50 protein-coding genes and 1 tRNA gene (2 of these 51 cut by a window edge) are annotated in these 57,671 nt (G+C 36.5%); 30 read left to right on the top strand and 21 right to left on the bottom strand.

Translation table 11 applies throughout. The features are described 5' to 3' along the window. On the bottom strand, nucleotides 1-2,802 hold the 5' portion of the coding sequence (locus tag J0M15_07150) for an AAA family ATPase (protein ID MBN8536813.1). 591 nt of this gene lie to the left of the window's left edge; only the first 2,802 of its 3,393 coding nucleotides appear in the window; its start codon is at nucleotides 2,800-2,802; its stop codon lies beyond the left edge, outside the window. Between the two features lie 351 nt (nucleotides 2,803-3,153). Here J0M15_07150 and J0M15_07145 point away from each other — a divergent pair, with 351 nt between their 5' ends. From J0M15_07145 to J0M15_07090, 12 genes are all read left to right on the top strand, one after another. Next, entirely contained in the window at nucleotides 3,154-6,636 is a 3,483-nt protein-coding gene (locus J0M15_07145) for a hypothetical protein (GenBank protein ID MBN8536812.1), read from the top strand. After that, on the top strand, nucleotides 6,633-8,156 hold the full coding sequence (locus J0M15_07140; protein MBN8536811.1) for a hypothetical protein: 1,524 nt from the start codon (nucleotides 6,633-6,635) through the stop codon (nucleotides 8,154-8,156). Before J0M15_07145 ends, J0M15_07140 begins: the two co-directional genes overlap by 4 nt. Continuing rightward, entirely contained in the window at nucleotides 8,153-9,523 is a 1,371-nt protein-coding gene (locus tag J0M15_07135) for a hypothetical protein (protein ID MBN8536810.1), read from the top strand. The genes J0M15_07140 and J0M15_07135 overlap by 4 nt, the downstream gene beginning before the upstream one ends. Then, nucleotides 9,513-10,046: a hypothetical protein gene (locus J0M15_07130; protein ID MBN8536809.1), complete on the top strand. Its 534-nt coding sequence runs from the start codon at nucleotides 9,513-9,515 to the stop codon at nucleotides 10,044-10,046. The genes J0M15_07135 and J0M15_07130 overlap by 11 nt, the downstream gene beginning before the upstream one ends. Nucleotides 10,047-10,067: 21 nt before the next feature. After that, complete coding sequence (locus tag J0M15_07125) at nucleotides 10,068-10,886, top strand: hypothetical protein (protein MBN8536808.1); 819 nt, start codon at nucleotides 10,068-10,070, stop codon at nucleotides 10,884-10,886. A 208-nt stretch (nucleotides 10,887-11,094) separates the two neighbouring features. Continuing rightward, complete coding sequence (locus tag J0M15_07120) at nucleotides 11,095-11,742, top strand: hypothetical protein (protein MBN8536807.1); 648 nt, start codon at nucleotides 11,095-11,097, stop codon at nucleotides 11,740-11,742. Nucleotides 11,743-11,767: 25 nt separating this feature from the next. Continuing rightward, nucleotides 11,768-12,244 (top strand): hypothetical protein, encoded by a 477-nt coding sequence (locus tag J0M15_07115; protein ID MBN8536806.1) that lies wholly within the window; start codon nucleotides 11,768-11,770, stop codon nucleotides 12,242-12,244. Between the two features lie 383 nt (nucleotides 12,245-12,627). Further along, a complete protein-coding gene (locus tag J0M15_07110) occupies nucleotides 12,628-13,452 on the top strand; it encodes a TIGR02147 family protein (GenBank protein ID MBN8536805.1) in 825 nt (274 codons plus the stop codon). Then, entirely contained in the window at nucleotides 13,436-13,915 is a 480-nt protein-coding gene (locus tag J0M15_07105; GenBank protein ID MBN8536804.1) for a hypothetical protein, read from the top strand. The genes J0M15_07110 and J0M15_07105 overlap by 17 nt, the downstream gene beginning before the upstream one ends. Then, nucleotides 13,903-15,183: a hypothetical protein gene (locus J0M15_07100; protein ID MBN8536803.1), complete on the top strand. Its 1,281-nt coding sequence runs from the start codon at nucleotides 13,903-13,905 to the stop codon at nucleotides 15,181-15,183. Before J0M15_07105 ends, J0M15_07100 begins: the two co-directional genes overlap by 13 nt. 269 nt (nucleotides 15,184-15,452) lie before the next feature. Next, the gene (locus tag J0M15_07095; protein ID MBN8536802.1) at nucleotides 15,453-16,025 is read left to right on the top strand and encodes a hypothetical protein; all 573 of its coding nucleotides are present in this window, start codon (nucleotides 15,453-15,455) and stop codon (nucleotides 16,023-16,025) included. Between the two features lie 76 nt (nucleotides 16,026-16,101). Then, nucleotides 16,102-16,488 (top strand): hypothetical protein, encoded by a 387-nt coding sequence (locus J0M15_07090; protein MBN8536801.1) that lies wholly within the window; start codon nucleotides 16,102-16,104, stop codon nucleotides 16,486-16,488. Nucleotides 16,489-16,527: 39 nt separating this feature from the next. On the opposite strand, the gene J0M15_07085 is transcribed toward J0M15_07090, so the two are convergent. After that, entirely contained in the window at nucleotides 16,528-18,426 is a 1,899-nt protein-coding gene (locus tag J0M15_07085; GenBank protein ID MBN8536800.1) for a S8 family serine peptidase, read from the bottom strand. A 208-nt stretch (nucleotides 18,427-18,634) separates the two neighbouring features. Here J0M15_07085 and J0M15_07080 point away from each other — a divergent pair, with 208 nt between their 5' ends. Together J0M15_07080 and J0M15_07075 are read left to right on the top strand one after the other, a co-directional pair. After that, the gene (locus J0M15_07080) at nucleotides 18,635-19,237 is read left to right on the top strand and encodes a DUF502 domain-containing protein (protein ID MBN8536799.1); all 603 of its coding nucleotides are present in this window, start codon (nucleotides 18,635-18,637) and stop codon (nucleotides 19,235-19,237) included. A 22-nt stretch (nucleotides 19,238-19,259) separates the two neighbouring features. Beyond that, nucleotides 19,260-20,645, top strand: a complete 1,386-nt coding sequence (locus tag J0M15_07075) for a hypothetical protein (protein MBN8536798.1) — start codon at nucleotides 19,260-19,262, stop codon at nucleotides 20,643-20,645. Between the two features lie 129 nt (nucleotides 20,646-20,774). Here the strand turns inward: J0M15_07075 and J0M15_07070 are convergent, their stop codons facing one another. Further along, nucleotides 20,775-22,301, bottom strand: coding sequence for a leucyl aminopeptidase family protein (locus J0M15_07070; GenBank protein MBN8536797.1), 1,527 nt, complete (start codon nucleotides 22,299-22,301; stop codon nucleotides 20,775-20,777). Between the two features lie 52 nt (nucleotides 22,302-22,353). Here J0M15_07070 and J0M15_07065 point away from each other — a divergent pair, with 52 nt between their 5' ends. Further along, entirely contained in the window at nucleotides 22,354-23,358 is a 1,005-nt protein-coding gene (locus J0M15_07065) for a hypothetical protein (protein MBN8536796.1), read from the top strand. Here J0M15_07065 and J0M15_07060 read toward each other — a convergent pair. The 5 genes from J0M15_07060 to J0M15_07040 all read right to left on the bottom strand — a co-directional run bounded on the left by J0M15_07060 (nucleotide 23,332) and on the right by J0M15_07040 (nucleotide 27,960). Then, on the bottom strand, nucleotides 23,332-23,898 hold the full coding sequence (locus J0M15_07060) for a hypothetical protein (protein ID MBN8536795.1): 567 nt from the start codon (nucleotides 23,896-23,898) through the stop codon (nucleotides 23,332-23,334). The two genes, J0M15_07065 and J0M15_07060, sit on opposite strands and share 27 nt — an antisense overlap. Nucleotides 23,899-24,011: 113 nt before the next feature. After that, nucleotides 24,012-24,749 carry an FKBP-type peptidyl-prolyl cis-trans isomerase gene (locus J0M15_07055; GenBank protein MBN8536794.1) on the bottom strand — a complete coding sequence of 246 codons (738 nt, stop codon included), beginning with the start codon at nucleotides 24,747-24,749 and terminating at the stop codon, nucleotides 24,012-24,014. A gap of 58 nt (nucleotides 24,750-24,807) precedes the next feature. Next, a complete protein-coding gene (gene argB, locus J0M15_07050; protein ID MBN8536793.1) occupies nucleotides 24,808-25,611 on the bottom strand; it encodes an acetylglutamate kinase in 804 nt (267 codons plus the stop codon). Continuing rightward, nucleotides 25,608-26,807: a bifunctional glutamate N-acetyltransferase/amino-acid acetyltransferase ArgJ gene (gene argJ, locus J0M15_07045; GenBank protein ID MBN8536792.1), complete on the bottom strand. Its 1,200-nt coding sequence runs from the start codon at nucleotides 26,805-26,807 to the stop codon at nucleotides 25,608-25,610. The genes argB and argJ overlap by 4 nt, the downstream gene beginning before the upstream one ends. Before the next feature lie 16 nt (nucleotides 26,808-26,823). Beyond that, a complete protein-coding gene (locus J0M15_07040) occupies nucleotides 26,824-27,960 on the bottom strand; it encodes an N-acetyl-gamma-glutamyl-phosphate reductase (protein MBN8536791.1) in 1,137 nt (378 codons plus the stop codon). A 138-nt stretch (nucleotides 27,961-28,098) separates the two neighbouring features. Here J0M15_07040 and J0M15_07035 point away from each other — a divergent pair, with 138 nt between their 5' ends. After that, entirely contained in the window at nucleotides 28,099-28,974 is an 876-nt protein-coding gene (locus tag J0M15_07035; GenBank protein MBN8536790.1) for a DMT family transporter, read from the top strand. A 31-nt stretch (nucleotides 28,975-29,005) separates the two neighbouring features. Here J0M15_07035 and mnmH read toward each other — a convergent pair whose 3' ends face one another. The 3 genes from mnmH to J0M15_07020 form a co-directional block, all read right to left on the bottom strand. Further along, a complete protein-coding gene (mnmH, locus tag J0M15_07030) occupies nucleotides 29,006-30,097 on the bottom strand; it encodes a tRNA 2-selenouridine(34) synthase MnmH (protein ID MBN8536789.1) in 1,092 nt (363 codons plus the stop codon). Continuing rightward, complete coding sequence (gene selD, locus J0M15_07025; GenBank protein MBN8536788.1) at nucleotides 30,090-31,127, bottom strand: selenide, water dikinase SelD; 1,038 nt, start codon at nucleotides 31,125-31,127, stop codon at nucleotides 30,090-30,092. The genes mnmH and selD overlap by 8 nt, the downstream gene beginning before the upstream one ends. Before the next feature lie 64 nt (nucleotides 31,128-31,191). Continuing rightward, the gene (locus tag J0M15_07020) at nucleotides 31,192-31,455 is read right to left on the bottom strand and encodes a twin-arginine translocase TatA/TatE family subunit (GenBank protein ID MBN8536787.1); all 264 of its coding nucleotides are present in this window, start codon (nucleotides 31,453-31,455) and stop codon (nucleotides 31,192-31,194) included. Nucleotides 31,456-31,592: 137 nt separating this feature from the next. Here J0M15_07020 and J0M15_07015 point away from each other — a divergent pair, with 137 nt between their 5' ends. From J0M15_07015 to J0M15_07000, 4 genes are all read left to right on the top strand, one after another. Beyond that, nucleotides 31,593-32,069 carry a hypothetical protein gene (locus J0M15_07015; GenBank protein ID MBN8536786.1) on the top strand — a complete coding sequence of 159 codons (477 nt, stop codon included), beginning with the start codon at nucleotides 31,593-31,595 and terminating at the stop codon, nucleotides 32,067-32,069. 12 nt (nucleotides 32,070-32,081) lie between these two features. Then, nucleotides 32,082-32,771, top strand: a complete 690-nt coding sequence (locus J0M15_07010; GenBank protein ID MBN8536785.1) for a response regulator transcription factor — start codon at nucleotides 32,082-32,084, stop codon at nucleotides 32,769-32,771. A gap of 3 nt (nucleotides 32,772-32,774) precedes the next feature. Then, nucleotides 32,775-34,226, top strand: coding sequence for a HAMP domain-containing histidine kinase (locus tag J0M15_07005; GenBank protein MBN8536784.1), 1,452 nt, complete (start codon nucleotides 32,775-32,777; stop codon nucleotides 34,224-34,226). A 118-nt stretch (nucleotides 34,227-34,344) separates the two neighbouring features. Next, nucleotides 34,345-34,575 (top strand): hypothetical protein, encoded by a 231-nt coding sequence (locus J0M15_07000; protein MBN8536783.1) that lies wholly within the window; start codon nucleotides 34,345-34,347, stop codon nucleotides 34,573-34,575. 123 nt (nucleotides 34,576-34,698) lie between these two features. Here the strand turns inward: J0M15_07000 and folE are convergent, their stop codons facing one another. Together folE and J0M15_06990 are read right to left on the bottom strand one after the other, a co-directional pair. Beyond that, nucleotides 34,699-35,358 (bottom strand): GTP cyclohydrolase I FolE, encoded by a 660-nt coding sequence (gene folE / locus J0M15_06995; protein ID MBN8536782.1) that lies wholly within the window; start codon nucleotides 35,356-35,358, stop codon nucleotides 34,699-34,701. A 9-nt stretch (nucleotides 35,359-35,367) separates the two neighbouring features. Next, entirely contained in the window at nucleotides 35,368-36,852 is a 1,485-nt protein-coding gene (locus tag J0M15_06990) for an FAD-dependent oxidoreductase (protein ID MBN8536781.1), read from the bottom strand. 90 nt (nucleotides 36,853-36,942) lie between these two features. On the opposite strand from J0M15_06990, the gene J0M15_06985 reads away from it, so the two are divergent. From J0M15_06985 to J0M15_06970, 4 genes are all read left to right on the top strand, one after another. Next, nucleotides 36,943-38,736: an ABC transporter ATP-binding protein gene (locus tag J0M15_06985; protein ID MBN8536780.1), complete on the top strand. Its 1,794-nt coding sequence runs from the start codon at nucleotides 36,943-36,945 to the stop codon at nucleotides 38,734-38,736. Then, on the top strand, nucleotides 38,733-40,562 hold the full coding sequence (locus tag J0M15_06980) for an ABC transporter ATP-binding protein (GenBank protein MBN8536779.1): 1,830 nt from the start codon (nucleotides 38,733-38,735) through the stop codon (nucleotides 40,560-40,562). The genes J0M15_06985 and J0M15_06980 overlap by 4 nt, the downstream gene beginning before the upstream one ends. Nucleotides 40,563-40,666: 104 nt before the next feature. After that, nucleotides 40,667-42,064: a magnesium transporter gene (gene mgtE, locus J0M15_06975; protein MBN8536778.1), complete on the top strand. Its 1,398-nt coding sequence runs from the start codon at nucleotides 40,667-40,669 to the stop codon at nucleotides 42,062-42,064. A 27-nt stretch (nucleotides 42,065-42,091) separates the two neighbouring features. Next, a complete protein-coding gene (locus J0M15_06970) occupies nucleotides 42,092-42,346 on the top strand; it encodes a PepSY domain-containing protein (protein ID MBN8536777.1) in 255 nt (84 codons plus the stop codon). On the opposite strand, the gene J0M15_06965 is transcribed toward J0M15_06970, so the two are convergent. The 5 genes from J0M15_06965 to J0M15_06945 all read right to left on the bottom strand — a co-directional run bounded on the left by J0M15_06965 (nucleotide 42,347) and on the right by J0M15_06945 (nucleotide 48,434). Next, the gene (locus J0M15_06965) at nucleotides 42,347-43,105 is read right to left on the bottom strand and encodes an EI24 domain-containing protein (GenBank protein MBN8536776.1); all 759 of its coding nucleotides are present in this window, start codon (nucleotides 43,103-43,105) and stop codon (nucleotides 42,347-42,349) included. Between the two features lie 59 nt (nucleotides 43,106-43,164). Beyond that, a complete protein-coding gene (locus tag J0M15_06960; protein MBN8536775.1) occupies nucleotides 43,165-44,046 on the bottom strand; it encodes a DMT family transporter in 882 nt (293 codons plus the stop codon). Further along, complete coding sequence (locus tag J0M15_06955; protein ID MBN8536774.1) at nucleotides 44,047-46,044, bottom strand: ABC transporter permease; 1,998 nt, start codon at nucleotides 46,042-46,044, stop codon at nucleotides 44,047-44,049. Between the two features lie 126 nt (nucleotides 46,045-46,170). After that, complete coding sequence (locus J0M15_06950) at nucleotides 46,171-47,148, bottom strand: efflux RND transporter periplasmic adaptor subunit (protein ID MBN8536773.1); 978 nt, start codon at nucleotides 47,146-47,148, stop codon at nucleotides 46,171-46,173. After that, on the bottom strand, nucleotides 47,145-48,434 hold the full coding sequence (locus J0M15_06945) for a TolC family protein (GenBank protein ID MBN8536772.1): 1,290 nt from the start codon (nucleotides 48,432-48,434) through the stop codon (nucleotides 47,145-47,147). The genes J0M15_06950 and J0M15_06945 overlap by 4 nt, the downstream gene beginning before the upstream one ends. 195 nt (nucleotides 48,435-48,629) lie before the next feature. On the opposite strand from J0M15_06945, the gene J0M15_06940 reads away from it, so the two are divergent. The 5 genes from J0M15_06940 to J0M15_06920 all read left to right on the top strand — a co-directional run bounded on the left by J0M15_06940 (nucleotide 48,630) and on the right by J0M15_06920 (nucleotide 53,274). Continuing rightward, nucleotides 48,630-50,261, top strand: coding sequence for a hypothetical protein (locus tag J0M15_06940; GenBank protein ID MBN8536771.1), 1,632 nt, complete (start codon nucleotides 48,630-48,632; stop codon nucleotides 50,259-50,261). A 265-nt stretch (nucleotides 50,262-50,526) separates the two neighbouring features. Further along, nucleotides 50,527-50,904 carry a CBS domain-containing protein gene (locus tag J0M15_06935; GenBank protein MBN8536770.1) on the top strand — a complete coding sequence of 126 codons (378 nt, stop codon included), beginning with the start codon at nucleotides 50,527-50,529 and terminating at the stop codon, nucleotides 50,902-50,904. 37 nt (nucleotides 50,905-50,941) lie between these two features. Continuing rightward, entirely contained in the window at nucleotides 50,942-51,958 is a 1,017-nt protein-coding gene (gene murB / locus J0M15_06930) for a UDP-N-acetylmuramate dehydrogenase (protein MBN8536769.1), read from the top strand. A 110-nt stretch (nucleotides 51,959-52,068) separates the two neighbouring features. Next, nucleotides 52,069-52,145 (top strand) — tRNA-Asp (locus tag J0M15_06925). Nucleotides 52,146-52,419: 274 nt separating this feature from the next. After that, nucleotides 52,420-53,274, top strand: a complete 855-nt coding sequence (locus J0M15_06920; protein ID MBN8536768.1) for a hypothetical protein — start codon at nucleotides 52,420-52,422, stop codon at nucleotides 53,272-53,274. Between the two features lie 47 nt (nucleotides 53,275-53,321). Here J0M15_06920 and J0M15_06915 read toward each other — a convergent pair whose 3' ends face one another. From J0M15_06915 to J0M15_06905, 3 genes are all read right to left on the bottom strand, one after another. Further along, nucleotides 53,322-54,632 carry an insulinase family protein gene (locus tag J0M15_06915; protein ID MBN8536767.1) on the bottom strand — a complete coding sequence of 437 codons (1,311 nt, stop codon included), beginning with the start codon at nucleotides 54,630-54,632 and terminating at the stop codon, nucleotides 53,322-53,324. Between the two features lie 113 nt (nucleotides 54,633-54,745). After that, nucleotides 54,746-56,092, bottom strand: coding sequence for an insulinase family protein (locus tag J0M15_06910; protein ID MBN8536766.1), 1,347 nt, complete (start codon nucleotides 56,090-56,092; stop codon nucleotides 54,746-54,748). A gap of 43 nt (nucleotides 56,093-56,135) precedes the next feature. Further along, a complete protein-coding gene (locus J0M15_06905) occupies nucleotides 56,136-56,630 on the bottom strand; it encodes a flagellar basal body-associated FliL family protein (GenBank protein MBN8536765.1) in 495 nt (164 codons plus the stop codon). Nucleotides 56,631-56,766: 136 nt separating this feature from the next. Between J0M15_06905 and J0M15_06900 the strand changes: the two genes are divergently transcribed. Continuing rightward, a protein-coding gene (locus J0M15_06900; protein ID MBN8536764.1) for a L,D-transpeptidase family protein crosses the window boundary here: on the top strand, nucleotides 56,767-57,671 show its 5' portion. 100 nt of this gene lie beyond the right edge of the window; 905 of the gene's 1,005 nt are visible here — the first part of the coding sequence; the start codon lies at nucleotides 56,767-56,769; its stop codon lies beyond the right edge, outside the window.

The following is a 57,671-nucleotide window of genomic DNA, read 5'->3' as shown; positions in this document are numbered from 1 at the left end:
AAGAAGTTCACGGTCACGTGGCGTAGTGACCACGTTTTTACTCAATGTGGATATAGGAGACATAAAAAGTGGACTTAAAATTTGCGGTTTTTGTCGTAGGTACATTCGATAATAAAATTCCTTCAAATCACTGACAGAGAATTTATTAAAAGAATAGGCTTTCCATTGAATGCGATCATAAATTGGAAAGGCTTCATGAAAATCACCTTGACCCGTAATAAACTCGGAAGGAGTGGAATTTGTTGTGATGATGATAGCAATTATATTTGAAATCGTTGGATCACTCCCATTAAAAATCTTACGCTCATTTAAAATAGACAACAGAGCGGTTCTCACGCCCGGAGGAGCTTTTTCAAATTCGTCAAGTAAGGCAAAAAAAACATCTTTAGCCGAAAGGGTGCCCGTTAAGTTATATTTATAACCTTGACCTTGTTCGATAGCTTTTAAATCCAATCGGCCAAGAATGTCTCCTTCTGTCGTCATTGGATGAAATTGCTTGATCCACAGATTTCCTTTTTGCTTTGAGGCATTTGGAAGAATCTGAACGATGAGCTGATTTAATTGCGCCGCTTGTGCCTCCGTGATCCATTCTAATTCTTTTTCTAAAATCATACGTGAAAGCATTGTTTTTGCCGAACCCGGTGGACCAAACAACATCAGATTGCGACGAGCATTCATTACTTTAATAATAGCAGCTACTGTTGGCGCCGAATTTCTAAATCGGAATGCAGCCTCCTCCATTGTTTGACGGATACTTTTTGCAGAGGCCTCAAGTAATTTATCAACATTCTGTTCGGCCAATGCCTTCACCAATTCGCCTTCAAGTTTAGCGGCTTGATTTTTAAACTCTAAGTCCTTTTGAATATAGGCTGAAGGATCCAAGATATTAAGTTTAACCTGAGATAAGTCTCGCATCTTAGTGTTGATAATATCAAGAAACCTATCATGGAAATTCTTGATTTCTGCAAGTTGTTTTTTTGAATCTGTTCGTAAAAGGCTTTTTGGATTATCTATGTATTCGGCTAAGCTTCCATAAAGTTTGTATTCCGTGTTAACTGGTTTTACAGTGGCTTCATCGTATTTTTTTTGTACTCGGGCCAGTCTTTCATTGATGTTTTCAAAGCGTCGAGCCTTACGTTCACTTCCCTTAAAGATGACTTGATCTAAATCTAAGCCTTGGCCCAATTCCTTCGCCACTTCCATATTAGCTATAATAAGTTTTTTATTTTTACTATCGAAATACAAACGTTGTATTCGTTGGCTGTTCAAAGACTTGTACGAAAATATTTGTGTTGATGGATCATATAATCCAATTGATATGGAATTCTCTTCAAAAACATTTGTTTTTCTTTTTGCACTTCCTCTTGATGGCGAATTATTTTTAGAATGATCTTTTGAATTGTAATTGGACATTGCAAAAACAAGTCTATTTTCAGAAGCAAATTCTGAATTGTCGCCGCTATCATTAAAATCATCGACTTCTTTAAATTGTAAAAAAGGAATACGTTGTCCCAGTTGACTTACAATTTGGTCAGGACCTCCCTGCAACAAGGCGGGGGATAAATCGACTAGATCTTTAGCTTCCATTTTCAATCGTACCGATTCAAATGGAACCCCCATCAATAATTGACGCATTAAAAAGGCAGATTGCCACAGAGGAATCACTTTTGAATTAGTTCGAATCGATCCAGAGAAGGGTGGATAAAACCGAGGTGTTTTTCTTTCACGTTCAGCTTCTTCTTTCGCTGTTTTATAGTATTCCGAGTAGATTAAATCCAACTGTGCCGAAACCTCCGCCGCTGAATCTAAAAGCTCTTTAGGAATAGTAATTTTTGGCAGTAAGTTTCGCAAAACACGAAGATCGAGAATGGTGAATCTCTTTCCGCCTTTTTCTGGGTTTACTTTTTCGATAAAAAGAAAACCATCTTTTTCAGAGGCATCGACGTTGACGACGTGGAATTTAAGAGCGAATCGATCGTAAAAAGCCATTCTGCCACCGATCTGTTCAGGAGATCCTTGGGATACCAACTGTCCCGATGTCGCATTGGTTGTTGCCGAAATAGATTCAAGTGCCGTTTCAATGACTTTATTTCCTGGCAAGGCTTGACGCTCGTTGAGTATCGATAAAATTGTCATCTGAATATTGACAGGTGCTTTTTCCACTTCGTCGAGTATTGCAAAAATATTTTTTTCTGCGATTAAAGCCTGGCTATAGTCGATTTCATAAACCCCTTCTTTTACAAATTTAAGGGGGTTTGGTCCACCGAGAATAGCGGACTCATTAAGGAGTTGGTGGAATTGTAAGGTAAACAATCTTTTCGAGGGGTCTTTTATTTCCGTTTTTTCTTCATCAGCAATTTTTTTAATTTCTTCTATAAAAAAGACGATATCTTTATGCAAACTTTTCAATGCTTCTTCATCAACGCCTCTAACCGCATTCAGTTGTGCTTCTAAAACTTTAGTCACACTAAATGTCTTTGCCCCACCACCAGGGCCATCAGCAAGAACATTTTCTTTTGCCAAAATTCCAGTACCCAAATAATAAAGAAAACTTTCAGAGCCATAGATTTCACTAGCCAGTTCAGCTAGACCCACTCGAGATATTTCCCAAGCCGCATTCACTTTAGTTGGGTGAATATTTTCAAAACCATCACCTCTAACCACTCTCGATTTGATTACCTTTCGATAATATCGTCCACACAGGTAATTAGGATTTGCACTGGCAACAGAAAGTAGTCCAGTTAAAATCAATATAGAAATAGAAGTTTGTTTCCAAAAGGAATTAATGTTTAATGACTTCATTTTACCTCACTATGTAAATGATACTTTTTATTTAATGAACTAAATAATAATGAAGCTAACACTATTTTACCATAGTGATGTTTAAACCGCTCAATGTAGACAATAGCCTGCCCCACATTTTGTATACGATATCAGACACTTATCCTGCTCCAAAATTTGGAACACTTTTATACCTGAAAAATTCACTCTTTGAATCGCTTCATTTATAATTTACAAAGATTCAAAGAGAATTGAAATTTATAAATTAAAAGGACTCATTAATTTTAAATTTTTTTTATGATTAATTTTCTTATAAAAGTGGCGCCTTATAAAAATGACGCCCATGAATTAGAAAAATGAAAAGGAAAAAATATGAAGCTATTCATTTTACCGTTCGCAATGATCCTTTCAGTTAGCTTAATTTCATTTGCTAGTGATAATAAATCCTGCTCTTTGGTTTATCGCAAAACTCAATCAACTAGTTCTAGTTCCCAAAATGATTCTTTTGCTTCCAGAGTTTTTGACTCTCCTTCAATTGGTAGCACCTCAAAAAACAAAGAGAGACCACCCATTGTTGAAAATGAATTCCTCAAAAAAGCAAAAGACCTTGGAAAAATAGTGACGAAAAAGACCATTGAAGTTATCGAAAAAATTATTAATTTCTTCAAAGGAAAAAAGAAAATCAAAGGAATTGGCCTAGGCGGTGGAGGTGGTGGATCTACCCAAACAACAGACAATGAGAACAAGGATGGAAATTCATCCACAAGAACTACAGAAATCGAAGGAGAAGGAGGTACGACGAAGGAAGCAAAAGCTTCTCCTTTGGAAAAGCAAGCTGAAGAAAACAAAGATACTAAAATCGATAAATCAAATGCTCAGCCAAAACCATTGCCTCGTTTGAACGAAAAACGTCAAGAAGAATTTGAAGTTAAGAATAAGGACCTCAATGAAGCTGTGAAAAACAAAAGAGATCTCTATTGGTATGGCACAACCGCTCGGCCTAGTTCCAAGTTGCTTAGAACCTTTTCCTATGAAGATTTAAGCGATCCGCTTCAACAAAATCCCAAGGCTCGTCCGCTGGAACAATTACCGATTCAAAATTTTTCTCCGACAAAAGCAAACGAAAAATACTTTATCATAAACTATCAAAAAGCTTCTGAATTAATGATTCCAACTCCCTATGGATTTAGACCTGTTTTAACAGAATATAGAGATTATGCTGTTGTCTCAACAATTCCAGGGGAATATCAAGTTAAAAGCATCAATGAAAAACCATTACCAGAAAAAGTGACTTTTTGGCTAGAACCTGGACCTAAAATTATAATGTCTCCAGAGCAAATCAAAGAAAACTCCAAGATCAGCGGAATTAATCCTAGATCTTGGCCTGATCACGTGATGGATGGTATCAATTCTGCGCGCGCACAAGGTAAAGGCGACCCAATGTTGATTTCCAAACGCCTATCTGAATGGTTTCAAACAGATGGACCCTATTCCTATTATAATGATTCAAACGTTAAATCTAAAAAAAACTTTTTCGCTGATCTTTTTTCTAAGAACGACCCCAAAGCCTTAACCTTAGCAAAAGGGAAAACCTTTAACTGTGACGGAGCCGCTTTAATCGGCGCCATTCTTTTAAGAGACTTCTTTCAAATCCCAACCCGTGTTGCTGGTGGTAGAAACATTGCTGATTCCAAAGAGATCGCTCAGGAAATATATCAATTGGCTAATGCAGATGTACCTGAACACACTTGGGTTGAAATCTTTGTCAATGAGGAATGGGTTCCCTTTGATTTTACTCCAAATAAGGACAAGCCAGGGAATGACGGAAACCCTGTTGAAAAAAACATTGGAAACACTTCTGAAAATGAACCCCCTGCATCTGAAGAAAAGAAACTAAAAGAGAATCAAAATAATGAATCCCGACCTGCTAACAATTCAGAAGATCATGAAGTTCAAACACCTAAAAGTCAAATTCCATTAGATATTTACATGCCTAGGACTCCAGTTCAAATCAATCGCCTTCCCAAGTCTTTTGATAGTTTGCTGGGGACCTACCCTCGGCAAGCTATTTTGTATGCCCTAGAGAGCAGTGTTCATCATACAAAAATCGGAGAGTTGCCGTTAACCTTAGAATCGCTGCTTTTAAATTTTCCTGAAATGCAAGGATATAACCTTCAAGTTAAATCAGAAGCGAATCTCATTGCGAGCCACTTTTATGGCAAAGAAGATAAAACTCTTGTAGAATTAGTGAACGAAGCGAAAACACAGTTTTTTACAAATCCTACTTTGTCCTATCGAAATTTGCAAAATGTGAAATCTATTGTCGAGTCAATTGCCAAATATCGCGATTTAAGTTTCGAAGAAAAAGAATTTTTAAATTCTTTGTTGGAAATCAAATATCAGTTTGATTCTTACCGCCATCCTTCATCACCAAAACAGGAGCTTGTTGAAAGAATTATACGTGAACTTCCAGGAAATACGATTCGTAAGATCGTGTTGGATCAATACCCTGAAGCCTTGAAAATAGGATCCATGGATCAAAACAGTCTCTATACGGCTCTGAAAAATGGATCTCTATCTCATCTGGTACGAACCTCCATGGTGGGCAGGCATTTCAATTTCCTTTTAAATACAGAAAAGGAATTTAAAGTTCGAAAAATTAAATCAATGATTCGAACTGTCAAACGAGAAAGGGATAACGAAGATATCGTGCTCGCTCGTCCCGAAGATATCGCCCAATTCGATCGATGGAATTTAGATTTTCAATATCATCCAGATCCAGTCATGATGGTTCTAGGAAACTTACTCAAGGATCAACAATTTATGAAGGGTTATAAAGCCACTTACCCTGCTACAGGATCACAAAATTCAATTGAAAGGAAACACACAAATATATTTTTTGATGTCAGTGGTTCGATGAAGGGTTCACCAGCTATTGTCCAAGCCAGTGCCATTGCCGCCATCGTGGACAAGGCAATTTCTGAACGCGATCCCATGGGAAACCCTATTCACGAAGTCGTCTTGTTTCCATTTGGGAATTCAGTTTATCCAGGAATCCACATTAAGTCTGCAGAAGAAGCTAGGAGTGCGATTCTTCAGTTTTTAAACTCACCTACCGATGCCAAAGAAGATACAAATATTCAAGCCTGTTTTGATAAACACTTCCAAATGATTTATGATAATATAGATCATAAAAACCGCGGAAATGATTTGATTCATCGACTTAAATTAAAAAAAGCAAATATGATCTTGTTAACCGACGGTGGCGCCGCCATAGATAGGCCTGGCACTTTAAAAAAAATAGCTGATCTACCTCCTGGTGTTCAAACCATGTTTAATCTGGTGGCCATCGGAGAGAGAAACCACCAACTGGAAGAAATTGCTCAGTATACGAATACAAAAAACTCCCAAGCCATGGTAACTGTTTTGACCAGGGAAATGATGAACGAATTTATCAACAATACAGATCAACTTCAGGAATCACCGGATGCTTTTGTTTTTGATCCTAGCAATCAAAATCTTAGTGGGAAATTAAGCCAAATGATTTCTAATATAAAAGTACCTTTATTTAGCACTGACAAACCTTTTGAATCCATCAGATTGGCAAATGAAGAGTTGCAAAATCGTAGCACGAATACTCCACCAAAAAATTCTGGCCTTGTTAGAGACTTAGATTTGCTCCTATCTAGTATAAGAAAAAGCAAGGCGCCATCTGAAGTGGTAATCAAAACATTAGCTGACGTTTTAACCAACTATTCACGATGGACAGGATCAAGACTGGATTCCCTTTCGCAATTGGAAGCCGATTTACTGCTTCAATTACAGCAGTTAGCAGAAAAAGGAACTTCACCATGATTTTAAAAATTAAAACCTCTTTTAAATTAAAAATTTCATCATTAATCAAGCTAATTTCATTTTGTCTTTTTATTCACTCTCAGATTTGGGCAACGAATAATTGTAGGTCTTCTTACAATTCCACTTTTTCGCTTCCTGCTTTTAGCCAGAAGGAAGATGTAATTATTCATTCTGTTGTAGCTCGATTGCTGAAGGCTTCAAAAAATAATAATATTGACGTTTTCGATATGATCGAAAAAAACTCCGTTTTATTTGCGCTACAAAGAGAAAGTGCTGGAATTCCCTCCTTTATAAAAAAAATAAAAATGGCACTAAACCAGCATAAAATAAATGAAGAGTCTTCAGAAAAAAAGGTAACAGAAGAATCTGTTGAAAAAGAACAAGAAGAACAACAACAGATTGAGGAAAAGGTTCTTAAAGAGCGAAATCAGAATGACCAAAACACTTTATTGAAAAATGATATAAAAATAAGAACTTTTTCAATCGAACGACAACGCATTTTACCAGAGTTATCAGATGAAAAAATTCAGAATGTTTACAAGCTATCTAATGGATCCATTGTATTTGAAATTCCGGATTCAATTGAAGACTTAGTAGCAAAACAAGAACCCACAACTGGCAACTTAGTAATAAAAGATAAAATTTTTAAGGGTTTTGATAAACCCAGGCTTCAAGGCTACGTTTCGTTACCAAATGGAAGTATAGCCATGTATGAACATGGCGAAACCAGAATTACAAAAAATTATTCTGATGGCGGTCCTGATTTTCTCTGGATCATGAAACCAGGAAAAAGTAAAAAACCCATGAGGATTCCCATACCCAAAAATGGTTTTGCAAAGAAATTATTGCCCCTATCTGATGGTCGAATTATTGTGATTAAAACTAATTACAAATTGAATATTTACAACCCAGGACTTTTTGGTACCGAAGGCAAATTTTCAGACAATATCGACGTTTTTGATCGAATTATAGATCCGCTTTCAGGTGGATTAGAAGATACTGCAATTACACATGGAATAGAATATTCGAAAGGCTTAGTCGCCTTTACATTGATTAATGGATTGATAAAGTTAATGGATTTTAGAAAAAAAAATAAACCAACTTTCATTGGTTATTTAAATTCAAAAAAAAACCACTTAACCTCGATTGATTTATTAAAGGATGGCCAATTTGTTACATCTAGTGCAGAGCAGGTCCAATTTTGGACTCTCTCCAATAACTCTCGGTTTCCAAGCTATCACGTAGATATTTGTAAAAGTCCCTGCTATGTTTTAGAAGTGAGACACCTTTCTGATGGACGTTTAGTTGCACGCACTAATTTCGGATTTGCAATTTTAGAAAAAGAGGGAACTGATTTATTTAGAGTAACCGAATTTAATAATTCATATCCGAGTTTCACTCATATTTTGATTCAAGAAAAAGGCTTTTATATTACTAATTTAGGTTCTGTATATAGCAATCAAGACGCTTCTCTCGATTTATGGAGACCTAACAATTTAAAGATAGGACAGCAACCATGAAAATATTTGTAACATCAAAATTAAAAATACTAATTAATATGAGTCTATTATCTTTACTTTTTCAGTCTACAATTGCGGCTGCAAATACTTGTTTATCATCTTATATGCTTGTTTCAAAAGATTCATCTGAAAAACAAAATGAAGAAGAGATCATCGATTCACTGGTAGAACGATTGATGAAAGCAGCTAAAGAAAGAAGTATAGATATAACCGATGTGATCCAACAAGAATCGGTTCTGTTAGCTTTGAAAAAACATAGTGCCAGTATACCTAATTTTTTAAAAAAGCTTAAAGAAAAAATTAAGGAAAAAACTTCTACTCTTGTCATCATTCCGAAAGTAAAAAAATCCATTACTATTCCGGGACCCTATGAAACCGTTCAAGATTTACATCAATTGCTAGGGGAAGATATTTTTAAAATGAACTCTCTTTCAGATGGAACCATTATTTTTAATATGAATGGGTTAACGGACTATGTTGCCTTTCAAGATCCTTCCACAGGTAAAATAAAAATAAATAGTTCGTTCCAAAAACGAATTGGCGAGGTTCGAGATGGTTATGCTTCCTTACCTGATGGTAGCGCCACTATGTATGAATCTAACAAAGGGTCTTATACCTTATGGATCCTTTATCCTGGAAGCGATGCAAAAGCCCCCATCGGTATTGATATCCCTGGACGAGAAATGGTTCTTCAATTATTACCACTTTCAAATGGAAGAATTATTGTCATCAAAACAAAAGGGAAATTTTGCATTTACACACCTGGACCAAATGGAACCAAGGGCCATTTATCAGGTGAGATATTTCTTGAAGATACCAGCATTGCAGATGCTGTGGAATTAGTTAACGGGGATATCGCCTTTGCACTTTACTCAGGAAAAATTGTTTCATTGAACCTTTCAAACGTTCTAAATCCCCGTTTAACAGGAACCTCTTTAGGACACACGAAAGGAGTGACCTCCTTATCTCTTTTAAGTGATGGAAGGTTGGCTTCATCTTCTTATGATGGCAGTGTTAGAGTCTGGTCACCGGGCAAAGATCCTTTAGCGCCTTCACAATACAAATCTAACGCCTCCATCCCTTTAGTAGAAGGTGGTTTTGTTTTCAAAGTCAGAAAATTACCAGACGGGAGATTGGTTGCAAATTCAAACAATGGAAAAATTCATATTTTAGAAGAAGATAGCAGTGGTAATTTTAAAGTGATTCAAAGTGACCAAAAACACACTGATATATCAACTAATCTATTGGTACTTCCCACTGGAGATTTTATTACTACTGAAGCTACTTTTCAGGGTAACGCCAGTCTCGCCTATCTGTGGAGTGCTAAATTAATTAAAAAAGAATTAGAGGTCCAAAATGGAAACTAAGTGGGCAGTTATGATCTTATTTTTTATCGTTTTAATAATTGATGGAACGATGGCACAACAATGTGGACTCCATTATCAGCAAAAATCATTCAACCATGAAACTGCTGTTCAAGGCATTACGTCAAAAATTGTCGCATTGGCATTGAAACAAAACAAAAACTCGTTTGAGGTGATTCAAGAACCAAATTTTCAAATTCTTATTGGAAAAGCCCTTCGTGATAATCCTAATTTCATTAAAGTTCTTAAAGAGAGGCTGAATATATTTGAACAAGAAAGATCACTACAGATTCTCAAACCTTTGGAAGTAGAACAAGCTAACGTCAAACAAAACCTTAATTCAGCAGGTAAATTTGAAAGTAAGGATCTCTCTCATCATTTTAAAGAACTTCCAAATCGAATGACAACGTTGATGGATGGAACCGTTCTCGCCGAAACTAGTCAAAATTATTTCACCGTTCTAAAACCAGATGCAGAATCACAAATTTACAAAAAACTAATAGATGTTGAACTTAATGACCACTGAAAAATCACATTTTTTCAACCTTTGATAACCGGTGGAGCTGTCGCTGTTTACGAGGCATTTCCCCGTGTCCAAGATCTAATTTTTTTTGAACCTGGCAACTATGACGTCAAAAAAGCTAGAAAATCTAATATTTTTTTAGACCCTTATCGACAGAGTTCTCTTGGAGATTCTATAGTTGGTTTAAAAGTACTAAAAAGTGGAAGAATCGTCGTCGTTCTTAGTCATGGTCGTTTTTTAATTTATTCAGAAGGTGTTAATCACCAAGGTATTTTCAGTTCACCTTATCAAACTGCTTCTTTTACCAAACTTGGCCCCGATCAAATCAACGGTGTTGTTGAACTTCCAAATGGTGATTTACTTACATTTCATTACCTTTCTAACTTCAGCAAAGGATTTTTCCCTGGTTCATACATTCAATATTGGGCTTACAATCAAAGTACTCAAGGATATTTCCCTAAAAAGCGATTCGATAAAAATATAGACTATATAAGAGAAGTCAGGCACCTACAAAATGGATCCATCATGACTTTTTCCCATTATCAATTGATAGTTAGAACTTGGGCCCCTCAACAAATGGAATTCACTGAAAGAAATTTGGATTTCAAAGATAAAGAGGGCAAACTTGAAGCGATTGTCGACGTAGGAGAGCTGGATGACGGCCGATTAGTCGTCGCTTTTAATAACGGTTATAGAATTTTGAGATTCAATTCAACTGTTGGTCAATATGAAATAATGGAAACAATCAACGTGAATCTGCCAAATCAATTATTTAAATTAAGGAATAGTCAATTTATCACTATAGAAGACGGTTATAAAAAAGTTAAGCAATGGAAACCCTGATGGCACTGGTTATAAGTGTAATAGATCGTGCTTTTAATTTTATCAGAAGTAACAGCTATGTTTTCTCGATTATGTCAGGCAGCTCGGATCTCTGAAATGAAAGCGAATCACTGAACTGCTCCAAAATTTGGAACACTCTTTTATCTCAAAAATTTTATAAACCCCTTTTAAATGTTATAACTGTTGTAACAACCAACCAGGAGAGTTTATGAAAAAAATTAAAATACTAGTTTCCTTATTCTGTTCCCTTATTTTTATCACCACCAACATGGCGCATGCTTTTTCTCCGCCTTCTGTTTCACGCTTTTCAAGCGAAGCTATTAAAGATTTTGAAAATCGATACCATGAAATGAAATCCCAAGGAGGAAATTTGATGGATCAAAACGGAAATGAAATTTCTTTTGACAATCTCATTCGTGGTCTTTCTGGAACAGTTACTTACTTTCCTGAAAGCACTTCCCCTTGGGCTCGTTCGGGAATCACTTTTCAATTTAGTTCAGTGACTAATGGAAAACAAATACTCGTGAAGGCTTTACAAAATGGAATTGTCTTCTCTCGAAGAGTACTTAGATTTGAAGGTAAACCAGAAGAAGTGAAACTCACCATACTACAAACCTTAAATAGCCTTGAACAAGAAGCTCTTCAAAAAACAGAACAACAAGTAAAAAACGGTCACAAAGCTGAAAGATCTCCAGCCGCATTAGTAGGGAATTTTCAAACGATTGTCGTTTTGATTGTCGCTGCACTTGCTGTCTATGTTTGCGCGACTGGAGGAAGCTGTGGGATGGTAGCCGTTTTCATAGGTGCTTTTGCAATTGCCTATTTGACTCAACCTTCATCTCGAGCTTCTTATTAAACTCCAATTTTTTTTGATATTAACGTTGTTAAATATAGCAAATGCAGAGATTTCTGCATTTGCCATTCCTGTTTCCTGCCATTTATTCTACTTGCAAGAAAAACCTGTCACCCCATCAAGCTCCATTTTTGATTCCAAAGAAAATTTTGTTTCAAAATACAAATTGTGGAATAAAAATAAATTTAAAAAAGCTCGCCGTTTCATATACCTTGTAGGAACAGCCTCTTCCCTCTATTATTCAGTTCAATTATTTCCATTAATTAATTATGTGGTGCATGATCCTTACATTACAGATTCACAAATTCATGAATTGCAGGAAAAGAAATTCAATCCTGCACTGATTCGACAAGAACAATTTAAGAATTGGCAGGAGGCCTTTAAACTCGAAAATAATCGATGGCCTGATCCCATTAAATATCCAGAAGACTTAGCGGAATACAAGGCTGTTTTAAACCGTTTAAATCATATTCCAGATGAAAAACTAAAAATCAATTTTGAATGAATAGAGTTCAAAATTGACAGTCTGTTCTTCATTTTCTTTTGGTCTTTTTTCAAGACGAATAAAAAAGTCTTTTCTAAGGTTCCTAATTCGAAAGCCTCTATAACTCTTGCTTTAAAGGCAATCCATCAAGTGGTGTTAAAGAAGATGACAATTGCGGTGACATTTCGTCATCATAAAAAGATCGAAAATAGTCGAAAAAATGGGGGGTTTTGAGTTACAAAAAAGTCACAATATTTAATCTTTATAGATAGTTAGATCTAACTGCTCCTGTTTCTTTTTTCCACTATTTGGAACTATGGCTTAAGGATGGCATGAATTACTAATCAGATAAAGATAAGAATTAATGAATTGTGCTGAAATCTGAAAATAAAGGCTAACCTAAAATGAGTGATTTTCTTAAATACAAATTAAGTGAAACTAAGAAATTAAATGAAAATTATTCCATTCGCGCTTTCGCCAAAAAAGCTGGATTGAGCTCTGGTTCCATGAGTGAGCTGTTGCAAGGTAAAAGGAAGTTAACTTCAAAAATGGCCTATAAAATTGCTAAAAATTTGAATTTAAATCCAACCGAAAGAGCCCAATTCTTAGGGGAGTTTAAAGTTCTTAATACAGGATCGTCATTAAATGAAGTTAATGGGTTAAAAAAAACTTCATTTTTATCACGAAATCAATTTCAATTTATTTTTGAATCATGCCATTTTTCACTGCTGGCTCTTGTTGATACAAAAGATTTTCATTACGATTTAAAATGGATTGCTAGCCGATTAAAAATATCTGAGGAAAAAGCTAATTTAACAATAAACAGATTAATCACTGCCAAATTGCTTAAAGTGGAAAACAACAAATTAGTAAAAGAAAAAATTATTTTTTCAACAACTGATGATGTTAAAGATTCCTATGTTCAATCAGCTCATTTAGATAGTCTGAAGCAGGCAAAAAATTCCTTACTAGAGGATCCTATTAACTTAAGAGATTTTACCTGCTTCACATTACCTATAGATTTAAACTCAATTTCTGAAATAAAAGAGAAGATTAGAAACTTTCAACGTGAGATCACGCTTTTTTGTGAAGAAAAAGAAAAAAATGAAGTGTACACCTTGGCGATTCAGTTCTTTCCAAGAAGCTCAATAGCAGGGCAACAAAATGAAACATCAAATGAGAAAATTAAAGATCTTTCTCAGGGAGATTTGCATGAGAAACAGGCTTAATTTAGTTATCTTTGCAGTTGGAGTCACTTTTTTTTCAATGTCTGGTTGGACACAGGCCATTGGAAATGGTGGTGAATTTTCATCAGATGATTTTAGAAGGTATGTGGGCTACCTGTACCAAGAGATGAAAGATGGAATTTTTTCAGCAGACTATCCTCAATTTGTAGAGTTCGGAAAGGGACAAAAAGAATTTTTCTTGTTAGATGGTTCCCATTTTCAACGATTAAACAATTCGGTATTAATTTTAAAGGTGAAAAATGATTCAGCCCCCAAGGACTCCTACTGTGTCCTTGCTGAAAAGCAATTTCTAGTAAGATTGAAAGCAATGGAAGACAATGATGTCATGGATAAATTTATTTTTTACGAAAATCTGGAAGAAAGAGAACAAACTGAAGTCCGAAGTCTAATTGAAAATTTGCAAACTGCCAATGGCAACAAAATCTCTTCGAAATGTTTGATGTGATAACGACAACAGGAAATGATTTTATGAGGTATTTTCTATTCATTTTACTGGTAGGTTTTACTTCCAGAGGAGAAGAGTTTACTGAATTGACATTTAGAAAATTGGCCTTTGAGTTAGTCAGTGATATTGAGAATTATTACGGTTTCGATTATTCAGATCAAAGTGTGGTTTTTTCTACTGAGGTTTACAGAAATATTATTTCTCAAACAAAAATTGAATTGTCTGAAAAACCATTAGTTAATTATTATGAAGAATCAGTCAATGGCGAGACAAAAAGGCTCAAAGAATCGCCAGATGCCATAAATTATTTTCCTAAAACAAACTATATAATTATATATCGACCAGCATGGGAAAAGAAGTTAAAAAATAAAGAGTTTTTTTCTTTAAAGTTAATGATTCATCATGAATTCGTTCCCTATTTTATTAATAAAATGGACAGAACCTTTTTGTTTAATGAAAAAATTAAAAGAATCTACGAAAGACCTGTCACATTTGACGATTTCGTGGACGGATTTTATGAGCCAATTTATTATGGTAATTCTTTAATGAGCGCTCTTATTAAACCATTCTTGTATCATATTAAAGTCGAAAAAAGTTTAAGTTTGATCCAAATTGATATCGTTGAAAATCCAAAACTAAATATTTGGTGTTTAGATTGCTATTTATATCCGAGCCTCATATTGAAAGTACCTACAATCACTTCACAAATTGTGAAAATGACAGATTCTGCCATCAAATTATCTATCGGCAATTTTATAGATTCAGATAATGGGGTTGTCTATCTTAAAATTAATTCATCCCAGGTTCTGTCGATAGCGGCACTAAAGGAAGACGAGGTTAAGAAATTTAGTTCTCAGTCCATGGACGAAAAATTAGATACAACTTTGATGGTCTTAAAGCGAGTAAAAAATCTGAACAATGTTACATGGCTCAAGCCCAAAAATTTGAATTTTTCAGGATTTCATTTTTCAAATGGAAATGATTGTGACGAGGTTAAAAGATCAGAAATAAAAAAAGCTGCAGAGATATGTCGCGATTATTTTAAAAGAATTCCAGATTTTTTTAATGAGAGCCATTGTAATCATATCGAACCAAAAATTGAAAATCTAACCGGCTTACCAGCATACAAGAAATATAGTTGTGGATTTATCCTGGAACTTACCATTCCAACTTTTAATAGTTTTTCCCCCAAAGGGGCATTATATTATTCACTCGTATTGGATAGATGGAATCAGTTTTTGAGAAATTATAATGAGAAATCACCCTAGTACAAAATTTAGTTTTATTCTGATTTTCCTATGAATGGATCAAACTCACTTATGAAAATCTCTATTACATTTTCTTCTTCGGCTAGGTTAATTTGGCTCGTTAAGATCAACCACCCAATTTTTACTGTCCAATTTTTACTGTACAAAAACATGACACTATAATAATTCAGAGCCTTAATGTAAGATCCAGTTAATTATAGACCCATTTAACATTTTAGGATTCGTTTAATATTAGGGTCCCGGTAAAATAATCTTTTCTGGAGATGATCATGAATAATTTTAGCCTCGTTAAAATCAAATTTTTCGCGACAATCGTTCCACTATTCTTCAATCTTTTTTCATTTGCAGCAAATCCTGAATTGCCAAGTTTAAAATTTCCTCAGATTCAAAATGTTGGAGAGGGAAGTCCTGCTGCGATCACACATCCTGTTTTTTACATCAGCCCTAAAATGAAAATTAAAAAAGAGAAAGGTGGACTTGGGTTCATCGTTTTTAGGAAGATAATTTCCAAATGGGGAACTGAAACCTTTGTCGTTGGAATCAGTAAGTTTTCATGCGCAAACAATGGAAACTGCCGTCACATAGAATGGGTTCCCGTAAGGACCTATGAATCCTGTTCGCTGGTGAGTGGAGTTTATAGCAGTCAGACTAAAGTTAAATGTAGTAAAAAAAGGAATTGCGAAGACGGGAGCAGTCAGCAGCAATACCCTTCAAATTATGAAATTCAAAGTCTTTATGGAGGAAATGAGGAAATCAGAAACTCTTCAAACGGAATGTGTGAGGTGGAATTTCCTGAAAGATCTAGTCAAGAATATTGGGACTACCCTTCAGGATCTTTTTAATTCTCTGTATTTTACATATTATTTATTATTCTCATTAACAATGAAAAAAAATACTAAAACAACAAGGAGAAATAAAATGAAAAAAATAGGAATAGCCATTTTGGTAACACTGACATCATTGTCGAGCCATGCTTTGGAAACTGCTTGTTTCACCTATCTTCAAAAAGGCCAAAAAATGGTTGGTAGAATAAAAATGAATGAAACAAAAGTATCAATAAATTGGAATTTAAATGGCACTCCTAGTAAGGATTATACAGAATCTGGCACCATCAATAGTGGTACTTTTCAAAAAGATAGAACTTCCGGAGCTATAAGTGGCGTCGCCTATTTTTCAGAGAGCCAGGACTCTTATGATGCTAACGTTGCTATTTCCCAAACCGGTGTTTTTTTTCAACCAAAATGGCAAAACGGCGGGCCAATTGATCCAAATATGAAACCCATGCCAAGAACTTCTTGCCCATAATTATTTGACTCATTGGAAAACAGATTAACGAAGCATAAGTTAATCTGTTTTCACTAATTTATTCTTCCATCCCATAAAGGCATCAGTGAACATTCCTTTTTCTTCTTCGAACTTGACTCCGTAAGCATGATTAGCTTCTGACCAAACGACTCGCCCTTCCACCTCAATTTCTTGATTGTCAGGACCTTTAATTTTCATACTTACTGATCCGCCTTTTTCAAGCATCTCATCGATATTGAAACTTAATCCGCCCATAGAAATAGTTTTCATTTGTGCGACCAGTTCACGATCTCCCATCTTCACGGTGATATCAGAGTTCATGATGAAACGATCATGTTGTCGTACATACGTTGGTGTTTTGGTTTTAGCTTTCAAGTAAGTATAAACGGCCAAAGGAACCATAAATAAAAATAACACCGCAAGAGCGCTGTTGGCATCAAATGGAGCACCACCACCCTTACCTAATAGAGAGCTTGCCACCGTTCCACAGCCTCCACCAGATTTAGGAGAAGAATCGGGAGCTGCTTCCGAAGCGACGCTTCTCTCTTCTGAGTAGCTCGGTTTGTATTCTGGTTGATTGGAAGTGATACCAGGGTTCGTTTTGACTTGTGATACTAAACTATAGGCATCAATTCGCGAACCCGACTGAATTTTTGATGCTAAATTTCCAATTGAATAACCTGAAGAAACTAAAAGAGATTTTAATTGATAACCTGACAAAGCTGGGGCTTCTCTGAGGGCCAGGGCCGCAATTCCTGAAACGAAGGGTGCGGCCATAGATGTCCCGGACATGGAACCAAATAAATTTCCAGGCAAGGTTGAATAAATATAAATCCCAGGGCTAGCAAGATGAACTTTTTGTATTCCATAATTTGAAAAGGAAGCTAGCTTGTCCGTATCACTAGTCGCCGCAATGCTTACGTTGCTTGGAACTCCATAATTTGCTGGATATATTTCATTACTGTCGTTATTTTTTGAAGAATTCCCTGCTGCAGAAACAATTAAAATCTGGTGATTGTATGCGTAGGTTAAGGCTTCCAAAAGAGCACTCGAATAGCCTGGGCCTCCCCAAGAATTATTAATAATTTTAGCTCCATTATTAACCGCATAATAGATGGCCTTAATGGCATTGGCTGTCGAACCTGACCCTTGAGCATCCAGAAACTTCAATGGCATAATTTGAATTTTTGCTTGATCTATGTTTTGTGAAAAAATATCCAAAGTGGCTCCGACAATGATCCCACCGACATGGGTGCCATGACCTTCATCATCTGCAAAAGAAGCGGCATTGGAAATAAAATTCCAACCGTTTATATCATCGATATATCCATTTTGATCATCATCAATACCATTCCCAGGAATTTCTTTTAGGTTGACCCATAAAGCCCCTGAGTTTTTAAAAACAACATGATCCTTATCCAAACCTGTATCCAGAATGGCCACGATAGGACGATTATTTGAGGCATAGGCACTGCTTAATTGCCAAGCTTGATCCACACGTACGTTTGAATAATTTTGTGTAAAAGCCGAAGAGGATTGAGCATATACTTGATCTAATGAAAGTTGCTCAACGACTTGCCCCACGCTCGACTGGGATTCATTATCATTATCTAACTTTTCTAAAATATAATTAGGTTCGATAAAAAGTACATCTGGGTCATTCTTAATATCTTGAACAGCACTCTCTTGGCCATGTTTAACGGCCATATGGAGCATATTCATTTCTGGAAAAGCTGTCTTAAGAGTCACTTTTCCTTGAATTTTCCCAATAGCATTGGATCTAGAAAGATCCATTTTATATTTGATAATATACTCGCCAGGAACGACTTTTGCTTGCCCCTTGTACTGCCCCAGCACCCCTACCGTGAAAAAGGATACCACGAAGAGAATTCTATAAATACGACTTTCAATCAACGTCCTATGTTTATTTATAGCCACAAAACCTCCAAATATTAATGCGATCAAAGTCTAGTCGGGCATTTGTAAAACCGACTTTAGAGCTTTTATGAGAAATTTAATAAAATTTAGAAGTTTTTTTAGTCATCACTCAGTTTAAACTTACAAGTAATGAATTGTACTACTTTGAGACTGTTTTAATTTGATAAACAACTGGGATATGTTTAGATTTAACTTTTAAGGAAAGTGAATGAAGAAATTAACTGAAATTTTTTTACGCGGTCTGTTTACGTTGCTCCCCATTATCATTACCTTTTATGTGCTATCCTCTGGAATTAACATTTTAGAAAATATATTAGGTCATTTTTTAAAGTCTCAATTAAATGATAATTACATTCCAGGATTGGGCTTCACTCTAGCCCTATTGATCATCTTTTTATTTGGTCTATTAATCACTAGTTTTATAACCAAATCAATTTGGGAACAAATCGAAGTTCGACTGACTCGTGTGCCTCTCATCAAGGCTCTTTATTCTCCCTTAAAAGACTTGATGGGGCTATTTTCAAACACGGGAAAGAAAGACTTAAAAAGTGTTGTTTCTATTGAGATTTCCCCCGGTGTTCAAATGGTCGGCCTCGTCACCAGAGATCAGTTTGAAGATATTCCAGAGATCGCCAAAGCAAACCCGCAAATGAATTTGATCGCGGTCTTCATACCTTTAAGCTATGCCCTTGGAGGCTACACCGTTTTGGTGGAAAAAAACAGAGTCACTAAAATGGATATCCCTGTTGAAAAAGCCCTAAGTCTAGCCATTACCGGTTGGGTGAAGGCACACAATGAGCCCGCCAAATGAGACAACAGGTGAGGCAAAAACGATGAATGAAAAAGCACAACGCCTGAATTTAGATCCTGCCATCTACGGAACCTTTGCAGAAATTGGAGCTGGGCAAGAAGTCGCTCGCCATTTTTTTCAAGCTGGCAAAGCCTCGCAAACCATTGCTAAAACAATGTCTGCTTACGACATGATTTTTAGCGATGAAATCTATGGTAAAGAAAAAAATGGCCGTTATGTTTGTGAATCAAGATTAAATAAAATGTTAGAAAAAGAATCTTCCCTTTTGCTGAAGCGATTGGATCAACATCGCGGGGAAAAAACTACTTTTTTCTCCTATGCGAATACTGTCATGACGGGCACTTCCGAGGTTCCAAAATGCCATGGATGGATGGGAATTCGATATCAAAAAACCCCGCGTGGTCCATGGAATGATATTATTCTTCACGTACGCATGCAGGATAAATTGAGACTGCAACAACAGGAAACCCTTGGCATCTTGGGCGTAAATCTTGTCTATTCTGCATTTTTCTCAACAGATACGACAGAGTCATTTGTTCCCACTCTTGTCTCTGGTTTAAAAAAAGGACAAGTTTTGATAGATGTTATCAAATTCACTGGGGCTGACTTAGCTATTTTTGATAATAGAAAAATGAATTTAGAACTCGTCAAACATGGTTTAGCGGAAGCGGTTCTTTTTGGTCCCAAAAGTAAGAGTGTTGATGAACAAATACTCAACATCAGCGATACGGTATGGGGTAAGGGTTTGATTTTACAACATGGATTTTACCGCCCCCTTAGTCTCAGCCATGTAGATGTTCTGAATAAAGGACACGAACAATTGATCTTAGAAATGAAAGGGCAAAAGTTGAAATCTTCCGACATTATCCCGATGTTTGAAATTTCTACTGAGTTCGGACTTGATATCGAAGATTTTATTCATCGGATAGAAATCATTACCAGCTTGGGTTTTCATTTATTAATTTCAAATTTTAAATATCTTTACGAAATGAAACATTTTTTTAGGAAATTCACCAAAGCTCCTATTGTTTTTGTTATGAGCGCTAAACATTTAGAAGAAATTTTTGATCCAGAAAAATATGTCAATTTGGATGGCGGAATTTTTGAAGCTCTAGGGAAGCTCATGGATGACCAAACAAAACTCTATATTTATCCCCATGCCTCTAACGAATCTTGCCTCACGACAAAGTCTTTCTTTCCGCCAAAAAATGCGACGCACTTGTATCAACACTTTCTAGAAAATGCCCATGTCTTAGATATTTCCACCTGTGATGAATCGCAGCTTTATTACCGCTCTTCAGAAATCAATAAAATGATTTCTGAAAAAAACAAAAAATGGGAAGAGCTCGTTCCTGAATTTGCCAAGAATTATATCAAAAAAAATAAACTCTGGAATTATAAATCATAACCTTACTCCCCAGGGTTTACGCTTAGGACTCAAATCGAGGCCGCAGGAGGGAGACGACTGAGGCTTGGCAAGCCAAGTCGCAGGGAGTCCGACCGACGAGAACGAAGAGTTGAGTCCTAAGCGTAAACCCTACCCTAGCTCCTGGCTATTAACAAAATCGATCAGTAGTTGAACTCCTTGTCCATTCCCTCCAGAAAAAGCGAGACATCCTGTTGGTTTGTCATTCCATCCATAGATATCTAAATGCGCCCATTTTTTTCCATTCACAAATTTTTGTAAAAATAAAGCGGCTGTGATCGCACCACCAAAACCTTCTGCCGAATTTTTAAAATCTGCAAAATGAGAGTTCAAGGAAGAGAAATACTTATCAATAAGAGGCATCCTCCAACACCAATCTCCACTCGTTTGCGAGGCGTGAGAAAGTTTTTTAGCAAGCCCCTCATCGTTGGTAAACAAGCCCGCCACCTCGGCCCCAAGAGCCACTTTAATGGCCCCAGTCAGGGTGGCCACATCAATAACGAACTCAAGTTCCTTATTTTCTTTGGTTGCAAGATCCAAGGAGTCAGCTAAAACTAAACGTCCCTCGGCATCGGTATTATCAATTTCTACTCGCAGTCCTGATCTTGACTGAACGACATCACTTGGGCGAAAGGATTTCCCATCCACACTGTTTTCAGCCAAAGGAATATAAAATTCAAAATTAAAATTCCACTGTTTCTGTGAAATATAATGGGCTAAGCCAAGAACGCAGGCGGCGCCACCCATATCTTTTTTCATCAAACGCATGGCGCTAGAAGGCTTGATATCCAACCCCCCCGTATCAAAAGTAATTCCTTTTCCGACAAATGCGATGGTTTTTTTATTTTTGGGCTGGGAATAGCTGAGCTTCAGCAATTGTGGTTTTTGACTGGCACCTTGCCCCACCGCCAAATGAAGATTCATGTTTTCTTTTTGGAGCTTTGCTTGATCCCAAATTTGCATTTTTAAAGACTTATTTATTCCTAAATTTTTAACCTCTTTTACAAAACTTTCGGGGCCCAACTCGTTAGGAGGAAGATTCACAAAATGCCGACACAAATTAATGGCGGTACTTCGATGAAAGGCTTCCTTCATAAGCTCCCTATCGAAACTAGAAATCCAAATCCGTGGAACACTTTCTTTTTTTTCCTGATTTACATTTTTAAAATGGTAATGATTTAAATCCATTCCCACTAGACTGCCTAGAAAAAAATCATTGTTCTTATCTCCAAAATAGAAATAGATATCTGATAATTTATGGGCCTTAAAATGGGCCATTAAGTTACCCACCGTTTCCCTAGCCCAAGAATATTTTGAATCCGAACCAAACTGTTCGAAGTTCATTTTTCCTGAACGATGTCTTAGTATCCAAAATGGACCAAACTGAGTCTGAAAATAATAATTATCTTGAGAGGATTTAAGTAAGGATTCCTTTTGCCAGGGAAGAGAATAATTCTCGATTAATTCATTTGTTTTTTTGGCATTATCTTTAATACTTGATGGTGTGTCCGAGAGAACAAAAACCCAGCCCTTTGTCTTGCTGGGCTCGGCGTTTTTTAAAAATTTTTCTAACTCAATGGAAAAATTTTTTTCTTTAAGCTCCCATTTTCCGACATTATTTTGAATTATTGATTTCATTTAAATCCTTTTAGGTTGACCCGTTTTCTTATAAAAACCTACAATAAATATTATGATGTGGAAAGAAACTATCCAACTTAAATTGTTTTGCCTTAATGCAGAGAATCTTTTTTTACTTTTTGATAAGGATCCAAACAAGGAGGATTTAAAACTAGACGAAATTCAGTGGCAAAAACAATCTACCTCTTTGTTCCCCAACAAGTCTTTAGCCAAATGTAAAGTGTTGGCTCAAGTGATACAGGAAATCGATCCAGATATTATCATGCTCTGTGAAGTTGGCGGACTCGAATCCTTACAAAATTTCAATTCTTTATTTCTAAACCAATCCTATTATACAGCTCTCATTGAAGGGAATTCGGATCGTCATATTGATATTGGTTTTCTAATTAAAAAAACCTTACCTATTTACTTTGACCTCACAACAAATAAAAATAAATCCATTAATTTTTTGTATCCCCATGAGAAAAACGCGAAAGTCATCCCAAATAACAAATTATCTAGGGACTGTGTTGAACTTAAATTATTTAAAAAAGATATCGACAAACCCTTCCTCAACATTCTGCTGACTCATTTAAAATCAAGACTCGATCCAGAGAAAAAAGATCCCAATGGTTTTGAAAGACGACGGGCAGAAATGAAAACCGTTTTAGATATTCAAAAGGACCTTCTTTCAAAGTATCCTCAGGTCCCATTAATTTTGGCTGGAGATCTGAACGGAAATGCCTCCAGGCTTCAAACAGAGGAAGAATTTAAAGAAATCTATACCCGTACCTCTATGGAAGATGTTTTGGAATTAGCTCAATATCCTGTTGAAAAACGAAATACTTTTTATCAAGTCAAGATGAATGCAAAAACCGAAGGAAAGCAAATCGATTATTGTTTTTTAACACCCCTGGCAGGTTCTTATTTAGAAAAAAATTCTGTTTTTGTTTATAGGTACAAAGATGATTATGGATTTGAAAAAGATATTCCAACTTCCCTAGAAAAAAAATTTGAACTTCCTTCAGATCACTACCCTCTGGTTTTTTCTTTAAAGGACCTTCCCACTGAAACATAGGGCTCGGATTAATTTTTCCAATTTTTCTAAATTGTTTTCCTTTGGCATATGAATAAAAAGGCAATTTTTATTCATTTCTAGAACTCTATAGTAGAGGTAATTACAAAGAAAAGCCCCTGCCGAATGAGAAATCTTGACTGGTAATCCTAACCTATCAAACTCTGGCAACCAGGAATTCAGATCTATCTTATTAATGACCGCAGCTGGCTTAGACTCGTCGATCATTTGACAGAGTGGTAAGAATCCCGAATTGTCCTTTTGGGAACTCTCTATCCAATTTAATGCCACCCTCTCTAAAGATAACTCACTTCGTTCAGCTGACAACCCAAACATAAAAATAAATTCATAAGAGTTCCATTTGAGTTTCTGAATTTCCGTATCAATTAAATTAAAACTGACAGGGAAAATGGCGGTTGCAAATCCTTTATTTTTTAAGAATTCAACAAAATCTAAGCTTGGATTTTTATTATAGGATCCAAACGGTTCAAAACCTGTAACCAAAATACGATCTAAAGAAGAGATTTTAATAGGTAAATTCATTTTTCACCCCTCACCCAAATGGACCACAAGGAATCCAACATAAAAAAACCCCACTCTTTGGCGGGGTTTTTTATTTTAGCTTAAAAATTAAATGATCTATATTAAAAGTTCATTTAATTTTTAGTTTTTGTTGGCTTTGCTGCTGGCGTCGCTGTATTGGCAGCATGACCTTTTTTAATTTCAAGCAACTCAACATCGAACAAAAGTACAGAATTTGCGGGAATTCCAGGTCTTGCCATAGGGCCGTAGGCTAAATCAGAAGGGATAGTTAATTTATATTTTGAACCTTCTTTCATTAATTTTAAGGCTTCTGTCCATCCTTTAATCACTCCATTTACTGGGAACTCTGCCGGTTGTCCGCGCTCTACAGATGAATCAAATTTTGTTCCATCAATTAAAGTTCCTGTATAATGAACCTTAACTTCGTCAGTTTCAGCAGGAATTTTACCCGTACCTTCTTTTTCAACGGTGTATTGCAAACCAGAAGCTGTGGTTTTCACATTTGGATTAGCTTTGTTTTTAGCTAGGAACTCATCCCCTTTTTTCTTATTTGCATCAGCAGACTCTGCCTGTTTTTTTTGAGCCTCTTGCTGAAGATTTTGCATCGCTTTGCCCAATTCTTCCTGAGATAAAGCTAGCGGTTTACCCTCTTTGAGATCCTTCATCGCCATTAGCAGAGCCTCGGGGTCAAAATCAATTTGAGCGTCTTTTAGATTTTTACCCAATTGGCTTCCAATGGCATAACTTGCTTTTTTTTGATCCGTATCTAAAGTTACTTTTTTATTACAAGCAGTGAAACCTGTAATGGCTACAAGAACTAATAAAACTTTTATATTTTTTAAACTTAGCATGAACTCTCCTTAAATTTATTGAAAAAGAATAACTAACTATTTGGGCTCTGTCTATTTTTTAAATTCGATAGCAACGTGTTCCTACAGATTTATTTTCCTGAAGAAGGGCCACCAGATTTTCTGAATCTTTGGCAGACATGATATCCACTTCAGAAACATTTTCCCTGAGAGCCTGAACTACTGATCTGACCTTTACCAACATCCCGCCTTGAACGACTTTTGTTTCCATCAATTGATATAGACCAAGGGAGTCAATTTGATTGATAAGTTTTTTCTGATCATCCAAGATCCCTTTTTGATCAGTTAAGTAAACTAAATTTTTTGCTTTAAGACCTACAGCCAGATGCATCGCTGCCATATCGGCATTAATATTAAATCTTTCTCCTTGGTCATTGACCCCAATGGGGGCAATTAATGGAACTATTTTTTGATCATTTCTTTCAACAATTTGCTTTAAAAAAGACACATTAACATTTTGAACTCGTCCTACATAGCCCAACTCTGAACTCATCGGCTCACATTTTAAAAGTTTTAAATCTGTTCCTGAAAGCCCCAAAATGGGGACATCAAACTCAGAAAATAGTCTTTGGATTTTTCTATTAACCTTTCCAAATAGAGTTGCTTCTATAACTTGCATCATTTCAGGGGTTGTTTTTCTTTGGCCTTCTATGAACTCCCAAGTCATTTTTTTCTCAAGAAGGGCTTCGTTAATTGCAGGCCCCCCTCCATGAATTAGGGCTATTTTAAAATTTAATTCCAGTACCTTTTTAATACTGAAGGCTATTTGTCGAATCATTTCTTCATCCTGAAGAGAGGATCCTCCCAACTTAATAATAATCCATGGCTTATCAGCAAAGTTCATGTGGTGTACTCCGTATTGATTTCAACATACTTTTTAGACAAATCGCAACCCCAAGCTTTGGATTCATAATTTCCAGAAAATAAATCAATCTCAATAATCACTTTGTTTTTCTTCAGTAACTGCCGCACCATTTCCCTGTCAAATAGAACGGGAGTTCCTTTTTCGAACAACAAAATTCCTTGAACTCGTAACTGCATTTTTTCAATGCATTCACTCGGAACCCCTTCCGCTCCAAGTCTAGCTAAGATCCTCCCCCAATTCGGATCCTCACCATGTATAGCTGTTTTTATCAATGGGCTAATTGTAACTCCTCGAGAGGCTTTATCCGCTAGCTCTTGGGTGGGCGAGTTTTTTAAGTGCACTTCAATCAGTTTTGTTGCTCCTTCTCCGTCAATGGCAATTTTTTGTGCCAAGGCCTGACAAACATCTACCAGCGATTGAAAAAAAACCTCTTCGTCCTTGGTCGAACTGATTTTCACCCCTGCAGCTCCATTAGCCATTAAAAAAACAGTATCGTTAGTAGAACAATCCCCGTCGACACTAATTCTGTTAAAACTGAGGTTAACGGCTTTTCCTAAATAAAACTGCGCCTTTTCAGGACTTAAACTGACATCCGTAAAAATATAAGCCAACATGGTTGCCATGTTTGGATGAATCATACCTGAACCTTTACAAACTCCTGTAATTCTGATTCTACCTTCTGATAAGGTAATATCCTTCGTCGCCGTTTTAGGAACTAAGTCCGTTGTCAAAATGGATAGTGAAAAGTTATCAGCATCATCAGAGGACCTTTTAATCAAATCAGGTACCGCCGAGATTATTTTTAACAAGGAGAGCTGTTGACCAATAACTCCTGTACTTGCGGTCAATACTTGATGAGTCTCACATTTTAACTCACCAGCTACCGTTTGCGCCATTCTTAAATTATTCTCAATACCTTCCGCGCCTGTTGCGGCATTGGCCTGTCCCGAGTTGGTGATGATCGCCTTAATCTGTGCTGAAGGTAAAATTTTTTGAGAATACACTACCGGAGCGGCTTTACACTCATTCACTGTAAAAACGCCAGCCGCCACGGCTAATTCTTCAGAGTAGACCAAACCAAGATCTGGACGATACCTTCTCACTCCACAATTAATTCCTGCAGACTTAAACCCAAGAGGAAGTCTTGTCACATTTAAATTAGATTCAACCGTCATAGGGATTCTCCATAAATTAAGTTAAGCCCGTTTCTGGCTTTAACCCATACATTAAATTTAAATTTTCTATTGCCTGAGAAGCCGCGCCCTTTAGTAAATTATCTATTTGCGAAAATAAATAAAGGTGATCTTCATCTATTTCATACCCAATTTGAGTTAGCGGAGTTTCAACAATGTATTTCATATTCAAAATAGTTTTATTTTCATTGACGCGACCCCAACGAATCAAAGGGTAATCAGAATAGTACTTCTGATAAGCTTGATGAACCGCTTGCTCTTTTTCTAAATCAGATTTTAATTTGAAACTCACTGACCATTGAGTGTAAATAGAAGAAATAATGCCCCTATGTATTGGCAACAAATGAGGTGTAAAAATAAATTCCACTTTTTCAGACAACCCCTGATTCAGAAACATTTCAATTTCTGGAAAATGTTGATGTTGCGATATTTTATAAGGTAAACACTCATTATAGATTTCTGAAAAAATTAAATTCTCTGCCGCTTTTTTCCCTGCCCCTGAGGTTCCAGATTTGGCATCTATAACAATACCCTTTGGATCGAGAAGGCCTTCTAATAACAAGGGTTTCAAAGCCATTAAGACGGAGGTTACATAGCATCCTGGATTAGCAATCCAATAAGGCTTTGGTTCCTGACTCGCTTGATTTCTACTAAACTGATTTCTGTTGAAGGGCACCAAACCGAAGATAAACCGGTCCAACATTTCAACTTGATTGTGATTTAATTTATAATATTTTAAATATTGATTAAAAGCCTGTTGTTTGTCCTTATAATTTAATCGAAAAGCTCCCGACAGATCAATAAGATGAATGGATTGTTTTTTAAAATAAGGAATTAATTCTAGAGAAACCTCATTGGGCGTCGCCAAGAAAAGAACGTCTAACTCACTTAAATAAGAGCTGTGAGCTTTTATTAAGTCCTCGGTGTTTCCACCCCTTGGCAAGGCTTTATACATTCGTGTATTGAACCCCAACTCTTCAAAATTAAATCCCCGACCTTGAGAGTAAAAATAATATCGATATTCCACTTCAGGATGTGACAAAAGAATACGAGATAATTCCACTCCCGCATAACCCCTGGCACCAATGACTCCGACTTTTATTTTTTGATTTTGATTTCGTGTTTCTGTTTTCACCGCAACACTATGCTTTTCGGTAGGGACTTAGTGCAAGAGAAATATATTTTTACAGTTTTTGACAGACGGCGATGGAACGTTTAGAGTCGGCAATCAAAGTTAAAATCAGGAGCCAAAGATCAGGAGCCAAAAATTAAAATGATTCTCAACTATTTGCTTTATTTTATTTCCATCTTCAGCCTTTCTCAAGCTTCCAATTTAATCAAATGGAGTGCCGTCCCCCCCGAAGTTCTGGGCTCTTGGCGACTCTTGGGGGCAAGTTCCATTTTGTTAATCATTTTTTTAATCAAGGATGGCGGCAAACTTATTTTTCAGTCACTTCGACCTCATTGGAAACAAATTTTCCTCACTGGATTGTTTTTCTTTTTTCATTTATGGAGTTATTTTTATTCAGCTCAAAATACTAAAATTGCTAATTGCATGATTCTCTTTGCGACCAACCCCTTATTTACAGCCGTAGGAGCCTATTTCTTTTTTAAAGAAAAATTATCACCCAATTTATTTATTTCCTATTTTTCTGCTTTTTTAGCTCTTTACCTTCTCCTATCTAAAACCATGGCTCTGAATCCTGAAAACCTAAGTGGCGAACTATCGGGTTTTGCATCGGCGATTTTTTATTCGGCTTATGTTTTGGCTTCAAAAAAAGCTCGTAGGCAGATTAATAATTGGTATTTTTCCATAGGAATTTATTCTGTTTGTGGTTTTTTATTTTTACTTCTTACCCTTTTTAAAGAAACGCCGCTCACAGGGTACCCTCAACAGGCCTGGTTGGGAATTCTAGGTACTATTCTGATTCCCACTTTTTTGGGTCATGCGATTTTTACTTATCTGATGAACTATTTAAATATCAACTGGATGAGCTTTGGAAAGTTATTAGAACCCTTATTCTCTTCTTTTATTGCCTATCTTGTTTTCAAAGAAAATATCAACTCGACAACCCAAGTGGCCTTTGCCCTCACTTTATTTTCTGTTTTTATTTTGCTCTACCCCAAACTAAAGTACTTTAAGAAATAACTTCTTTTGGGGACAGGCTCATTAAATGACTCTAGATTTCAGTAATAAAACTGAGAACTTCTTGATAATTTCCAGAAAATAAAATTTTTGGATTTCTTAATTTTAAACTTTGTTCGTACATGGGGTCATAGTAGTAACTCAATAACTTTTGAATCCAAACCAGATTCCCCATAGGATTATTTTCTTTAATCAGCTGTTCCTTTGCCTTCAGAAGATCTGCTTGAACTTCTTGATAACGAAGACCACCCAATTTGTTTTTAATTGCAAACAAAGCCTCTGCAAAATTTTTAAATAAATGATCCCCTTCGATTCCTGATACCATCGGTGAGATGATATAATCTTGCATGACCTGATGAGACCTCGTCTCAAGAGTCTCTTCGATCCATATTACTGGTGAGGACCTCATTTTAGCAAACACCGCCTCTGGCAGAACACAAGATCCAATCAAACGGCTTTCATCTTCCAAAAATATTTTCTTTTTCCGATCCTGAGAGATCCCTTCTTCTGCCAATATTAAATCTACAGTCAATTGATTTTCAAACTGAGCCTGCGTCGGCTGAGCTCCTTTTTTTCCAAAAGCAGACCCCTTATGATTTGCAAGCTCTTCTAAATCGATCATGGGGAGGTGTTTTCTGCTGATATCTTTCAACAACATGGTTTTGAACGAACCCGTTCTTCCCGAAATGATTATAAATTCGACGCGGGCCAAAGACGCCACTAACTCTGTCACTAAATACTGACGAAAGGCTTTATACCCACCATCAATTATTTTGACGTGAATCCCTTCTTCTTCCAGCCATTTCTGGGCAATTTGCGATCTTAATCCCCCACGAAAACAATACACTAAGGTCTCTGGATTTTCTTTTATTTTTTTTATCCAAGAAGAAATTTTATTTTTTTTATTTTCACCGGAAACAAGACGATACCCGATCTCAATGGCTTTGTCTCTGCCTTGCTGTTTATAGGTAATTCCAATATGTTTTCGTTCTTCATTGTCCAAAATGGGTAGATTCAGGGCCCCTGGCAAATGACCTTGGGCAAATTCAATGGGTGCTCGCACGTCGATAAGTGGAATTTTTTTTAAAATGATCTCTTTAAAGTTATCAACAAAAATTTTATTCAAACCTAAGATACTTTTCAAAATAAGGAGTTACGTTGCCAATAATTGCCGCCGCCGAAAATTTAGGAGTCATTCGGTCTAAAAGAGCTCCGGCCTGAGCTGGATCCACTGCCAATAAAAGCCCACCACTAGTTTGTGGGTCACAAACTAAGAGCTCTTGAAGTCGATTGACACGACTCCAGTCTGTGAATTCCAAAGCGTAGTCTTTATTTGATCGATGGGCTTTAGTTAAAAATCCGTTCTCTAAAGACTGAAAGGTGTTCTTAAAAAAAGGTATTTTTTCTAATTCAATATTTAAGGAGCAATTTGAGGCCCTTGCTAAATTAAGTCCATGGCCGATAAGTCCAAACCCGGTAATGTCCGTAGCCGCATGAATAAAATCTTTTTCGGTATCTGATAAGGTTTCAGAAACATTATTTAGCTGAGTCATTGACTCTATCACATCAACAATATCCTCTTCTGTGACTTGCTGTCTTTTTAGGGCTGCGGTGTGAGTCCCTGTACCCAAAGGTTTTGTTAAGATCAAAAGATCCCCTGGTTTGGCCTTTTGATTAGACCAAATTTTATCTGGATGAACATATCCAGTGACAGATAATCCTAGTTTTAAGGTATCATCGTCAATGGTATGACCCCCAACCACATTTCCCTTAGCCTCAAGAACCACTTCTGAAATACCCTGAAGCATATCGACAATCCATTGCTTCTCGAAAGTAGCGTTGGGATAAGCCAAGATCACCATCGCTGTTTTTACAGAGGCTCCCATGGCATAAACATCACTCAGAGCATTCGCTGCAGCTACTTTTCCAAATATCTTTGGCGTATCCACAACGGGTGTAAAAAAATCAAGGGTTTGTACCAAGGCCAGATCCTCTGTCACTTTGTAAACTGCCGCATCATCAAAAAAACGTCCATCAATCAAAAGCTCAGGGTGAGCCTTGGGAAAGGTCACTTTTTCTAAGATTTGATGCAATTCTGATGCGGCTACCTTAGCAGCACAGCCACCTTTTTGTACTGTTTGAGTGAGTTTCGTCATATATTTTAGTCACCGTATTTTGGCCATGGTATTTTAATCATTAATTTATTAATAATTATTTAAATTAGGCGTGATTTTTATCCGTTGTTTTTTGTTCTTGCCGCGAGGACTCTGCCGTTGCCTGAGACGATGATACTTTTTCGTTTGCTTTGTTTTCATTCTCATTCAAAGGGCGGGCCTTCGCTAAAGTCTCATCCTCATTCAATCCCTTTTTGAAACCGCGGATAGCCTCACCCAAGGATTTACCCAATCCTGGAAGTTTGGAAGGCCCAAAAAGCAACAAAGCAATACCTAAGATAAGCAGCAGTTCTGTAGCACCTAAATTCATATTCAACCTCTTTGCTAGCCATTCTATGATAGTAAATCAAAATCTTCAATAGGAAACTAATTCCTCTTTGATCTCAACCTTTCTAGAGTTATACTGGATACACTGTCGGAATAAAGGAAAATCAGAGGAGTATCAAAATGAGATTTTTATCGCCACCAGCACTCGGGATTTTATTTCTTTTTTCGTTTCAGATATCATTTGGACAAGATGATTCCTCCCAAAAAATTGACTCTCCGCAAGTAAGTCCCGCTAGTCCCGCTAGTCCCTCTAGTCCCTCTGGTCCATCGAATAAGTTAAGTGCGGATATCTATGAAAAAGATGCCAATGAAGACAAAAAAAGCCTCTCCTCCAAAGTTAATTTCATCAGAGAAATGGGTGAGATTGAAGTGTTTTTCGATGGGCAAGATAAAGGGCCCTATATCCTAAAAGAAGGACCTAACCTTGGTCTTTACAAAGATCGACTTATCAAAAGTCAAAAATCAAAGGAGTTAAAGGTCAACGTCAAAGTTGAAAAAGATTATATTGTTTCTGTAGAACTTTCCGAAACTAAGGAAAAACCAAAAGACAGCAAAAGCGATGTTGAATCAGTTCTTGACTCTGTTTTTAAAAAATAAAATAACCTTAGCATGCGAATACTCGTTGTCGAAGATCAATCTAAAATGGCCACCTTCCTAAAAAAAGGACTCTCTGATGTCGGTTATTCTGTAGACATCGCTGAGACTGGCGGCTCTGCGGAATCCTATGTCAGCTCTAGCGAATATGATCTTATTATCATGGATATTGGACTTCCTGATCAAAATGGTTTGGATACAGCCAGACATATCCGTCGAGATGGTTATGATGGCCCTATCCTGATGCTCACAGCGCTTTCAACAACGAAGGATAAAATTCATGGTTTGGACGCAGGAGCCGATGACTACCTTACCAAGCCCTATTCATTTGATGAACTCCTTGCCAGAGTCAGGGCCCTCCTCAGGAGACGAACACACTCCAATCAAGTTTCGAATTCAAAATTAATTTTCAGCGATTTAGAGATGGATCTGATTCAGCGCAAAGTAATAAAAAATAATCAAGAAATTCAATTAACCTCTAAAGAATTTTCTTTATTGGAATATTTCATGAGAAATCCAAATCGCCCCTTGGGAAGGGTGAATATTGCGGAACATGTGTGGGATGTTCATTTTGATTCTGAAAGCAATGTGATTGATGTCTACGTAAATATGCTTAGAAAAAAAATTGACTCCACCCAAAGTAAAAAATTAATTCATACGGTTGTCGGGGTTGGCTATGTTCTTAAAGAAGATGAAAAAAACTAATCCATGTATACCTTAAAAAATATATTCGGATTTCTTAATTTTAGAATAAAACTGGCTTTGATATTTGCTTTTATTTTCGGCGCCACGACCATCGCTTTTAATGTTTTTGTTTTTTCCTATTTTATTGGAGCGCTTAAAAATGATTTTGACGACGCTCTTTATAACTATTGTATCGATATTTCGGACGTCATTGAACAGCAAATATTGAAAGGGGTTTATGATGTTAATCCATTGCAACTGGGGCAAGGTAAAATATTACCTTTTACCCTAGGCACCTCCCTGGTTTTATTGAGACATAGAGACTCTCGCATCATAACCCAATTTGGTAATTTAGGTGATTTCATTCCTCCTTTTGAAACTGAAATTGAAAAAATAGTTAAGGGCGCCGATGCCGCTTACAAAACCGTTCATGATTTAAAAAACCTTCCAAATCCAGAATCTGACTCCTACAGACTCATTACCTTTCCCATAGAAAATAAAAATCCTAAATTTTTCCTTCAAGTGATCGTCCCAAGAACTTTACTTGAAACACAAATCCAAAACAGGTTGCTTATTTTTCAATTTGGAATTCCCGCGCTTATTTTTCTTTCCATGGCCATTGGATATTACCTTTCTGGCCGAGCCCTTTCTCCTGTAAAAAACATTATTAACGCGACTAAAAAAATAAATGCCAATGTTTTGTCCGATCGTGTTCCCGTTCCAGAAACAAGAGATGAGTTTAGACATCTGGCTTTAACAATTAACCAGGCTTTGGAAAGAATTGAAAAATCTTTCCAAAGCCAAGAGAAGTTTATTGCCGATGCCTCCCACCAGCTTCTGTCTCCGTTAACCATATTAAAAGGTGAATTAGAACTTTTTATAAAAAAAACAAACAAAGCTTCCGAAATTGATTCTTTCCTTTTAACTCAACATTTAGAAATAGAAAATCTGTCACAAATTATTCAAGACATGCTGCTTTTGGCCAGAATGGATGCCGGTTTTTCTTCTTTTAATATGATGCCTGTCTATCTTGAAGAAAGCATTTTAGATACCCTCCAAGTTTTAGAGAAAAAAGCAGATAAAAAAAGAATCAAAATTAATTTTCAAATTAGGGAAAACGATCATAACAATCCTAAAGTCTTAGCAGACCCAGATCTTCTCAAACATCTTTTCTATAATATCATTGATAATGCCATTAAATACTCACCTTATGACTCCTTGATTTTTATTGAGGTTGAATGGAAAAAATTGACTTGCCAGGTAAATATACGTGATCAAGGTCCCGGTATTCCAGAAAATCAGATTCAGTTTATATTTGAAAGATTTAGCCGTGCCCCTTCCTCAAGCCAAATTCAAGGTTTTGGCCTTGGTTTAGCTATTGCAAAAAAAATAGCCAATATTCATAAGGCGTCTCTCCTTGTGATTAATACTCAACCCCATGGGGCCGAGTTTCAATTTGAGATTAAAAATTTTTAATTTACTTTTAACTTAAAATTAATTAGGCTCTGCTATGATTTTTCTTAGAAGTAACAATTGAATTTAGAATAATAAACAATAAGTCTAACGACTTTTTAACACATCCTAAGGAGGATATATGAAATTAACAGCAATCTTATTAGCGTCTTTATTTGCATTCGCAGTTCAAGCTAACGAACCTGCAGCTGCTACAGCTGATGCAAAACCAGCTCCTGCAAAAGCACATAAAGCAAAAAAAGTAAAAAAAGGTGCTAAAGAAGCAAAAGCTCCTGAAATGGCTCCTGCTGCTGCTGCTGCTGCTGCTCCTGCTGCGACACCAGCTCCTGCTACTCCTGAAGCAAAGCACTAGTCATTCTTATTTAATAAGAATCCGTAATCTTAATCAATTACAAAAAAAAGAGCAGAATTATTTCTGCTCTTTTTTTTTCAATATCCTAAATGTTAAAGCCATTCCTATTAATTCTTAGAAAATTTAGGATCTGCATGAATGTAGAAATTCTTTTCTGGTTTCAGGACGGTTTTTGAAATCACCACGCAGATCATTGGTGATCGTTGAAGAATTGGCATCCTGAATTCCTCGTGCGATCACACAAAAATGTTTTGCATTGATATGGACGCCCACATGTGGGGTTTGCAAAACATATTGCAGACAATCAGCAATTTGTTTTGTTAATCGTTCTTGTACTTGAGGTCTTCGCGAAAAAAATTGAACAATCCTATTTATTTTGGACAGGCCAATGACCTTTTTATCTGGAATATAGGCCACGGTTGCAGAACCTTGTATCGTCTGAAAATGATGCTCGCAATAGGAAAGAACTTCAATATTTTGAACCGCAATCATTTGATTGTAATTCATTTTATTTTCAATAGTCGTCATTTTGGGAAAGTTCTTAGCGTTGAGCCCACTAAAAATCTCTTTAACGTACATTTTGGCTACCCTTTTGGGGGTTTCTTTTAAACTGTCATCACTTAAATCTAATCCTAAAACTTGTAAAATTTCTGAAAAATGTTTTTGAATTTTATGAATTTTCTCCTCATCACTTAAGTGGTTCAGCACTTGTGGAGAAGCTAACACATTTTTTAATATTTCTAAGGCTTCAGAGCCTCCTGTTTTAGATTCATTTTTCTTCATATTTCCCTCTTATACTGAAAACTTTTCGAAATAATTTAATTTAATGTTCTCAACAGCGTTAATGGCAGACTGAATGGTGTCATTAAGATTCGACGAAAATGGGGAAATGACATAGTCTCCAGCTAATTGCAAACTGCTTTTTGACCAATCGGCGTTTAGGCTTTTTTTCAAAAGAATAGCTTCTTTTTGTTTAAACGATAACTGGGATCCATTAATATAGGTGATTTTACTCCAGTCTATCGAACTCATAAAATTAAAATCCTTAGAGTTAAAAAAATTAAAGGCTAAATTTTTCTCATTTAAAAACCAATTAAATTCATTTTCAGTATTAAAATGAAAGATCGCAAAATTATCCTCAAGTCTAATTTTAAACGTGTGTTTATCAATAACAACAAACTGTGATAATTGCTTTGGTTTTTTGATAGCCTTTGTTTTTAGCTGAGCGACGGCAGATAAAGTGTTTTTATTCTCACAATTTTTTGCTAATTTTAAAAAATCTTGGCTCACAAAAATATTTTCAATGCCTTTCACTTTTTTTAATTCTGTAAAAGGCAAGGCCATTACGACATAGGGGGATGATATTCTTTTGACTCCCTCTTTGGTTTGTATTTGGCAAAGCCAGTTCTCGTTGGATCTCTGAATCTCTATTAATTTAGCTGGCAATTGCAAATTGTAATTCGGTATCACCCCTCCCACCCTTTGAGTCAGATGAATTGTTAATTCTTCCATGCCATTTTTAACTTTCAGCTTTTTATTTTGGAGGGTCTCTTTCTCTAACATCATTAACCAATTTAAAAAAGTGATCTCTGATTCTGATTTCTGAAAATAAAACTCAGCCCAAGATTTTAATAACAGTTTGGATTGCTGATTCAAGGCGGAATCTCTAAAAATATCACGAAGGAAGAGACTTTCGTAGGCCATTATCTTTTCATCCAATAACCATTCATAACTTTCATCATCCGCTGTGGCTTTTTTGATCCGGATAAGCTCTTTGTTCCAAGATTTAAAAGCTCCCGCCTCTGTGTCGAGTAACTGTTTAAACGGAAATACCATTTGACGATTTATAAAACCAAAGGAGTTTTTAAAAGAACTAGAATTCCTATCATCTGTTTCTAAATTAAGCTCTTTCAACAAATCTAAAACATTTTTATCATATTCATCAAACTCAAGGGCCCCTAAATCAAAATAAACATCCTCTTCGTTCGTATGCTGTGTCATGACTCGCCCCCCTGTTCGAGACGACGCCTCAAAAAGTCTATAGGGTATTTTGTTTTTTTTTAGATAATAGGCTGTGGTCAAACCGGCAATTCCGGCCCCAAATATCAATACTTCTTTATCAAATTTATATTTTTCAATTTCAAAATACCTATCCAACGCAGCACAGCCAGTAAATGCGCCAGAAGCCACCGTTGCTAGGGAAATGCTTTTTACTGAAGTTCCTACGGCCTCTTTCATAAACCTGCGTCTGGACAGGATTTTATTTTTTGCTTTCATAATTATTCTATGTACTATTATTTCTTAAATAGTACACTTTTAAAAGCCTTCTTTGACACCTGGACGCTCTAATCGACTTTTGGATTAAAAATGAAAAACATCGTGACCGACAATAGTGCTAAAAAAAAAACAAAAGTGTACCTAACGAAATATATATTATTTAGTCGCTTGGACAAAAGATTTTTGATCCTTGGTTTTTCCTTAGTGAGCTCTTGTTTTGGGATTCTTTCTCCCTATTTTCAGAAATCATTTATTGACCTTGTGCTTTACAAAAAGTCGACTCTTCCTCTTATTTTTTCAGGAGTTTCTCCTTTATATTCAATTTTTGCAGCATCGATATGTCTCCTTTTAGCCCAAGGTTTTAATCAACTCAGTCAGTATACGGGAGTTAAAGAATCTCTGATCATGCAGAAAAAACTGGCCAAAAAAATATACAATCAGATGATGTCATTAAAACTGGACACAATGACTCAAAAGCCTTTGGGGGAAATCGTTTCATTGTATGCTACGGACATCCCCAGCTCGACGGTTTATCTAGACCAAACTATGCCTTCTGGCGCCTCTACCTTTTTTCCTTTATTAATTACTCCCTTTGTTTTGGTTTATTTCTTTGAAACCCCGGTTTTTTTAACAGTTTTAATGATCATTCTGGTTTCTGTAATTAATACTCTTTTAGCTTTCCGACAGTCTAAGTTTTTTTATTTATTTAAGAATCTGGCTGCTGAACGCCTTGGCCTTGTTAACGAATGGATTCAAAATATTCGAACCCTGCGAATTCTTGGCTGGACCGAAATTTTTGAATTTAAAATAATAAAAAAAAGAAAAGACGAAACCGAGAACCGTGTGAAAATGGTTACGAACGGTCAAATGATGAACTCCATTTCTACAACTTTTACTTTTCTCCTGAACGTTGGAACCCTTGGAGTTATGGTTTTTTATTATAAAAAAACCATGTCCCCAGGGGAAATTTTTGCTCTTTTGTGGATATTAGGGGTCTTTCTGACTCGTCCCTTCAGACAAATGCCTTGGTTTTTTACCTTTGCCTTTGACTCGGCCACAAGTATCAAACGAATTGAAAACTTTTTAAATTTAGAAAATAAATTTCATTCGAAGTTTCCTGAAGTTTTAAATAAGGAATCTGCCAACATCTTAGAAATTAAAAATTTAACTCTCGAAATTAATGACAATTCCATCCTCTCTGTAAATTCTTTCCATGCCAAAAAAGGCGAATTAGTGATTATCGTTGGCGAAGTTGGCAGTGGAAAAACTCTTTTGTTATATTCCTTGCTTGGAGAAACCAATTGCCATTGGGATTCCTATCGAATTTATTCGGATAAAAAGCCACACCTTTGGAAAAGCCTTTTTGCCTTCGTTCCTCAAGAAGGATTTATTGTCTCGACAACTTTGCGTGACAACGTCCATTTAGAATATGATGCCAACAAAAATCAAGATCAACAAATCAGGAACTCCTTAGCACGAAGTGAATTCAAAAATGATTTTTCAAATCTCGAACAGGGTCTGGACAATGAACTGGGCGAACGAGGGGTCAATCTTTCCGGAGGTCAACGTCAACGAATCAATATTGCCAGAGCTGATTTTTTTAATTCAGATATTTTGCTATTAGATGACTCTTTCAGCGCTATCGACGTGGAAACAGAAAATAAATTAATAAATAATCTCCTTTTAACAGACTGGAAAAATAAAACTATCATCATGACAAGCCACCGCCTCAGCCTGCTGCCCTTTGCAGATAGAATTGTTTTTTTAAAAAATGGAGCCATTACCAATGAAGGAACCTATGACGAATTAACAAATAAAGATCCCGATTTTAGAAGTTTTACCCTGCAACTCACACATAACACCAATCCTTTTTTAACCGTATGAACAGTAAAATTGATAACGAAAACTATATTGAATCTTATTCTTCAAATGTTTTTAAAACCCTCTATTTGGCCTACTTGCCTTTCCGAAACAAAATATTTTTTATCACCCTTTTAGGTTTTATTGCCCGTATTCTTATTCTAGCTCAGTCAAACCTTATTGGCCTATGGGTAGATAAGTTGTGCCAAGATCCTATTTATTGCAGCTCAAAAACGACGATCTTAAGCAACCTCAGTTCAGATCAAATTATTGGCATCCTCTTTTTAATGGGAATTCTTGGTTTTGCGTTGACGGCGTACTTTAGAATTTTATTCTCCCGCTATTCTGCCTATGCGGTGTCTTCTATTTATGACCGTGTTTCCTTAAGAACCTCACGTTATCCAATGAGGTTCTTTGACCAAAATCCAACAGGTAAAATTATCACCCGATTTTCTTCAGACTATGGCACCGTTTTTCGCTTATTTGGTGGTCCCCTGGCAGAGTTCATTAGTATTATTTTCGATTTATTGACTATTGTGATTTTACTTATTGTTGCTAGTCCATATTATATTTTAGTTATTTTGTTTATTATGGCTCTCAATTATTTGGTTTATAAAAAAAATATTCAAAACTTAAGAGTGCAAAGAAGAAAGTTATCACGGTACCGCTCTCCTTCCATTGCCCATTTTGCCGAAACAACCCAGGGAGCCAGTACAGTTCGGGTTCTTGGCAAGGAAATGGTTTTTAAAACCCGTTTTAATCAATTAGATTCTTTTTTTATCAATCAAAAGTTAACCACCAACAAAGAGATCTTTAAATTTTCATTTCAAATGAATAGCCTAACGAGTTTAATGCTTTTTCTGGTCGGTCTTATCTCTTATTTCCTCTTACAATATGGAATGATTTCTATGGGATCCATTGGCGTTGCTTTTGGATTGGTTGTCTATTCTGGAAATACCATCCAAATGTTTTTTGAGTGGCTGGCCCAATTGGAAGAAGGCATGATTGGAGTGGAAAGGTTAGATAATTTCCTACACAAGCCCATTGAAAAGGGACAAAGTGAAGCTAAAATAAGCGAATTAACGTCTTCAATCACTCGTTCTGATTTTATCTCAACTCTAAAAAGCTCCCCCCCCCTTTTTCCTAGAGTAAAGATCAAAGTAGAGAATCTTTGGTTTCGGTATGATCCCGACTTACCTTGGGTTCTAAAAGGTCTCCACTTTGAAATTGATGAAGGGGAAAAAATTGGAATTATCGGACGAACAGGCTCGGGGAAAACTAGCCTCATCCAAGCTCTTTTTGGCTTTTACCCCATCGAAAAGGGGTATATTCAATTAAACGACAAACTACCAATAAAAGACATCGATATTAATTTTTATCGCCGTCATTTTGCTTATATCTCTCAGGAGCCAGTTCTGTTCCAAGGAACCCTTCGCGACAACCTAGACCCCTTAAAACTCCAAACAGAGGCCTCTCTGATGACTTCCCTATTGCAAGTAGGTTTTGTGGCTAGGGAGACTGAGCTTGAGATTTTAAATCTGCATATTGATGAAAAGGGGAAAAACCTATCGCTCGGCGAAAGACAATTATTATGTTTGGCAAGAACTCTGATACAAAACTCGCCAATTATCATTCTAGATGAAGCCACCAGCTCTGTGGATCCCCAATCTGAAGAAATCATGGTCAAAGCCACCCAAGAATTTTTTAAAAACAGAACACAAATTATCATTGCCCACCGACTTTCTACCTTAGAAAAATGCGACCGTGTGATTTGGCTAGACAAAGGGGAAATTAAAAAAATCGGTCCCACTCTGGAAATCATTGAACTCTTTCACAATGAAACATTATAATCCCTATTGGCCTTTGTCTGAATTATGACACATCAGGGCTGATAAATTGGCTCTGTAATTAACTGCTGACAAAATCCTCTCTTAGAAACAATATCTCTTCCTCTATGGCCAATGAAAAAAAAGATTTAGAAACTCTTTCGGAAAAAAATAACTCTTCTGAGAATCAAGAAGAAAATATCCACATCATTGAAGAAAGTATTGAAAATCAACTTATTAATTTAGCTTCCACTTGGCCAGCGCTTTCAACCACAGAAAGAAAAGAAAAATTTAGTTCCCTTCCCCGAACCGAGGCTGAAGAGTTATTCCTAAGTTTGAATACTCACGATCAGGCCGAGTTAGTTGCCGAAGTGGGAAGCCTTGAAAAAAGATCGTGGATCCGATTACTAGCTCCGGATGATGCCGCCGATGTGATTCAAGAACTTGGAGTTGAATGCCGTGATGAGATTCTTTCTTTGTTAGATCCGCAAACTCGGCGTGAAGTGACTGCCCTTCTTGCTTACTCCGATGATAATGCCGGGGGATTGATGAGCTCCCGCTATGCCCGTTTACGTCCAGAAATGACTGTAGATGAGGCTATCAGCTATTTAAGAATCCAGGCAAAAACACAAATAGAAACTATCTACTACGCCTATGTTTTAGATAATAGCCAAGTCTTACTAGGAGTTGTTTCTTTTCGCGAACTCTTTGCCGCCAACCCTAATAAACTTGTTCGCGATATCATGAAAGACGATGTGATCCGTATTCCTGTAAACTTAGACCAAGAACAAATTGGTCGAATTTTTTCTCAGCAAAACTTGATGGCCCTGCCTGTTATTGATGATGAAGGGAAAATGCAAGGTATCGTAACCTTCGATGATATTGCCACCGCCATCCAAGAAGAAGCCACGGAAGATATTCAAAAATTGGGAGGTGTGGAAAGCCTGGATGCTCCCTACTTAAAAATTTCTTTAACTCAGTTAATCAGAAAAAGAGCTGGTTGGTTAGCCGTTCTTTTTGTGGGTGAAATGTTCACGGCTTCCGCTATGGGCTTTTTTCAAACTGAAATTGAAAAGGCAGTGGTATTGGCGTTATTCATACCCTTAATTATTTCCAGCGGTGGGAACTCCGGATCCCAAGCGACAACCTTGATCATCCGAGCCATTGCTCTTGGGGAAGTCCGTCTCAAAGACTGGTTCCGGGTCTTGCGTCGGGAAATTATCACTGGCTTTTTGTTAGGTTCTTTTCTTGGTTTTATTGGGGCCTTAAGAATATTTTTCTGGCCTAACCGCTTAAAAGATTATGGCCCCCACTACCTCGAAGTTGCCGTTGCCGTTGCCGTCAGCATTATCGGTGTGGTCATGTGGGGTTCTATCTGTGGATCGATGCTACCTTTCTTGCTTAAAAGATTAAAACTTGACCCCGCCACCGCCTCAGCCCCAGCTGTAGCCACCATCGTTGATGTTACAGGACTGGTTATTTACTTTACCGTCGCTAGTTTAGTCCTTAAGGGCGTCTTGCTTTGAAACAACTAACAACCAAAGGAGTCCAATATGAACCATATTATTTTGATAGCCACATTGATGCTATCGTCTTTTTCATTTGCTAAAAAAACCTGCACTGACCAACCTAAAGAAAAATGGATGACTGAAGAGGCATTTAAGAAAATGGTAACTGATCAAGGTTATAAAATTTCAAAATTCAAACAACCAGGAAGTTGTTATGAAATTTATGGAACAGACAAAGATGGAAAAAAAGTCGAAATTTATTTCAATCCAGTTGATGGCAGTGTTTCAAAAGCTAAATAATTACTTTCTTAGATGAGAAACTAGTCCCAAACAATAAATTGAAAAAGATAGCGCCATAACAACTGGTGCTATCAAATTTAAAATTGGAATATACAACAGACTATTATTTAAAAATGAAAGCTGCCAAAATTCAGAATTGTATTTTTCTTTGATCTGCAGAAATTCTTCCCTAGAAACGTAATCCATAAAAACATCCATCGGGAACAATGACTTGACCAAATAAGAGTTTAAAAAGAAGGAAATCAATAATTGAGCCCCTGGTAAAAGAAAAAAAGGCAAAGAAACTAAAAGCCAAAACAAATAAATAAATGAAAATTTAATCGTATTAATAATACTGGCCATAAAAATCATTTTGTTGACGGATTTTTGAAGGGGGCTTTTTTTTAAATGATGGTAATACTTTTCTTCTATTACAGGTAATAATAAAGGTACTAAAATTAATGAGGTTAAAATTAAAATCACAAAGTAAAAGAAAATAAAAACCAGAAATAGAAAAATTAAACCTGCCAAAAAGCCAACTAGAGCCATTCCCATCCATTCCTGCAGCTTCAGAAGTGCGACACTCAGCCAGCCAAGGCTTTGTAGCAAGGACTCGAAAAGCTCAATCCCAGGCCCCCAGGTAGCAAATAATAGGATCAAACAAATAATACCTGCGATAATAAATGGAAGCAGGATTCTCAAAATGATTCGCCCATCAAAAAGACAGGCAAAGGCTTTAGTAAACGATTCGAAAACGGAAAATTGTCTATCAGTTAGCATAGGCAAACTTAAGCTAAGATCGTTGTAAAATGCAAATTAAAAAGCGTGGCCTGCGGGGGCTAGGTCATAGCAAATAGGTACAGGGCAAAGAGAAAACACATAAAAGCCGCCCACCATAAAGGGTGGGGCGCTTTTTTGGTCCTGACACTTTCAAATATTTCTGCGAAAAGAGGACCCGTTCCTGCCATTGAGGAAACGACACTCAGATGTCCCAAACTAACGGATTTAAGATAAAAATAAAGAGATAAAAAAGCCCCAAAAAAACTGGCTAAAACAACAAGACTCTTATCTTTAGATTTCATTTTAAAAAATTCTTTTTTTAAATTTATCTTTCGATAGACGAAATGAATGATAATAAAACCAGAAATGGCTCCACAAGCTCTAAAAAAATTAGCCTCCAAAGAGTTCAATTTAAGATTTTCATTAAAAGACTCTTTGGTAAGAAGCTGTCCCATATCATCCAAAAGAACCCCTGTTAAGCCCATCAAAATTCCCTTTAAATGCCAATGCCCAGAGGCTTTGTACCTTTCTAAGGATAGCAAATAAAAACACAAAACCATAAAACACACGCCAAAGATAATTTTTAATGGAAGAACAGAATTAAATAAAAAATAGGACCCAATTCCCGTAAAAAATGGCGACAAGCCAAACATCATGATCACTCGAGAGCTCCCAAGAGTTTTCATCCCCTCTAATAAAAATAAATCTCCGATACAAAGACCGACAAAACCACTTACCAGTAGATAGGTCTTTTCAACTAAACTGGCTGTAAAAACATGTTGATTTAAAATTAACAACAAGGTGATGAACAAAAAAGAAACAGAAGCCTTAAATGCATTCATCCATAAGACACTTATTTTTTTTGAATAAACTGTAAAATAAAAACTCCCAAAGGAAAAAGTCAAATTTGCAAGCAAGGAATATGTTAAAACCTCGTACATTTATTCATACCTTAGGGCTTCAATGGGATGAAGCAAAGATGCTTTTCTGGCTGGATAAACTCCGAAAATAATGCCAATCATGGCAGAAAAGAAAAAAGAGAGGAGAACTGACTGCCATGATACAAAAGTAGACCACCCCAGCAAACTCGAAAGTAAGGTCGTCAAACTCCAACCCAATAAAATACCAAGGAGTCCACCAATAACACTTACGACGATAGACTCTGATAAAAACTGAAGTAAAATATCGACCCTTTGAGCCCCAATGGCTTTTCGCAAGCCAATCTCACGGGTTCTTTCTGTGACCGAGACCAGCATGATATTCATAATTCCAATCCCCCCAACAAGCAATGAAATGGTCGCAATGGCTGCCAAAAGCATCGACATGGTTTGACTGCTTTGTTGCATTGCCTGCTGGATATCTGCCATATTACGAATTTGAAAGGCATCACTTTGTTGGGACAAAGGTATTTTGTGCAAATCTGTCAATAACTGATTGATGTGATCAATGGCGAGTTCAATGTTTTCTTGATTGTTGATTTCCACTTCAATCATATCTAAATTAATTTTTCCAAATAATCTCTTCATCCCGGTTTGTAAGGGAATCATTACCACATCATCCTGATCCCTAAAACTATTCCCCCCTTTTTCAGGAAGGAGACCAATAATCTGAAAATTAACTTTATTTATTTTAACCATTTCTCCAATTGGGTTTTGTTCGCCAAATAATTCTCTTCTGACCGTCTCACCGATTAAAGCCACTCGTGACCGTGCGGTGTCTTCTGCTTCCGAATAGATTCGACCTTGCTTGGGTTCGGAGTTATGAACACGATACCAAGTTGAAGAAACCCCTTGCACTGTTGTGTTCCAATTTTTTGATAAAGCCGTCAGTTGTCCTCGACCGCTCACTTGGCCGACAACACCCTTGATGTTGTCAATTTTCGTAGCTATATGGCTTAGATCTTCAAACATCAATCTATTGGCCGCTCCCGATTCTTGGGTTACTCCACCAACACGAATATTTCCTGGTCGAATCATAATAAGATTGGACCCCAACGAGGAGAGCTGCTCTTCAATGGCCTTCTGTGCCCCTTTTCCTAGGGCCAGCATGGCCACCACAGCACCCACACCAATTAGAATTCCCAACATGGACAAGAAAGTTCTGATTTTATTGGCCATCAATGTTTTGAATCCTTGTTGAAAATAATTTAAAAAATCTTTCAGCCCATGAATTAAATTCCATTTTTTATTTTTATCTTCATGGTCTTTTGTCTTTGCTCTTTCCTTCAAAAGCGTCGTACTTAGGCTGATCACTTCTGAACTAATTTCATCCATTCTGATGTCATCAGAATAGATGAGACCATCTTTAATTCGAATAATCCTTCTTGCTTCCTTTGCTATATCTTCCTCATGGGTCACAATCACAATGGTGATACCCTTTGCATTTAATTCTTTTAGGATTTTTAAAATTTCTTTTTGGCTGACAGAATCTAAATTTCCCGTCGGCTCATCGGCAAGAATCATTCTCGGGCTATTTACAAGAGACCTCGAAATGGCCACCCTTTGTTGCTGCCCCCCCGAAAGCTCATTTGGTTTATGCATCATTCTTGTCGTGAGACCTACCGACTCAAGAAGCTCTTTTGCTCTTTCCAAACCTATATATTTTTTGGAGTAATTTAAAGGCAAGGCAACATTTTCAAGAGCGCTGATTCTTGGCAACAAATTAAATTGCTGAAAAATAAAACCAATTTCTTGTCTTCTTAAATGGGCCAATTCATCTTCCGACATCTTGGAAACTTCGACGCCATTTAAGTTGTAGGATCCCGAACTTGGGATATCCAGCAAGCCCAATATATTCATAAGAGTTGATTTACCAGAACCTGAAGGTCCCATGATGGCAACAAATTCGCCATCATTTATTTTTAAATCCACACCTTTGAGAATTTCTAGAGTTTGCTTTCCCATTTGGTAGGATTTTTTGATATTTTTAATTTCAATCATAATTAAGGACCCTGATGAGCCAGGGGTTACGCCTATGACTCAAATCGAGGCCGCAGGAGGGAGGCGACTGAGGCCTGGCAAAGCCAAGTCGCAGGGAGTTTCGACCGACGAGAACGAAGAGTTGAGTCATAGGCGTAACCCCTGAGGATGAGCTGATTTAGACGGCGTTTTTTTGCTTCTATTATTGAAAGGCATAAAAGGACTTGATTTCTTTTCTTCTTTAGAATCCACTTTGAGAGCCACAACGTCACCCGCTTTCAACCCATCTAAGACTTCAGTAAGTTTCCCTTCAGAAACACCAAGGTTTATTTCTTTGAGCTGAAATTCATTGGCGCTATTTTTCAATAACACATTTGGTTTTCCTTTTTCATAAATAATAAATTCTGTGGGAACAACAAGAATATTCTCTTTGCTTTTCACAAAAAAAGTAATATTTGCGGTCATCCCACTGCGCATAAACTCAGGCGCCTTCAGAGGCAAAACATCGATGATATAAGTGGTAACATTGTTGACTGTTTTCGCCTCATAGGCAATACGCTCTACTTTTGAATCTACCTTCTCATCAGGATAAGAGTCTAACCTGACTTCGCAATTTTGATTTATCTTAATTTGTGCGAGATCCGTCTCGTCCACTTGAGCCTTAATAGTGAGTCTATTGGACATCACTAGGACGGCATCATTTGTGGCAAAGGTTTGTCCTTCTTCAACATTCTTTCGGATGATCATGCCCTCAAGAGGAGCAATGATCGGGGTTGGTTTATATAATTCTTCCCATTTTTTTAACTCCTCCGCACCTTGAGACCTAGCCGAATCAATAAGTGCAGCTCGTTCTGTTGAACTCATCCAAGCGAGAATCTGTCCTTTTCTTACTTTCACTCCCTCTTGAACCAAAACTCTTTCAATTCTTCCCGCAACGGGAGGCTTGATCTCCAATCGATTTTCTGGTTGTACCGTACCCGTCGCTAGAATAGTTACTTGAATATTTCCCTTAGCAATCTCTTTTTCAATCATGGGAACTTTAGTTGAAGAGCCCAAGATGAAATATTTTACTAAACCGAAAATAATGACTGAAATAAAAATCAAAACTAGAAAAATTTTTTTCACTCGAACACCCCAACACCTTTTTCTTTTTCCCAATTGACTTCACTGACAAGAATATCGTTTTTACTGGATAAAGTGGTTTTTTCTCGAAGTATCAAATCATTTTCAATGGTATTCCAATCTTCAAATTTCATCAGGCCGTTATTGTACTTTTGTTTTCCAATTTCCGATCTCATTTTTCCTGCAAATTCAAATTTTTCATCAACTTTATATTTTTCAATTGATAACTCATACTTTGAAAAAGTTGATTTTAACTTGGTTACTAACTCATTTTCCTTATTTCTGGTTTTGATTTGTTCTGACTTCCATTGTTCCAAAGAAGAATGGTACTGAGCACTGTCTCTGCCTCCAGAATAAAGAGGGACTGTTAAACTTAAACCCAAAAACCATTTATTATAATTAAGTGGGAAATTCTCATCATACTTCCCTGTATTTCCAGACAAGACGAGGCTTGGATAATAAGCACTTTTAGCCTTTTCAATGACGATCCTAGCCGCTTCTTCTTGTTGCTGCGTCAACTGATATTCTAATGAGGCCTTAGCTAATTCTTTAAACTGAGGTTTTTCTAGCACCACAGGGACTAACAGCAAGGGGTCTGGCGGTAAAATTTCTTCAGGTTCGGCAAGCCCAATGACAGAATATAAACTACTTTGGCTATTCTTTAACATCACTTCTGTTTGTTTTAGTTCAAATTGCGCTTGTTGAAAATAGGCCTCCGACACTAAAAAAGATCCCTTATTTTCTCTTCCACTGGAAAACATTAATTCAACATTTTTTAAGTTGTCCTTCCGTCTATCTAAAATTTTTTTTGATAACTTAGTCAACTCAAAGGCGTATTGATATTGATAATAGGCCTGTTTTAAATCTGAACTTATTTTAATTTTAACTTGTTTGAGATTTATTTTTGCAATCAATGTTTTGACTCGAGCTTCTTTAATTTTATTTTCATCTAAAAAACCCGAAAATAAATTTTGAGAAACTGACAAAACTCCTGAAATATTATTTTGAACCAAGGGAGATGACAATTCACTATAGCTCCTGGTAGCAGAGATACTGGCGCTTACTTCAGGCAAATTACCAGAAGACGCCACACCCTCTAGCTCTTTAATAGACTTGTATTCTGCCTCAGCCGACTTAATACTTAGGTTGTTCTCCATGGTCATTTTGATACACTCTTGCAACGACAAGGACGTTTGCAATGAGGTTGTCGATGCGGTCGCAAATGCGGTGATCATATCAATCACACAAAACAGAATCGAAAATAAAATAAGATTCCCTCTTAATTTCATACCTTCTTTTACCGGTTTTTTAGAAAACTGACAAACATTAATACAGTATATTTTTTTATTTCGTTTCCAGCGTAGACAAAGTTCTCTGTTTGGTATTCTGAATAGAGTTTTCTTTAATTAATATTAATTTAGTCTTAACATTTATCCAGACAGCAACAGCTACTTGTTTAAGTTTGTTTAAAGGAGTTAAGCAATATGAAAACTTTAATTTTTCTCGTCTCTTCTCTTAGTTTGGTTTCCTGTGATTTTATTAAAACAACAGGAGTGACAGAATCCACCGTATCGAGTACCAGCACTCAAGATGGATCCAACCCAACATCGACACCTGACTTTACAATAACCCAAGATCCTAATGTCCCCCCTCCTCACCAAGGTGATAATGGCACTCTGCCCGTTGTTCCTCCTGAAACTCCTCCCGATTTGAGTATTGAAGAAGGTTTTTCTATTAACAATGATGAACCTGCAACCTCATCGCCTTTGGTCCAATTGCAATTAAGAACCTTGAGTCCTTACTCTGTAAAAATAGGAAGCGCTGTTGATTGTTCTGATGGAATCTGGGAGACCTATGCGCCGGTAAAAAGTTTTCAGCTGAGCTCCTTAGCTGCTTTGGCTTCGGTGACGGTCAGATTTCAAGACTGGGAAGGAGGCCTTTCTCCTTGTTATCGGAAGTCGATAATTTTTGATAATCAAGGCCCTGATATTTTGTTTCAAAAATATCCCCAAGCTACTCTCGAAGAAGGAACAAAAGTAGATATTTCAGTAAATGTTACTGATAAAATCTCAAAAGTCATCTCCGTTAAATGTAAGCTTAACGAAATACAAAAAGAGTGTTTCGCGGGACTCAGTGGGATCACCATCCCTTCCCTACCCCAAGGAAATTACCTCTTCTCTGTTGAAGCCGAAGATGAACTTCATAATTTATCAAGAGCTTCTGTCTCTTGGAAAGTGAACTCCCTCACCCGTCTTCTCACGCAAGAAGTTGATGTCAATGATTATAAAAAAGTAGATATTTTGTTTGTTATCGATAATTCAGGATCCATGCAATATGAACAACAAAGCATGGCTCAGAGAACCTCACAATTTCTATCTATTCTCACTGGACTAAATTACCAATTAGCGGTCACCACTACGGATCCTCGAGATATCAATCTCGGTGATGGCCGTTTGATACCCATAAAAAATGGAAATGGACGGTACATAATTGATTCAAGTCAAGAAGTGGCCACCGCTCAAACTCAGCTGAGCCAAACTTTGCAACGCCCAGAAACGGGCTCTGGATCAGAACAAGGAATCAGGGCTGTTTATCGTTCAGTAGAGAGGTACAATAATAACGAATCTAACATGCGTTCTTTTATGAGATCAGATTCTCAACTGGCAGTGGTGTTAATTTCAGATGAAGATGAATCTGACAATACCACTAAAAACGACCCCCAAGCCTTACTCAACTTAATTCACTCCTCATGGTCAGGTCAAAAGAGATTTAGCTTCCATTCAATAATCACTCGACCAGGTGATACGGCTTGCAGATCTACTTATGGAGCCACTTATGGTGAAAGGTACTCTATCCTATCAAATTTAACTGGTGGTATTATCGGTAATGTTTGTGAAATGGACTACGCTAACCAAGTCAGAGGAGTTGCTGAGGGTATCCGCAATTTACTCAAGACATTAACTCTGCAATGTGCACCTCTAGAAGGCTACCCTATCACCATTTCAAAAAATGGAGTGGTGATAAACCCTGCTTTTATCGTGGAGGGTGTTAACTTGAAGTTTAATGCCGAGCTAGAACCAGGTAAATACAGCGTTCAATATTCATGTTTAAAATAGGAACTCTTATTTAAATTAGGAGGCCTCCCTGGCCCCTAATTTTTCCTAAGGAAATAAATTCAGACAAGCTGAGTCAATATAAGTCCTAATTTATTCCATATCATGATTGCAATCATACTCAAACCCCATCAGTTTACTAGAATCAATTGCTGTTCCTAATCCATTTAGGTTCAAATTTTAATCAGCCAACGGCTGAATCGTTACGTTTATTTTAACCTTCAACAAAGGAGACCCCATGAAGTCCATCCCTACCATAGATAAATACATGACCAGTGCACCTACCACTATTGGCGCTGAGCAGAGCCTGGAAAAGGCCTCAAAATTAATGCACGAACACCGATTCAGACATCTTCCCGTATTAAAAGGGGGACAACTGGTGGGGATTTTATCAGACCGGGATATTAAAATGGTTACCAGCCTTAAAGATGTTGATCCTGAAAAAGTAACCGTCGAAGAAGCTCTCTCTTCGGACCCATTTTCAGTTTCTCCTAAGGCTACCCTTAATGATGTCTGCTCTCAAATGGCAGAGCATAAATATGGTTCTGTCCTAGTTATTGATAATCACAAACTGGTTGGAATTTTTACTTGGGTTGATGCCCTTTATGCATTCCAAGAATTACTAGATACTCGATTAAAAAAATAAATTTATTCTCGTTAACTTTTAATGTTATTGTCTGAAAATGATCGAACTTAAAAAGAATCATTCTTTGACGTCTTTGAATACTTTTAAACTCACAAGTCATTGTGAGTTTTTTTTTGAAATAAACAACTTAGCGGATCTTCGTCAGTTTGTCTGTAAATCTGAATTTAGACATCTAAAAAAGAGAATTCTTGGTGGTGGTTCTAATATTATTCTCTCTGAAAACATCAAAGGCATTGTCTTAAAAAATAATTTAAAAAAGTTATTTGTCGACTCTTTAAATGAGACGAATGACGATTATTTTTTAAATATTGGCAGTGGAGAAAATTGGAACGATTTTATTTCTTGGACCTTAAACCACAAAATCTATGGCCTTGAAAATTTATCCTTAATCCCAGGTACCGTTGGCGCTGCTCCCATTCAAAACATCGGAGCCTACGGTTCCGAGGTTAAAAACTTTATTGACCAAGTAAAAGGGGTTCACCTAAATTCTGGAATAGAAAAAACACTTAACAATCATGAGTGCCAGTTTAGTTATCGCTATTCCGTATTTAAAGATGCAAGTTATGATGATTTTTTTATTACTGACGTCATTTTTAAAATACCCAAAAAGAATCACCTTGAATTCTCTTATGGAGAGCTTAAAGATTCTTTTCAATCTGTGACCCCAACTCCCGAACTCATCTCTGAAAAAGTAAAAGAAATTCGAACCAAAAAGCTTCCAAATCTTGAAAAACTCCCTAACGTTGGAAGCTTTTTTAAAAATCCTCTGATCAAAACCTCTGAATGGAAAAAGTTAAAATCCCTTTATCCTCAACTTGTTTCCTATCCTGCCGGAACTGAGCAGGTAAAACTATCTGCCGGTCAACTCATTGAATTGTGTGGTTTTAAAGGCTCTAGCCTTGGTTCCGTTTCAATTTATGAGAAGCAAGCACTGATCATGGTTAATCTTGGACAAGCTCAGCTTAAGGACGTCCAAAACTTAGCTCAAAAAATGATTTCTGCCATTGAAATCAAATTTCAGATACGCTTAGAAATTGAACCCGTTCTTTGGTAGTTACATGCTAATTGCGATTTTTTTAATCAAAAAGGACATTGTTTGGTTTAATTTCCACTTTTTTGTTGAAATCGTTCCAGTTAGTTTATATAACTCAATGAACTTTTAAAGGGGTGGTAGTTAAGTTGGTTATAACGTCCGCCTGTCACGCGGAAGGCCGCGGGTTCGAGTCCCGTCCGCCCCGCCATTTATCCATTAACCCGAATTTCTGTCCTCCAGTGTGACAGATTGATCGAGGGGACGGATGATTGGTCGGCCTAAATGCCTTGTCATGCCTAAAATCTTATAGATTACCTGTGCGTCCTATAGGATGTGGACGAATTTAATATACCCAGACGATGTGATAGTTCTGAAACTTCCCGGGATGATACAAAAAAGAATATTTAATTCAGGTTCTATGGCTCTAACATCATAATCAAAAAAAAAATTTAAATTCCGAGAAGAGAGTCATTGGAGACTTTATGACTAAAATGATCACTACCTTCCTATTTTCCTTCTTGATGATTTCTGCAAACACGGCACATAGTAAAGAAAAACTTTTTCTTCTTGGTGATAGCTGGGCTTTTTTGATGTGCTTCCACCATTCTTTCGATAAATCATTTGAAAAATTTAAAATTGAGGCAGAAACAGCCCCTTGTTACTTTTCATCTAAACCAGGAATGCGAGCAAAAAAATGGCTGGGATCAAACACTCAAAAATATGCAGATAAGCTATTAAATAAAAATACAGAATCCAACATTATCTATTTAAGCATTGGCGGCAATGATTTTTTAAATTATTGGAACAAACATTTAACAATCCAAGAAGAAAATTTAATTTTTGAAGAAATAAAATCCGACATCGAAAAAATTTTAGTTCATATGCTTAAAATAAAGCCCCACGCAAAAATTTTACTCTCTGGATATGACTATGCTAGATTTACAGAAAATCATCCTATCAAAGCCTATCGAAAAGCCTATGAGCAAATGGGACAACCAAGTCCGGGGGAAATTCATAGAGCTATTATTAGATTTTCTGAAAAAATATCTGAGGTGGCAAATTTTAAAAATATATTTTACATACAACACTATGGTTTAATGAATTTCTACGATGGAATTCCAGAAGCCCACATTTCCCCTTTAAAAACGCTTAGTCCTGAATTTATTTCTTCACCTCATGATCCGCTCAGAACGGGAGGAGATCCTAATTTCCATTTAGCATCAAAATCCATGTTGCATCTTTTTAGTTTAACCGATGCCTTCCATTTAAGTGGAAAAGGATTTGATAAAATCGCTGAGCATTCAACATTTCATTATTTGAAAACCTGGTTTAAGTAATTCGACTAAAATGGGCTTTGTTACTTTAAAATGTAATTTTGTGTTAGCTATTTAACTTCTTGGGGGTTTAATTCCTTAATTTGATCCTTAATTGAATCATCAGCAAGAATGAAATACTTAGCCTGATCTAACTGAAAATAAGTTTTTATAACGTCATTGATATCCTCTACCGTCAACTTTTCAATATTTTTATAATAGTCATTTAGATAGTTAAATGAAATATTATGAAAATCTAAGTACATCAAGTTGAATGCCAGGGAATCCACAGTTTCTAAGGATCTCGGGAATTGTGCTGTTAATAAATTTTTGGCGGCTGCTAATTCTTTTGCGCTGATTCCCTGCAAAATGTATAACTGAAGTTCCTTTTGAATCTGATCTAAGACAGCCCTCGTCGATGTATTTTTCGTAAATGTACCGATATCAAAAGTACCAAGATCCTTACGATGTTCCACTGAACTACTAATAGAATAGGTTAAACCCATCTGGTCTCTTATCTTAGAATTCAGCCGAGAAACAAATCCCCCTCCAAATATTTCATTTGCAACCCTGAGTTTCAAATGATCTGGATGATTTCTCGGAAACAATGGGAAAGAGACTCTTATTTCTGATTGAACAGATCCTTTTTTATAATAAATAAAATATTTGTCCTGACTTGATTTAAACGAGTAAGGCACCACTTCCGTTTCAATTTTTCTGGAGGGCCATTCTTTAAATACATCAGTTACTTTGCTTTCAAGGGTTTCCGTAAGGGCACCGCTGACAGCCAGATAAGAATTATTAGGTCTGTAATAATTCAAATAATGTTTGATAATGTCTACTCTCCTAATCTTCTTTATACTTTTTTCATCACCGTAGGAAGGATAAGAAAATGGATGATCTTTAAACATCACTTGATCTATTTTTATATCAGCTAGCTGAGAAGGGTTATCTTTAACTTTTTTGATACTTGATAAAATTTGCTCTTTTATTTTTTTAACTTCTGAATCTTTAAATGATGGCTTAAATAAAATTTCGGAAAAAAGATCAATCATTTTTTCCGATGACAAGGTCAAACCATCAATAGATATAATTGAATAGTCTGGCCCTGGTAATATGGATAAATCTGTCCCTAGGCTTGCTAACTGATCAGCTAACTGATTTGAGTTGTACTGACTTGTTCCCTCTTCTAATAAGCTAGCAGTTAAATAGTTGATTCCAAGAGTATCCATCTTCTCATCTCTTTGGCCAACTTTCACGAGCAACGATAAATTAATCCTTGGTAGGGTCATATCTTTTATAAAAAAGATTTTCAGCCCATTTTCTAAAACGACTTCTTTGTAAGGTTTTAGTTTAATTTGATTGAGCCCATTAAGTTTCACGGCGGACTTTGGTTTCGCGCTTTCTACTATGTTTTGTTTTGTACTTACACAAGAGCTCAGGACGAGAAAATTTATAAGGAGAATTAGCAGCTTTAGTAGGTTGAAAAAGTTCATTATTTGGCCTCCAGGACGACAATAGATCTTTGATTTTGATTAAGATATTTGGAGGCTACCTCTTTTATTTCTACAGGGGTCACTTTCTGATAATTTTGTATGTCACTTAAAAGAGACTCATGATTTCCCGTAGTTATTTCTGATGTCGCTAAGGCTCTGGCTTTTCCATCAATAGTTCTTAAGGAATCCACTAGTGATTTTATAGATAAAATTTTTGCTTTTTCTAATTCAGTTTCTTTAACCAAAAAATTTCTAACACTGTAAACTTCGTTATACACAACATTTAATGCCCCCTCCATAGTTTGACCTGGTTTCATTGATACGTGCAAACTCAAAACACCTTGATCTTGCATGTTTAAATGCATGCAGTAAGACGAGGTTGCTATTTGTTTATCGTTGATTAATCTTTTATGAAGCCGGCTAGAGCTGCCACCGCCTAGCATTTGACAAATTAAATCCATGGCAAACATGTCCCTGTGATTTTGCGGAACACTTTGGAAAGCCAAATTAAAGCTTAGTCCTTGAACCTCTTTTTTCATTCTCGCATTAAACTGAATGGTTTGTAGAGGTTCTTTTTTGTAAATTCTTTCCGCTATGGGCTTAGCCTCTAATGAACCATAGTATTTTTCGATAAGACGCTTGACCTCATTCAATTTAAAATCACCAGCTAAAACTAAAACGGCATTGTTTGGAACATAGTAAGTCTGATAAAAACTTCTAAGAATATCCGTTGTATAATTAGAAATGTCTTTCATCGTACCAATAACTGGATTCCTGTAATTATGATTCTTAAAAACAGTAGCCATGGTCAGTTCAAAAAGGGACATTAAAGGGTTGTTATCCACACGCCATCTTCTTTCTTCTTTAACCACTTCTCTTTCAGATAACAAATCTTCTTCTTTAAGTGACAGCTGACTCATTCTATCCACTTCCAATTGCATCATCAGCTCCAATTTGGAAGAGGGTAGATTTTGATAAAATCCTGTGTAATCATAAGTAGTAAACGCGTTGTTAGTAATTCCATTTTCATGTAAAATTCTTTCAAATTCTTGGGCGGAATATTTTTTTGAACCTTTAAACATCATGTGTTCAAGCATATGAGCGGCGCCGGTCACCCCATTGTACTCATCTCTGGAGCCAACTTTATACCAAGTATGGTAGCTGACCATAGGAATCGTATTATCCTGATAAAGAATTACCGTGAGGCCATTTTTTAAACTGTACTTTTGAGCCGTGAAATTGATCTTAGCTAATTCTTTTTTCTGAGAAAAACAAAAAAATGAATAAAAAAGGCAACTAAATAAAAGCGACGCCCTAATTATTTTAATATCAAATAAAGTCTTCATCAAAATCCTTTTTTATGAACAGACACTCTATTTAGATTTTAAATTATTGCACGATAAAGTCACTAAAGAAAATATCTTTAACAACACCTCTGGGAATGATTTTATTAACTTCAGATGCGATTTTTTCTTTTAAAAACAACTTTCCCTGCATTGTTTCAATATCGGCAAAGGTTTTCTCGTTAATTATTTCAACGATCTTGTCCCTGGTCTTAGCTCTATTTTCACTACTAATAACCTCTTCAAAGCCTTCTTGATCCAACATTTCCAAATTAACTTCTAATCGTATAGTTCTTTTCGGTTCTCCACCCAAATTCACTGTAAACTTATCCATAGTGTAAATATAGGGTCCAATCAAATCCGTTGGAGCCTCTGAAGCTATCCGTCGCTCTAATTCCTCTTCCGTGATTTTAGGACTTTCGTAACCGATCGTTCCTTTATAAGTAAAATAAACACCTGCGGAACCAGCTGCTATGTTAACAACAGCCACCACCATACCAAGGATTTTCATGATATCTATTCCTTTTGCCTTTTCAGCCATAATTCCACCTCGCCTTAAATCCTATCGGATCAAAGTATTAAGACCTTAGTCATTTTTTAATTTTCTTAGCGTTGTCTTATATTGAGACATTATTTTAGAATAAGTCCAGTTGCCTAAAGTGAGAAAAAGAGTTTCAATGATACGAATAATGTTTAATAAATTATATTACGTTATCTTTTTTTCTGTTTTTTCTTATTCTTTTTCTGTCGTTGCAGAAACTGATATGTCTGCCGCGCTTTTTGAAAGTATTAGCCCTAAAATTCTTTCGTCGGAACTCCTTCCAGAACAATTATTACAAATTAGCAACACTCAAGCTTTTGCAAAGTTTGTTTTTCTCGTTGATAAAAATCAACGTAAATTATTTTTATATGAAAGGTCTGGATCTTCCATAAAACTAGTTGAAAATTATCCAACTGATATTGGCAAAAATGATGGCAACAAAACAAAGGCAAATGATCATAAGACTCCAGAAGGTATCTATTTTTTTCAAAAACACCTGCGACCTCCCGAAATTCCATTTGACCAATATGGAAATATGGCTTTCACTTTGGATTATCCAAATATCTTTGATCAAAGAGAGGGTAAGACTGGCAATGGAATTTGGCTCCACTCCGTTCCGGATTCGGTTCCCCTGACTCGTGGATCAAGGGGCTGTGTCGTTGTCAGAAATGAAGTCGTAGAAAAGCTGTTTAACTTTATTCAACTTAAAGAAACACCTATTTTAATTTTTGATAAAGTTAATTTTGTCCCCCCTACCGAACATTTAAAAAGACGAGAAGAAATTTCGAATTTTTTAAAACAATGGCAAGAGGCCTGGCAAAGTAAAGATATAGATAAATATCTGAACTTTTATGATACAAACTTTAAGGGTATGGGATTCAACTTCAAAACTTGGAAGAAGTACAAATCAGGACTCACTGGAAAATATAACTTTATCAAAGTGGAATTCGACCAACCCTTTATTCTTATACACAACAATCAGCTCATCATAAAAACCTTACAAAAATATGAAAGTGATAAGCATCAAGACTATGGAATTAA

This window comes from Deltaproteobacteria bacterium, from assembly GCA_017302835.1.
Taxonomy (GTDB): Bacteria; Bdellovibrionota; Bdellovibrionia; order Bdellovibrionales; family Bdellovibrionaceae; genus UBA2316.
Note: the sequence above shows the minus strand (reverse complement) of the source record. Positions and strands in the feature narration are given on the sequence as shown.

What these genes read in the sequence shown, in the direction of transcription:
- J0M15_07095 (MBN8536802.1), top strand. Translation starts at nt 15,453, where the DNA reads ATGAATAATTTTAGCCTCGTTAAAATCAAATTTTTCGCGACAATCGTT.
- J0M15_07020 (MBN8536787.1), bottom strand. Translation starts at nt 31,455, where the DNA reads ATGAATTTAGGTGCTACAGAACTGCTGCTTATCTTAGGTATTGCTTTG.
- selD (MBN8536788.1), bottom strand. Translation starts at nt 31,127, where the DNA reads ATGACGAAACTCACTCAAACAGTACAAAAAGGTGGCTGTGCTGCTAAG.
- J0M15_06990 (MBN8536781.1), bottom strand. Translation starts at nt 36,852, where the DNA reads ATGAAAGCAAAAAATAAAATCCTGTCCAGACGCAGGTTTATGAAAGAG.
- J0M15_07015 (MBN8536786.1), top strand. Translation starts at nt 31,593, where the DNA reads ATGAGATTTTTATCGCCACCAGCACTCGGGATTTTATTTCTTTTTTCG.
- J0M15_07105 (MBN8536804.1), top strand. Translation starts at nt 13,436, where the DNA reads ATGAGAAACAGGCTTAATTTAGTTATCTTTGCAGTTGGAGTCACTTTT.
- J0M15_07120 (MBN8536807.1), top strand. Translation starts at nt 11,095, where the DNA reads ATGAAAAAAATTAAAATACTAGTTTCCTTATTCTGTTCCCTTATTTTT.
- J0M15_06965 (MBN8536776.1), bottom strand. Translation starts at nt 43,105, where the DNA reads ATGCTAACTGATAGACAATTTTCCGTTTTCGAATCGTTTACTAAAGCC.
- J0M15_07060 (MBN8536795.1), bottom strand. Translation starts at nt 23,898, where the DNA reads ATGAATTTACCTATTAAAATCTCTTCTTTAGATCGTATTTTGGTTACA.
- J0M15_06910 (MBN8536766.1), bottom strand. Translation starts at nt 56,092, where the DNA reads ATGAAGACTTTATTTGATATTAAAATAATTAGGGCGTCGCTTTTATTT.
- J0M15_06905 (MBN8536765.1), bottom strand. Translation starts at nt 56,630, where the DNA reads ATGGCTGAAAAGGCAAAAGGAATAGATATCATGAAAATCCTTGGTATG.
- J0M15_06920 (MBN8536768.1), top strand. Translation starts at nt 52,420, where the DNA reads ATGACTAAAATGATCACTACCTTCCTATTTTCCTTCTTGATGATTTCT.
- argB (MBN8536793.1), bottom strand. Translation starts at nt 25,611, where the DNA reads ATGAACTTTGCTGATAAGCCATGGATTATTATTAAGTTGGGAGGATCC.
- J0M15_07010 (MBN8536785.1), top strand. Translation starts at nt 32,082, where the DNA reads ATGCGAATACTCGTTGTCGAAGATCAATCTAAAATGGCCACCTTCCTA.
- J0M15_06980 (MBN8536779.1), top strand. Translation starts at nt 38,733, where the DNA reads ATGAACAGTAAAATTGATAACGAAAACTATATTGAATCTTATTCTTCA.
- J0M15_07055 (MBN8536794.1), bottom strand. Translation starts at nt 24,749, where the DNA reads ATGCTAAGTTTAAAAAATATAAAAGTTTTATTAGTTCTTGTAGCCATT.
- J0M15_06970 (MBN8536777.1), top strand. Translation starts at nt 42,092, where the DNA reads ATGAACCATATTATTTTGATAGCCACATTGATGCTATCGTCTTTTTCA.
- J0M15_07080 (MBN8536799.1), top strand. Translation starts at nt 18,635, where the DNA reads ATGAAGAAATTAACTGAAATTTTTTTACGCGGTCTGTTTACGTTGCTC.
- J0M15_07100 (MBN8536803.1), top strand. Translation starts at nt 13,903, where the DNA reads ATGTTTGATGTGATAACGACAACAGGAAATGATTTTATGAGGTATTTT.
- J0M15_07140 (MBN8536811.1), top strand. Translation starts at nt 6,633, where the DNA reads ATGATTTTAAAAATTAAAACCTCTTTTAAATTAAAAATTTCATCATTA.
- J0M15_06985 (MBN8536780.1), top strand. Translation starts at nt 36,943, where the DNA reads ATGAAAAACATCGTGACCGACAATAGTGCTAAAAAAAAAACAAAAGTG.
- J0M15_06935 (MBN8536770.1), top strand. Translation starts at nt 50,527, where the DNA reads ATGACCAGTGCACCTACCACTATTGGCGCTGAGCAGAGCCTGGAAAAG.
- folE (MBN8536782.1), bottom strand. Translation starts at nt 35,358, where the DNA reads ATGAAGAAAAATGAATCTAAAACAGGAGGCTCTGAAGCCTTAGAAATA.
- J0M15_07005 (MBN8536784.1), top strand. Translation starts at nt 32,775, where the DNA reads ATGTATACCTTAAAAAATATATTCGGATTTCTTAATTTTAGAATAAAA.
- J0M15_06945 (MBN8536772.1), bottom strand. Translation starts at nt 48,434, where the DNA reads ATGAAATTAAGAGGGAATCTTATTTTATTTTCGATTCTGTTTTGTGTG.
- J0M15_07090 (MBN8536801.1), top strand. Translation starts at nt 16,102, where the DNA reads ATGAAAAAAATAGGAATAGCCATTTTGGTAACACTGACATCATTGTCG.
- mgtE (MBN8536778.1), top strand. Translation starts at nt 40,667, where the DNA reads ATGGCCAATGAAAAAAAAGATTTAGAAACTCTTTCGGAAAAAAATAAC.
- J0M15_07065 (MBN8536796.1), top strand. Translation starts at nt 22,354, where the DNA reads ATGATGTGGAAAGAAACTATCCAACTTAAATTGTTTTGCCTTAATGCA.
- murB (MBN8536769.1), top strand. Translation starts at nt 50,942, where the DNA reads ATGATCGAACTTAAAAAGAATCATTCTTTGACGTCTTTGAATACTTTT.
- J0M15_07035 (MBN8536790.1), top strand. Translation starts at nt 28,099, where the DNA reads ATGATTCTCAACTATTTGCTTTATTTTATTTCCATCTTCAGCCTTTCT.
- argJ (MBN8536792.1), bottom strand. Translation starts at nt 26,807, where the DNA reads ATGACGGTTGAATCTAATTTAAATGTGACAAGACTTCCTCTTGGGTTT.
- J0M15_07145 (MBN8536812.1), top strand. Translation starts at nt 3,154, where the DNA reads ATGAAGCTATTCATTTTACCGTTCGCAATGATCCTTTCAGTTAGCTTA.
- J0M15_07000 (MBN8536783.1), top strand. Translation starts at nt 34,345, where the DNA reads ATGAAATTAACAGCAATCTTATTAGCGTCTTTATTTGCATTCGCAGTT.
- J0M15_07075 (MBN8536798.1), top strand. Translation starts at nt 19,260, where the DNA reads ATGAATGAAAAAGCACAACGCCTGAATTTAGATCCTGCCATCTACGGA.
- J0M15_06940 (MBN8536771.1), top strand. Translation starts at nt 48,630, where the DNA reads ATGAAAACTTTAATTTTTCTCGTCTCTTCTCTTAGTTTGGTTTCCTGT.
- J0M15_07070 (MBN8536797.1), bottom strand. Translation starts at nt 22,301, where the DNA reads ATGAAATCAATAATTCAAAATAATGTCGGAAAATGGGAGCTTAAAGAA.
- J0M15_07135 (MBN8536810.1), top strand. Translation starts at nt 8,153, where the DNA reads ATGAAAATATTTGTAACATCAAAATTAAAAATACTAATTAATATGAGT.
- J0M15_07130 (MBN8536809.1), top strand. Translation starts at nt 9,513, where the DNA reads ATGGAAACTAAGTGGGCAGTTATGATCTTATTTTTTATCGTTTTAATA.
- J0M15_06960 (MBN8536775.1), bottom strand. Translation starts at nt 44,046, where the DNA reads ATGTACGAGGTTTTAACATATTCCTTGCTTGCAAATTTGACTTTTTCC.
- J0M15_07110 (MBN8536805.1), top strand. Translation starts at nt 12,628, where the DNA reads ATGAGTGATTTTCTTAAATACAAATTAAGTGAAACTAAGAAATTAAAT.
- J0M15_06955 (MBN8536774.1), bottom strand. Translation starts at nt 46,044, where the DNA reads ATGATTGAAATTAAAAATATCAAAAAATCCTACCAAATGGGAAAGCAA.